Below are 56,688 nucleotides of genomic sequence, written 5' to 3' on the forward strand. Positions count from 1 at the left end.
CAGCCGCGACCGGGTGATTGTCAGCAAGTGGTACACCGACGCCAATAACCAACTGGATCGCATCGAAGCCGGCTCATCGGCACTGCTGAACAACCAGGTAGACAACCTGGTCTCGGCGATGGCGGCATTCGCTGTGCCCGCAGCGGGCACGAGCATCCCGCAGGAAGTGAAGGAGCAACTGGCACCGGTGTTGGCGGCGAGTTGGCAGTAAGCGTTGTCGTAGAACAATCCCGTGCCTGTGTATGAAATCACAGGCGCGGGATTCCTATCCCACCTCTTCAATCTCCATACGGACTCAAGCCTGGCTGGCTCCAGGCACTTCCCGTCGGGTCCGGGTGGATTCGCTATTCTGGCAACAGAAAGAAAGCGCAGGGTGAGTGTTTCCGTAATAGGGTTTGCGTTATCCGTATCCTTGCTTGAAGAGGTACGACCATGTCAGCGAACTTTGATCTGAACGTCCGCCCCGACTACGACCAGGTCCTGCAGGCTATCGCCGATTACGTCCTGACCTACCGGGTCGAGTCCGCCGAAGCCCTGGTGACCGCCCGCTATTGCCTGATGGACACCCTCGGCTGCGGCTTGCTGGCCCTGCGTTTCCCCGAATGCACCAAGCTTCTCGGGCCGATCGTCGAGGACACGATCGTTCCCTTCGGAGCCCGCGTGCCGGGCACCCGGTTCCGCCTCGATCCGGTGAAAGCCGCTTGGGACATCGGCTGTCTCGTGCGCTGGCTGGACTACAACGACACCTGGCTGGCGGCGGAGTGGGGGCACCCGTCCGACAATCTCGGCGGCATCCTCGCCGTGGCGGACCATCTCTCGCAGAAGCGCGTCGCGCAAGGCGACCCGCCACTGACCCTGCGCAGCGTACTGGATGCGATGGTCACGGCGCATGAAGTCCAGGGCGTGCTGGCGCTGGAAAACGCTTTCAATCGCGTCGGGCTGGACCATGTGATCCTGGTCAAAGTGGCGTCCACCGTCGTCTGTGCCCGGCTCATGGGCGCCAATCGCGAACAGATGCTCTCCGCGCTGTCCCATGCCTTCGTCGATGGTCAGGCGTTGCGCACCTACCGTCACGCACCGAATGCCGGCTCGCGGAAGTCTTGGGCGGCGGGGGATGCCACGAGCCGTGGCGTGCGCCTGGCCGACATCGCCCTGCGCGGCGAGATGGGTATTCCTGGTGCGCTCACCGCGCCGCAGTGGGGCTTCTACGATGTGTCGTTCAGCCACACCAACAAGGATCTGGCGACCAAGCCGGCGGAGCAGCGCCGGTTCAGTCTTCCGCGGGCATTCGGCAGCTATGTGATGGAGCACGTGCTGTTCAAGATCAGCTTTCCGGCCGAATTCCATGCGCAGACGGCCTGCGAAGCCGCGCGGGCGCTGTACCCTTCGGTGAAGGACCGCCTGCACGAGATCGACCGGATCGTCATCACCACCCACGAATCGGCGATCCGCATCATTTCCAAGGTGGGCCCACTGGCCAACGCCGCGGACCGTGACCACTGCCTGCAATACATGACCGCCGTGCCGCTGATCTTCGGCGATCTGGTGGCCGAGCATTACGAGGATGACTTCCACGCTGCCCATCCGATTATCGATGCACTGCGCGCCAAGATGGTGATCGTCGAGGATGAGCGCTACAGCCGGGAATACCTGGAAGCCGACAAGCGCTCCATCGCCAATGCCGTTCAGGTGTTCTTCACGGACGGCAGCGCCACCGAGAAGGTGGAAGTGGAATACCCCATCGGCCATCGCCGCCGCCGCGCCGAAGGCATTCCCCTGCTGGAAGAGAAATTCAAGGCCAATCTGGCCAGCCGTTTCCCCAGTCAGCGCTGCATGCAGATTTTCTCGCTTTGCCAGGATCAGGCGAAGTTGGAGAGCACGCCGGTGGATCGTTTCATGGCACTTTTCGTGATCTGACGCTCAGGGAGCCTCTACCACGGGCGGAGTGAGCGAGCGCAGGGCCTGCACGACCTGCTGCAGGCCGCGGTTCAGCGGCTTGTCCTGACGCATGACGATGGCCAGGGTACGCGACAGCCCCGGTTTCAGCGGCAGGACGCGCAACCCGCGACGGTGCCGCCGAGCCGCGACGGCCATGGCCGGCACGATGCCGAAGCCGAGGCCGGCGGCGACCATTTCCTTGATGGCTTCGATGCTGCCTAACTCCATTGTCGGCTTCGGGCGCAGCCCCGCCTGGAGAAACCAGTCATCGATCAGTTGGCGCGTGTTGGTATGGGCCTCGAAGACCACCATCGGCCGTTCGGCCAGCGCTGCGGGTGTCGGCGCTGCGGTAACGGAGCTGGTATCGGTCTCGGCGAAAATGGCGACGAATTCGTCCTCCAGTACCGGCGTGATCTGCAGGCTGCGCGAGGAAACCGGGAGCGTGACCAGGGCTAGGTCGAGCCGGTTGTCTTCCACGGCCTTGACGAACTGGGCCGTGTTGCCGGTGCTGACCTGTACCTCCAGCGCCGGAAATGCCCGGTGCAGTTCGCTCAGCAGCGGCGGCAGCAGATGGATGCAGGCAGTGGCGCCGGTGCCCATACCGACGCTCCCGCTGATTCCCTGATGGTGTCCGGCCATGGCATGCATGGCGTCTTCGACGGCCGCTTCGATGCGCCGGGCATGCTCGAGTAGTTCTGTTCCCGCCGGTGTCGGTGTGGCCCGCCGGGCCACGCGCTCGATCAGGCGCACGCCGAGGCGGCGTTCCAGTTGGCGAATCTGCAGGCTTACGGCGGGTTGGGTCAGCCCCAGGCGTTCCGCGGCCGCGGAGAAACTACCGCTATCGATGACCTCGGCAAAGCTGCGTAGATGATCCAGGTTGAGTGCCATGGCAAAGAATTTCTTATCCGAAACATAAGGCGTCAAAGCTTCATTAATACTAGCCGGCTCCGCATCATCGTCTCCATCGATGCATGGGCATGACGAGGTGGCTGTGAGCGAGTTGGAGCACGAAATATGGGTTCGGGATGCCCAGGAAGACGATATGGCTGCGGTGGCGGCCATCTATGCGGAGCAGGTGCTGCATGGCATCGCCACCTTTGAGTTGGCCCCGCCCGATGTCCCGGAGATGCAGAAGCGCCGGGAGGCGGTACTGGGCAGCGGGCTGCCTTATCTGGTTGCCGAATATCGGGGAGCGATCATCGGCTACTGCTACGCCACGCCATACCGACCGCGTCCCGCCTACCGCTACTGTGTCGAGGATTCGGTCTATGTGGCCGAGGGGCAGCAGGGGCGGGGTGTTGGCCGGCGCTTGCTGGCCGAGCTGATCGAGCGCTGTGAGGCCGCGGGCTTCCGGCAGATGGTGGCGATCGTCGGCAACAGCGCTAATGCGGGGTCACTCGGGCTGCATGAGCGCTTGGGCTTCCGTCTGGTCGGGATTCTCGAGTCGGTCGGTTTCAAGCATGGCCGCTGGGTGGATACGGTGCTGATGCAGCGCGCCCTCGGTGATGGCGCGCGGACGCTGCCAGGCGGTGGGACATGACGGCGAGCCCGCCATTGCTCGGTCGAGGAGCTATTGCCCGGCTCGGCCTCGCCCAGTTGATCGGCTGGGGCATCAGCTTTTATTTGCCCGGCGCCTTGGGCGAGGCCATCGTTTCTGCCCAGGGCTGGAGCCGCTCGCAGGTCTACGGCGGGCTTTCCGCCGCCTTGTGCTGCATGGCGTTGCTCTCGCCGCTGCTCTCGCCGCTGGCCGGCGAATGGATCGACCGATACGGTGGGCGCCGGGTCATGAGTGCAGGTGCCTGCTGCAACGCACTGGGTTGCCTAGTCATCGCTGGTAGCACCCATATTCCGGTGTACTACCTAGGCTGGCTGGTGCTTGGTGTCGGCATGCGGCTGATGCTCTACGACGCGTTGTCCACCAGCTTGGCGCAGGGCGCCAGGGGGCAGGTTCTAGAGGTCATGGCGCGGGTGACGCTCTGGGGAGGGCTGGCCTCGACAGTGTTCTGGCCGTTGGGACAGGGGCTTTTGCAGGTGCTCGGCTGGCGCGGTGCCTTGTGTGTCTACGCGCTGTTCGCCCTGGCGTGCCTGCCCTTGCTCCGCAGCGTGCCGGGTGAGGGCGTGCCTCCCTCCCAGCGTGGGTCAATCGAGGGTCCTGAGCCTCGGAACCCTGTCTGGTTGGTGAGCCTCTTGTTCACCTCGATAACGATGCTCACCAGCTTCCTCTCGGCCGGCCTGTCGGCCCATCTGCCCGGGTTGCTGGATGAGCTTGGCGGCGCCGCTGGATGGTCGGTCGGGGTGGCGGCGCTCTGGGGCTTCGGCCAGCTCTGCGCCCGTTTCGTCGACATGCTCTACGGAGCACGCCTGCCTATCCTCCTGCACAGTCTGCTGGCCGCCGCCTGCTTGCCCGTCAGCCTGGCGATCGGCTGGCTGGGCGGCGCGCAGGCCTGGCTTGCGGCACTCTTCGTGTTCGGCTACGGGGCGGCCAACGGCCTGGCCGCCATCGTCCGGGCGGGGCTGCCATTGGTGTTGTTCGGTGCGCAGGGTTATGGCGCGCGGGTCGGGCGCCTGTTGCTGCCGAGCTATGTTCTTTCGGCTATCGCACCGCTGGCCTGTGCCGAAGCGCGCGAGCGACTCGGTGCGCGCCCGACGCTGGGGATATCGGTCGGTATCGGCGTGGCGATCGTCGCGGCCGCCCTGATCCTGTTTCTTGTTGCCCGCTCTGGGGTGCGGCATAGCGCCGATCGCTCGCTCGAAACATGACCGGGTTCAATAAAAAAACCCGCACTAAGCGGGTTTTTCCTTGTCTCAACCGAAGCGGTTACTTGAGGCGTCGTTCGACACCCTTTTCCACGAGGATCTTGGCGGAGATTTCCTCCACCGAGAAGTGCGTGGAATTGATGTAGGCGATATTTTCGCGGCGGAACAGGTTCTCCACCTCGCGAACCTCGAATTCGCACTGGGCATAGCTGGCGTAGCGGCTGTTCGGCTTGCGTTCGTGGCGGATGGCGGCGAGCCGGTCGGGGTCGATGGTGAGGCCGAACAGCTTGTTCTTGTAAGCCTTGAGCGCCGTCGGCAGTTGCAGGCGCTCCATGTCCTCTTCGGTCAGCGGGTAGTTCGCGGCGCGGATGCCGTACTGCATGGCCATGTAGAGGCAGGTGGGTGTCTTGCCGCAGCGGGACACGCCGACGAGGATCAGGTCGGCCTTGTCGTAGTAGTGAGTGCGGGCGCCGTCGTCGTTGTCGAGGGCGAAGTTGACCGCCTCGATGCGCTCCATGTAGTTGGAGTTGTGGCCGATGGAGTGGGATTTACCCACGGAATACGAGGAATGCGAGGTGAGCTCGTGTTCCAGCGGTGCGAGAAAGGTGGAGAAGATGTCGATCATGAACCCATTGGATTCGGCCAGGGTGTCGCGGATTTCCTGGTTCACGATAGTGTCGAAGATGATCGGCCGGGCGCCGTCTTTCTCGGCAGCGCTATTGATTTGCTGTACGATGGCGCGCGCTTTTTCGACGCTGTCGACGTATGGGCGCGTCAACTTCGTGAAGTTGATCGTTTCGAATTGCGCCAACAGGCTCTGGCCCAGGGTTTCGGCAGTGATACCGGTCCCGTCGGAGATGAAGAAAGCGGTTCGTTTCATTTGCGCCGAAAGCCTTAAGGTAGGAACGATTCTTGGCTATCATAGGCCCGCTTTTTGCGAGGGGCTGTGCCGATCGGCATTGTTACCCATTCGCGGTGCGGGCCACAATCACGCGGAGCTTTTCCGCATGAGCTTTTCCAACACATAGTGGAGAGATCACCTTGGTTGAGTACGTAGTTTCCCTCGATAAGCTCGGCAATCACGACGTTGAGCGAGTAGGGGGCAAGAACGCCTCCCTGGGCGAGATGATCAGCAACCTCGCCGGTGCCGGTGTTTCCGTACCCGGTGGTTTCGCCACCACGGCCCAGGCCTTCCGGGACTTCCTGGAGCAGAGCGGTCTGAACGACCGCATCCATGCCGCCCTCGATGCGCTGGACGTGGATGACGTCAATGCCCTGGCCAAGACCGGTGCACAGATTCGCCAGTGGGTCATGGAAGCCGAGTTCCCGGCCCAGCTCGATGCCGATATCCGCAAGGCCTTCGCCGAACTGTCCGCCGGTAACGACAACCTGGCTGTCGCCGTTCGCTCTTCCGCCACCGCTGAAGACCTGCCGGACGCCTCCTTTGCCGGCCAGCAGGAAACCTTCCTGAACATCCGCGGCGTCGATAACGTCATCCGTGCCGCCAAGGAAGTCTTCGCCTCTCTCTTCAACGACCGCGCCATTGCCTATCGCGTTCACCAGGGTTTCGACCACAAGCTGGTCGCCCTGTCCGCCGGCGTGCAGCGCATGGTGCGTTCGGAAACCGGCACCGCCGGCGTGATGTTCACCCTCGACACCGAGTCCGGTTTCCGCGACGTGGTGTTCATCACCGGCGCCTACGGCCTCGGTGAGACCGTGGTACAAGGCGCGGTGAACCCCGATGAATTCTACGTGCACAAGCCGACCCTCCAGGCCGGCCGCCCGGCGATTCTGCGCCGCAACCTCGGCAGCAAGGCGATCAAGATGGTCTATGGCGAAGAAGCCAAGGCCGGCAAGTCGGTCAAGACCGTCGAAGTGGATCGCGCCGACCGTGCGCGTTTCTGCATCACCGACGAGGAAGTCACCGAGCTGGCCAAGCAGGCATTGATCATCGAGAAACACTATGGCCGCCCGATGGACATCGAGTGGGCCAAGGACGGCGACGACGGCAAGCTGTATGTCGTCCAGGCCCGCCCGGAAACCGTGAAGAGCCGTGCCAGCGCTACCGTCATGGAGCGCTATCTGTTGAAGGAAAAGGGCAAGGTCCTGGTGGAAGGCCGTGCGATCGGCCAGCGCATCGGCGCCGGCCCGGTGAAGGTGATCCACGACATCGCCGAGATGGACAAGGTCCAGCCGGGCGACGTACTGGTTTCCGACATGACCGACCCGGATTGGGAACCGATCATGAAGCGCGCCAGCGCCATCGTCACCAACCGTGGCGGGCGTACCTGCCACGCGGCGATCATCGCCCGCGAACTGGGCATCCCGGCTGTGGTCGGTTGCGGTAACGCCACCCAGGTGCTGCAGGATGGCCAGCGCGTCACCGTGTCCTGCGCGGAAGGCGATACCGGTTTCATCTTCGAAGGCCAGCTAGGCTTCGATATCCGCAAGAACTCCGTCGATGCCATGCCCGAACTGCCGTTCAAGATCATGATGAACGTCGGCAATCCGGACCGTGCGTTCGACTTCGCCCAACTGCCCAACGAGGGCGTGGGCCTGGCCCGCCTCGAGTTCATCATCAACCGCATGATCGGCGTGCACCCGAAGGCGCTGCTGAATTTTGCCAGCCTGCCGGCCGAGATCAAGGACAGCGTGGAAAAGCGCATCGCCGGTTACGACGATCCGGTGGGCTTCTACGTCGAGAAGCTGGTCGAAGGCATCAGCACCCTGGCCGCGGCGTTCTGGCCGAAGAAAGTCATCGTTCGCCTGTCCGACTTCAAGTCCAACGAATACGCCAACCTGATCGGCGGCAAGCTCTACGAGCCGGAAGAAGAGAACCCGATGCTCGGCTTCCGCGGCGCTTCCCGTTACATCAGCGAATCGTTCCGCGATTGCTTCGAGCTGGAATGCCGTGCGCTGAAGAAGGTGCGCAACGAGATGGGGCTGACCAACGTCGAAATCATGGTGCCCTTCGTGCGCACCCTCGGCGAGGCCAGCCAGGTGGTCGAGCTGCTGGCGAGCAACGGTCTCAAGCGTGGCGAGAATGGCCTGCGCGTCATCATGATGTGCGAGCTGCCGTCCAACGCGCTGCTGGCTGAAGAATTCCTCGAGTTCTTCGATGGATTCTCCATCGGCTCCAACGACCTGACCCAGTTGACCCTGGGCCTGGACCGTGACTCCGGCATCATTGCCCACCTGTTCGACGAGCGTAACCCGGCGGTGAAGAAGCTGCTGGCCAATGCCATCCAGGCGTGCAACAAGGCCGGTAAGTACATCGGCATCTGCGGCCAGGGCCCGTCGGACCATCCGGATCTGGCCAAGTGGCTGATGGAGCAGGGCATCGAGAGCGTGTCGCTGAACCCCGACTCGGTACTCGACACCTGGTTCTTCCTGGCCGAAGGCCAGGCTTGATCCCACGATAGCCACCATTGAAAAAGGGCGGGGATCGATCCCGCCCTTTTTTGTGCAAGAAGCAAAAGATGCAAAGCAGCAGTGATCTGTTTCCCGTCGCCTTGATGAGCGCCGAAATCCGTGGCGACCTCACCGAGGATGTCTACCTCCTGAAGCCCAACAACAGCCCCGATTCCAGTGTCGAGCTGGCGGTGACGCGCTTGGGCCTGAGCGGCCAGGAGACCCATCGCGGCGTTCCCGTGGTGCTGCTCCATGGCAGCTTCTCCAACCGGCGCTTCTGGTTTTCCCCCAAGGGGGTCGGGCTGGGGGCATATCTGGCGCGTGCCGGCTTCGATGTCTGGATTCCGGAAATGCGCGGGCACGGTCTGTCGCCGCGTAACCAGCGCTACCGGTACAATCGGGTCGCCGATTACGCACGCTACGACCTGCCGGCCATTGCTGCTTTCGTCCATGAGCAGACGGGGCAGGGCGCCCACTGGCTCGGTCATTCCCTGGGAGGCATTACGCTTGCCGCGACGCTTGGCGGTCACTACCTGGGCGACGACGAGGTTGTCTCGGTAGCCCTGTTCGGCAGCCAGATCAGCCGGATCTATTGGCCGCTCAAGGTGCCTCCCGTGGAATGGAGTGGCCGCCTCCTGCTCAAGCGCTTCCACCATCTCTCCGGTCGACGACTGAAGCGCGGGCCCGAAGACGAGCCGATCGGCCTGGCCCTGGAAAGCATGCGCTGGCATGGCCTGTTCGGGCGTTTCGGTGACAAGGAGCGCGATTGGTGGGCAGGCCTGGCGGAGGTGCAAATGCCAGTGTTGGCGGTATCCGCCGAGGGGGATATGCAGGACCCGGCCTGGGCCTGCCGCAAGCTGCTGGATCAGTTCGCCTCGTCGACCCGTGAGTTTCTCTGCCTGGGGCCGAAAGCCGGTTTCGCCGAGGCCTACGGACACGTGGAAATGTTGATCAGCCGCAACGCCCAGTGCGAGGTCTGGCCATTGGTCGAGCACTGGTTGCGCGAATTACGGTTGCCGGTCGGTGTGGCCAATGCCAGTCAACCGGCCCGGGCCTGACGAGCCCGAACCGCGCCGGACTCGTCAGGAACGTTTCAAGCGATGGATCGGGTGACACCGCCGTCCACGCGCAGCGACGCACCCGTGGTGGCCGAGGCTTGTTCCGAGGCCAGGTAGACCACCAGATTGGCCACTTCGTCGACGGTCGCCAGGCGTTTGATCAGCGAGGTGGGGCGGTGTTCGGCGATAAAGTTACGCTCCATCTCGTCCAGGGAAACGCGCTGTTCGGCAGCCATCTTGGCGAAGAACTCACCGACGCCTTCCGAGCGGGTCGGCCCCGGCAATACGGCGTTCACCGTCACGCCGGTGCCCGCCAGGGTTTCCGCCAGGCCGCGGGAAACCGCGAGTTGGGCGGTCTTGGTCACGCCGTAGTGGACCATTTCCGGCGGAATCTGCAGCCCCGATTCGCTGGACAGGAACAGTACCCGGCCCCAGCCCCGGTCACGCATGCCTTGCGCATAGTGACGCGACAGGCGAACGCCGCTCATCACGTTGATATCGAAGAAGCGCAACCAGTCAGCGTCCGGAATATCGAAGAAAGGCTTGGGCTCGAAGATGCCCAGGTTGTTGACCAGGATATCCGTTTCGGGAACTTGGGCAACGAAGGCCTCGATACCCTCTGCGCTGCCCAGGTCGGCGGCGACACCGCTGAGTCGGGCCTGCGGAATGGCCTCGCGCAGGCTGGCCAGGGCTTCGTCCACCCGGGCCTGGGTACGGCCATTGATGACGGCCTCCGCACCGGCGCGGGCCAGGCCCTTGGCGATTGCCAGGCCAATGCCGGCCGTCGATCCGCTGATCACGGCGCGTCTGTTGGAAAGATCGATGTTCATGAGAGGGCTCCTGTTCGGATGGAAACGTCGTGTCGATTGACTGCGCAGGATGTGCCGCGTTCGACGCATCCGGTTCAGGCCCATCTTGCAGTTTTCTGACGGCGGAATAACGCCCCAGGCCGGACAAGCTGTTTTTCCGGGAAATCAAGAATGCGCGGCCGCAGTGAGGCGGACTGGGCGTTCCTCTGCCCGAGGCTTGGGGCTAAGATGTGACGCCCTGAAACATTCCGGTCACGCGGTGCCACGGTGGTGCCCCGACCCAACTGACATCGGTGCACGGTCGTGATCGTGCCGATGCCGATCCCCTGATTTTTCCTCAACAGGAGCTTTGCCATGCACTACATCACTCCCGACCTGTGCGACGCCTACCCGGAGCTTGTCCAGGTGGTCGAGCCGATGTTCAGCAATTTCGGCGGTCGCGATTCCTTCGGTGGCGAAATCGTCACCATCAAGTGCTTCGAGGACAATTCCCTGGTCAAGGATCAGGTCGAGCTGGACGGCAAGGGTAAGGTGCTGGTCGTCGATGGCGGCGGTTCGCTGCGCCGTGCACTGCTCGGCGACATGCTGGCGGAAAAGGCGGCGCGCAACGGCTGGGAAGGCATCGTGGTCTATGGCTGCATCCGTGATGTCGATGTGATCGCCCAGACCGATCTCGGTGTACAGGCCCTGGCCAGCCACCCGATGAAAACCGACAAGCGTGGGATCGGCGACCTCAATGTGCCGGTGACCTTTGGCGGCGTGACATTCCGTCCGGGCGAATATGTGTATGCCGACAACAACGGCGTCATCGTGTCGCCGAAGGCATTGCAGATGCCCGAGTGATGGGGCCCGCTCTCGCGAAGAGGGCGGTCGATCTCCAGGCAGCCGGCCGCTCCGGCCGGCTGTCCAGCACAAGGAAGCCGCATGACTGACAACGATGCCGACGAGCGCGGCCTGGTCTTTGGTTTTGTATTGAACGGTCGTGGTGGCGGGCGACAGGTATCGCGCAACGAGCTGGCGATTCTCGATCTGGCTCCGGACGAGTCGCTTTGGCTGCATTGGGATCGCGGTCATCCGGAGGCTCAGGCATGGTTGCGCGAATCGGCTGCCCTGAATCCGTTCGACTGCGATCTGTTGCTGGCCGAAGCGACCCGGCCACGCATGCTTCCCTCTTCAGGAGATGGGCTCCTGCTGTTCTTGCGTGGGGTGAACCTGAACCCCGGTGCCGAGCCGGAGGATATGGTCTCGCTGCGCGTCTACAGCGACGCTCGGCGAGTCATCAGCCTGCGTTTGCGCCCGACCAAGGCTGTCAGCCAGGTACGCGAGGAGTTGGAGCGCGGGCAGGGGCCGAAGACTTCCTCCGAGATCGTCCTGAGCTTGGCAGACTACCTGACCGACAAGGTCGACGATCTGAGTGTGTTTCTGTCCGAACAACTCGACGAGCTGGAAGAGGCGGTGGAGCAAGATGAACGGGCCTTGCCGGATCGCTATCTATTGCAAACCCTGCGTCGTCGCGCGGCGGGACTGAAGCGCTATTTGGCGCCGCAGCGGGAAATCTTCGCGCAGATGGCGCGGTATAAGTTGAGCTGGTTTGTCGACGACGACACCGTGTACTGGAACGAGCTGCACAACAGCCTGACCCGCAACCTGGAAGAGCTGGAGATGATCCGCGAGCGAATCTCGTTGCTGGAGTCGCTGGAGCAGCGGCGCCTGAGCGAGCGCACCAATCGGATCATGTACATGCTTACCATCATCACCGGATTCTTCTTGCCGCTGAGCTTCTTCACCGGCCTGATGGGGATGAACGTCGGCGGTATGCCGGGTGCTGAAAACACTTTCGGATTCGTCTGGGCCTGCCTGTTCTCGGCTGCCATTGCGGTTAGTCAGTGGTTGGTATTTCGCTGGTTGCGCTGGCTCTGAGTCCGCGTCAGGTGGGGGCGAAGGTCAGGTAGAAGCGCCCGTGGGTGCTGTCCCGGACCTGGTGCAACAGCTCCAGGCCCTTGTTCAGGAAAGGAGCGGCGAGTTCTTCGGGACGAAACGCACGTTGGCGAAAGTGAACGGGCCCGTGTCGCTCGATATTGCCCGGCGCGATGAAGTCGAGGGTCACATCGAAAACGCCAGGTTGTCCTGGGTCTCTTTCCAGGCTGGCTCGTCGTAACCAGTCCCTGCCGTCGAGACGTAGCCAGCGATCTCCCTGGAAATAGTCCTTGAGAAAGATATTGTCGCAGTCATAGGCATCCAGCATCAGGCGCGCACGGGGATGCCGGCGCAAGGCGTCGGCGAGGCTTGTCGCTGCCGCCTCGATGTCGTGTTCGGTCAGCAGGTAGGCGGTGACGCAACCGGGTGCGACGATGCTGTCGAAGCACTGGCTGAAAGGTAGCCGGCGGATATCCGCTTCGACAGCCAAGCAGAGGTCCAGTCGATCGAGGCCGATTCGCAGCATGGTCGGGCTGAGGTCGGCAATCACCCATGCGGCGTGCGCGGCCGGCTTCGCCAGGCCGTAGTAGCTGCCCAGCCAAAGCACCTGCCGGGCCTCCGCCAGGGCTTCCTCCAGCGGCTGTGGGTCGATCCAGCGCTGGGAGAAGGCGTCGTAATACTCGGCCAGCAGGCGGTCAGCGCAGGATATTTCGATGGTGGCCTTCCTCGAGGATGCTTTTCAGCACGCTGGCGGCCTTGTGACGCAACTCCGGCAGGGCAGCCTGCGAATAGAAGGCGACATGGGGGGAAAGGATCACGTTGTCGGCTTCATCGAACAGAGCGGGAGTCGGTTGCCGTTCGTCCTCGTAGACATCCAGCGCCAATCCGCGCAGCCGACGGTGCGCCAAGGCCTGGAGCAAGGCGGAGCTGTCAATGATGGGGCCGCGCGCGGTGTTGATCAGGTACTTGCCCTCCAGCAACTGCAGCTCGCGATGGCTGATCAGGTGGTGCGTCCGTTCGGTCAGCGGCGCATGGATGCTGATCAGGTCTGAGGTTGCCAGCAGTTCTTGCAAGGACTCGCAACGGCGTACGCCGAGGGATTTCTCGGCGCCGCTGTCCCGTTCCGGGTCGTAGAAGGCGACATCGCAGCCGAACGCCTTGAAGCGGAGGGCTGCGGCCATGCCGATCCGGCCAAAACCGATCAGCCCAACGCGCAGCATGCTTAGTCGCGGCAGTTCGCCCACTTCACGCCAGTCCCAGCTGCCATTGCTGACCACGCGATGCCCTTGGCGCAAGTGGCGGAGCAGGCCAAGCGCCATGGCCAGGGTATGGTCGGCGACTTCTTCGGTGCCGTAATCCGGCACGTTGGCCACTGCGATACCGCGCCGGCGGGCGGCGGCGAGATCGATGTTGTCGTAGCCCACCGCCGCCCGGACGATGGCCCTGCAGTTGTCCAAGCGATCGATCAGCGCGGCATCGACGGGAACCAGGTGCCAACTGATCAAGCCGTCGCACTCTGCGATTTCGTCGGGCAGTTGGTCGGAGCCGGATACCTGGAACAACCGGACCGGCGTATCGCCGAAGCAGGCCTGTTCGATATCCGGTTGGCTGACGTAGCAGTTGCGGGTGGAGTCTATGATGCCGATTTTCATGATGTTATCCGATCATCCAGCGAATGGCGGCGCAGCCGAGCGTGCCGGCGGCTACGCCGAACAAGGTGTTCTTGGTGTACCAGACGACACCGACTGTCAGCAGGGCCGCGCCCCAGATGGACGCGTCCCCGTTCATCAGTTTGGGGCTGATGAGGGCGGCCAGGATCGCCGGGGGCAGGTTTTTCATGAAGCGCTCGGCGAAGCCGCCGACTTCGATGCGATCATTGGCCAGGGCGAGTCCGCCGATGCGCGTCAGATAAGTGGCCAAGGCCATGCCGAGAATGGCAGCGAGTTCCAGTGGACTCATCGTCCGGCCTCCACGACAGGTTGCCGAGCCGCCGGAAGAGCGGCGACCACGGCGCTGGCGACCACGGCGGCGATCACCACGCCGGCCGCTCCGAGGCCAGGAAGCTGCGAGATGAGGAACGACAGCAGTCCCGCCGTCAGCCAGGTGAGAAAGTCCAGCTGTCGCTGCCAGAGCAGGACCATCAGCGACAGGAACATGGCCACGAAGGTGAAGTCGAGGCCATAAATCCGCGGTTCGGGAATGTTCGATCCGACCTGTGTCCCGATGAAGGTGCCACCCACCCAACCCACATAGATCACCAGTCCGGCGGTGACGAAGTAGCGCAGCGACGGAGCGGCCTTGCGGAAGCGGTGCTCGGCCAGCGCCCAGGTTTCGTCGATCAGCAGCAGGGCGAAGGAGGCGGCCACGCGGCCTTTCGGGAGTTTCTGGAAGGAGCGTTGCAGGGAGGCGCTCATTAGCAGATGGCGCAGGTTGATCAACAAGGTGGTCAGGACGATGGACAGCCAGGGCAGATTGGGATGTCGCCATTGCTCCACTGCGACGAACTGCGAGGCGCCGGCGAATACAAGGGCGCTCATCAGTGTGGCGGCGAGAGGCGTGATTCCCGACTTACTGGCCAGCACACCGAACACCAGGCCGAAAAAGAAACCGCTCACCATGATGGGGGCGGCGTCGACGACCGCGTCCCGTAGGCGCAATTGCTCTTTCATGGCGATGTCTCCTGCAGGATGGACAGGAAGGGTTCGTCCAGCGCTGCGGCGCACAGGGTGATCCGCACCAGCCGCTCGAGAGCGGGATGGCGTGGCCGGTGGACCGAGATGCGCTGTTCCAGCAGGTATTCGACCAGGCTCTGGGCGAGCTGCGCGGAAGGCAGCAGGAGGCTGACGAAGTTGGTGCCCGAGGGCAGTACCCGGAAGCCCAGGTTAGACAGATGGGCCGTCAGCGCGTCCCGGATGAAACTGGCCTCGGTGAGGGTGGCAAGGGTTCGTGGGTCGTCCAAGGCCACTTGGGCGGCGTATTGTGCCAAGCCGCCGACGGCATAGTGGATACGAACTTTGTGCAGTTGTTCGAGGATATCCGGGGCGGCGAGAGCGTAGCCCACCCGGAGTCCGGCGAGGGCATAGGCTTTCGACAGCGAGCGGAGCCTCACGCAGCCCGGCAACGTGCCGCCGAAGGCCGGTTGCAGGGCTTCGCAGAAATCGATGTAGGCTTCGTCCAGCACCAGGGTGCAGGTCTCGGGCAGCCGGGCAACGAACTCGGCGATGTCGCCGATCCCCTGCCAGCTCCCGGTGGGGTTGTCCGGGTTGGCGATGTAGACGACTTTCGCTTCGGTACGCACAACGGCGTCCAGCAAGGCCTGGAGGTCAACCTGCAGGGCGTGTCCATCGTCATGGTAGGCGACTTCCTCGATGACGCAGCCCACGGCGCGGGCGAAATAACCGAAGCTCGGGTAGGTCCCGGCGCTGCAGACGACCTTGTCGCCGGGATCGCAGAAGGCTCGAAGGCAGAGGTAAATCAGTGCATCGGCACCGCCATCGACGAGGAGCGCGTCGAGATCGACGTGGTTCATTACAGCCAGCGTTTCGCGCAGAGCGTGGCATTCCGGATCGCCATAGAGACGTGCCAGTTCGCAGAATTGCATGCCGAAGCGATCCTGGAGTGCCTGCATCGGCGCATCCAGGCATTCGTTCGAGCCGAGGCGGGTGGCTATGGATATTCCCGTCCTGCGCTCCAGGGCGGGGATGCCGGGGAAGGGGTTCGGGTTGTCCTGTTCGATGAGGTGTGCGGCAAAACGGCTGCGCATGTAGGTTCCTTCTTACAACTCATTCCGGGAATACGCAGGCCTGGCCTTGCCAGTTGCGGAAATACAGGTACTCGCCGTCCGGGTGATGCTCCAGACGCGGGCGGTCTTTTAGCAGGTCGAGCGGCACGGTGTATTTGCCGGTCTTGTGCGGCAGCACGTATTCGGGCACGGCGATGTTGGACAAGCGGCGCTTCATCCGTCCGACAATGGCCAGGGCGTCGCTGATACTGGCTCGGAACGCCTGGCTGCCCGGCGAGAACGGCATGAAGTGGTACAGGTAGTGAGGCTGTATGCCGTGGCGGTAGAGCGTCAGGCAGAGCGTCGCCAGCGTCTCGTAGCGGTCGTTGATCCCACCCAGGAAAGGCATGTTGGCGAACAGGATCGGGCAAGCGGAGCGTAGCTTCCGTGCGGCGGCAAGGAAATCGGGCGTGATCTCGTTGGGGTGTCCTACATGCAGGCCGACGGCGGTGACCTGGTGCCGCGCGAGGATCTGCACCAGCTCGTCGGTGACTCGGTACGGGTTGAACGACAGGGCTCGGGTGTGCAGGCGGATGATCAGGTTCGAGCGGATGGTACGCAGATCGCTGAGGAAACCGTCGAGATGTTTGTCGCTGTGCATCAGCGGCTCGCCGCCGCTGAGGATGACTTCGTCCAGTTCCGGGTGCGAGCGGATGTAATCCAGCGTCGCGGACCACTCGTCCTTGCGTAGCGAGCTCTTCTGCGTCTGTTTCTCCAGCGTTCGCAGGGCTTCGTAGCAGAACTGGCAATAGGCGTGGCAGACGTTGGCCAGACGCAGGATGACGCGATTGTCGTACTTATGCTGGCAGATCGGTGTGACCATCTCGCCGGGCAGTTCCCAGTTTTCCGATTCACCGTCATAGGAAAGTGTCTGCGGACCTCGTTCTTCATCCCAGACGGGCACGACCTGGCGCCAGATGGGATCGTTAGTCTTCGGCAGGCCCTGCTCGTCCCGTTCGATCAGATGCATCGTGTAGGGTGTGATGGCCAGCTTGCGGTCGTTCAGGTTGCAGCGGATGCGCTCCAGCAGAGTTCCATCCTTCAGGCCGGGGAAATAGTCCAGCAGGTCGTCGATACTGGTGACCGCATTGCGCTGCTGCCATTTCCAGTCCGACCATCCCTCGTTGAGGCTGGGTATCAGCTTCGAGGTGTCGCTGACCAAGGTGCTGGGGTGTATCAGTTCCGGCAAAGCTTCGCTCACGGTTCTCTCCTTGCAGTGGGAGCGGCATTAGCGGGGGCAGCTTCTGCCGAAACGGAACGGCTGCGGAGAAACAGTGGACGTCCCATCTGCATAACTGTTAGAAAAAACACTCTAACAGTGCGGTATCGCAAAAGGGATGTTCATGGAGTTGCACCTCGATCGACAGGGAACGGTGCCCTTGACGGCTCAGATCGTGAGTCGGATAGAACAGCTCATCGATGCGGGAAGGCTGCGGCCAGGGCAGCGCCTGCCCTCCATACGCAAACTCGCGGCCCATCACGGCATCAGCTATCACACGGCGGTCACCGCCTACGAACAGCTGGTGGCCAGTGGCCGTATCAGTGCCCAACAGGGGCGTGGGTTCTTCATCGACAGCCATGCGCAGCCGCGTCAGCCGGGTATGTCGAGTGTCGCATCGGAGTCGGAGAGCGGTCCGCTGGGCAGCTTCTGGCGACTCTTTCATGGCTCGCCGGAATTGATGAAGCTCGGCTGCGGCTGGCTGCCACCGGCCTGGCGCGACACCCAGGTCCTGGCCCGGGTGATACGTCGTACGGCGAACTTCTCGAAAAGTGCCCTGGTGGAATACGGCGATCCGCTCGGTTATCTGCCGCTCCGCCAGCAACTGTGCCTGCACCTGCAACGGAAGCTGTCGCTGATTCTGGAGCCGCAGCAGGTGTTGACCACCTTGGGCGCGACCCATGCGCTGGACCTGCTGATCCGTTTGCTCGTCGCGCCCGGCGATCACGTATTGGTGGATGACCCTTGCAACAGCAATCTGGTGCAACTGTTGAAGTTGCGCGGTGCACAGGTCATCGGTATTCCCAGGCGGATAGACGGGCCGGACCTGGCCGTCTTCGCCGAGACCCTGGCGAAATTGCCGGTCAAGGCCTTCTTCATCAACTCGATGCTGCACAACCCGACCGGTTCTTCGATCAGTGCCAGCAATGCCTTCCAGTTGTTGCGGCTGGCCCATCTGCATGACCTGACCATTGTCGAGGACGATGTGTACGCCGACTTCGGCAATGGTCACTCCAACCGCCTGGCCATGCTGGATGGTCTGGATCGGGTGATCTATGTCGGCAGTTTTTCCAAGACACTGTCGGCTTCGCTGCGGGTCGGCTATGTGGCAGGGCCGGCTCGACTGATCGCCAGGCTGGCCGACCTGAAACTGCTGACCATGGTGGCGGTGCCGGGCTTCTGCGAACGCTTCGTCAGCATCATCCTGGGCGACGGCACCTATCAGCGGCATCTGGTTACCGTGCAGCACAAACTTCGCACCCACCAGGCGATGGCCCTGGAAGCCTTTCGGCAATGGGGCTGGGAGGCGTTCTGCGAGCCGCAGGGCGGCATGTTCGTCTGGGTACGCCATCCACAGGTGGCGAACCCCGAGGCGTTCGTTCAGGAAGGCGTGGAGAAGGGCATTGTCCTGGTGCCGGGATCGGCCTTCAGGGCGGATGGGCAACCGTCGCCCTGGTTCAGGATCAATGTCGCGCACTTCGATGCAACAGGTGCTTCCGTGCTGTTCAAGCGTTAATATCCGCGCTTTTTTTCGCGCTGCGCCGGGCGCTGGATGTGACCCGGGCGAAGATTCCCTCGTCTAGCCGACACATTCCGCGAGGTGCGTATGCACGATCCGTTTGAAGAATCCCTGCGTGATCTGCTCAAATCGTCGCCGTCCGCCCATGACGATGACGCCTGCCTGGATCGCGTACTCAAGACCGCCAACCGCCAGGTCGGCGTCGGCGATCTGTTCAGCCTGATGAGCCACTGCCTCGAGGCATTGATGATTGCTCTGAACAACGGTTCGGCACATGTCGCGCCGGTATCCCGCCACTCTTCCAAATGCTCCGCTGACAAGGCCGATTGAACATGGAACTCGATCTCTGGACCCAAAGCCTGGTGACTGCGATGACGGCACTCTGGACCAAGGTTGCCAACTTCATTCCCAACCTGTTCGTCGCGCTGATTCTGGTGCTACTGGGCTTCGTCGTGGCCAAGCTGCTGGATACGCTGCTGTCCAAGGTGCTGGCCAAGGTTGGCCTGGATCGGTTGATGGCCGGCACGGGGCTGACCAAGCTGCTTGGTCGGGCAGGCATCCAGGTGCCGGTTTCGACGCTGATCGGCAAGATCGTCTACTGGTTCGTCCTCCTGATCTTCCTGGTTTCCGCCGCTGAATCGTTGGGGCTGCAGCGGGTTTCCGCTACCCTCGATGTGTTTGCCCTGTACCTGCCGAAGGTCTTCGGGGCTGCCCTGGTGCTGCTCGCCGGGGTGTTGCTGGCGCAACTGGCCAACGGCCTGGTGCGCAGCGCCGCCGAAGGTGTGGGACTGGACTATGCCAACGGGCTGGGTCGTATTGCCCAGGGGCTGGTGATTATCATCAGCCTCTCCGTGGCGATCGGTCAGTTGGAGGTCAAGACCGACCTGCTCAACAACGTCATCGCCATCGTGCTGATTTCCATCGGCCTGGCCGTCGCGCTGGCGATGGGGTTAGGTAGCCGGGAAATTGCCGGGCAGATCATTGCCGGCATTTATGTGCGTGAACTCTATGAAGTCGGCCAACAGGTCAAGGTGGGCGAGCTGGAAGGGCAGATCGAAGAGATCGGCACTGTCAAGACCATCCTGCTGACGGATGAGGGCGAACTGGTTTCCGTGGCCAATCGCAGCCTCCTCGAGCAACGGGTAAGCAGCCGCTGACGCGCTATTCCTGCTAATGTATGCCGCCATCTGAGCCCGGGGGATCACCGGGCATGGCGGCTATTGACCTGACTTCGGCCCGACTCGTTTTGAACAAAACCCACTCGCTCTCCACGCGTTACGACCCCCGCGAGCTCACCGATGAAGAGCTGGTGCAGCGTGCGCACGTCGAGCTGTTCCACATTACCCGGGCTTATGAGGAGCTGATGCGTCGTTATCAGCGCACCTTGTTCAACGTATGTGCCCGTTATTTGGGGAACGAGCGCGACGCCGACGATGTCTGTCAGGAAGTGATGCTTAAAGTTCTTTATGGACTGAAGAACTTCGAAGGCAAGTCCAAGTTCAAGACGTGGCTATATAGCATCACTTATAACGAGTGCATCACACAGTACCGCAAAGAGCGGAGAAAACGCCGCTTGATGGATGCCTTGAGTCTCGATCCGCTGGAAGAGGCCTCCGATGAGAAGGCTCCGAAAGTAGAGGAGAGGGGCGGGCTGGATCGCTGGCTGGTGCATGTCAACCCGATCGATCGGGAAATTCTGGTGCTTCGTTTTGTTGCAGAACTCGAATTCCAGGAAATCGCTGACATCATGCATATGGGATTGAGCGCAACAAAAATGCGATACAAGCGAGCCTTGGATCGATTGCGCGAGAAATTTTCCGGGACAACCGAAACTTAGTTGGGATTTACCTCTCTTATGCTCGGGCGAGGTCTGGTAAAATCGCTGACCAAGTTGTCCCGATTGTTCGACAACTGAATTACCACCATGATGGGGATTTACGGATGAAACTGAAAAACACCTTAGGCGTTGTCATTGGCTCTCTGGTTGCCGCATCTTCGATGGGCGCGCTGGCCCAAGGCCAAGGCGCGGTCGAGGTGGAGGCTTTCGGCAAGCGCTATTTCACTGATAGCTCTCGCGATATCGAAAACGGCAATCTGTATGGCGGCTCCATCGGTTATTTCCTGACCGACGATGTCTCCCTGGCTCTGTCGTATGGCGAATACCACGACATGACCTCCAATGACTCCTTCCCGCCGGATGGCCACAAGGACATCAAGGGTAACCTGGCTTCTCTGGACGCCGTTTACCACTTCGGTCAGCCGGGCGTTGGCCTGCGTCCGTACGTGTCCGCTGGCTTCGCGCACCAGAATATCAGCAACATTCCGCCGCGCACCGGTCGTGACCACAGCACCTTCGCTAACGTTGGCACTGGCCTGAAGTACTACTTCACCGAGAACTTCTTCGCCAAGGCGAGCCTGGACGGTATGTACAACCTGGATGCCCAGGAAGCCGAGTGGATGGCTGGCGTAGGTGTCGGCATGAACTTCGGCGGCAGCTCCTCCAAGCCTGCAGCCGAGCCGGCTCCGGAGCCGGTGGCTGAAGTCTGCGCCGACAGCGACAACGACGGCGTTTGCGACAACGTCGACAAGTGCCCGGATACCCCGGCCAACGTCACCGTCGACGCCAATGGCTGCCCGGCCGTTGCCGAAGTGGTTCGCGTCGAGCTGGACGTGAAGTTCGACTTCGACAAGTCCGTGGTCAAGGAAGAAAGCTATGGTGACATCAAGAACCTGGCTGACTTCATGAAGCAGTACCCGCAGACCACCACTACCGTTGAAGGCCACACCGACTCCGTCGGCACCGACGCCTACAACCAGGGTCTGTCCGAGCGCCGTGCCAATGCCGTGCGTGACGTGCTGGTCAACCAGTACGGCGTGGAAGGCAGCCGCGTGAACGCTGTCGGCTACGGCGAGTCCCGCCCGGTTGCCGACAACGCTACCGATTCCGGCCGCGCCGTGAACCGTCGCGTGGAAGCGGAAGTGGAAGCCGAAGCCAAGTAATTCGGCTCGCGCTTCGGAAAAACCCGGCCCAGGCCGGGTTTTTCTTTGCCTGGAAAAACCGGACGGCGCTCCAAAGCCGTTCGTGTAGAGGCAAATTTATTCGCCCAATTCATTGCGCTGGGCGAATGAATTCTCCCCTCCAGGTAGAACAATAAAAAAGCCCGGCCATAGGCCGGGCAACGAACAGCTCCGCAGGAGCGAAGCGGTCAGGCACTCTGCACCAGGGGGAGCGCTTGCTTGGTCGCGGCGACTTCGCCGATGACCAGAATGGCCGGACTCTTCAATCGGAAGGCCACAGCGCTTTCCTGCATGTCTTCCAAGGTGCTGCGGCACTCGCGCTGCTGGGGCAGGGAGGCGTTTTCGATCATCGCAACGGGCATGCGGGCCGGCATACCGGCTTCGAGCAGGCATGCCCTGATCTCGTCGAGCTTGGCCACGCCCATGTAGATCACCAGGGTGGTGCCGCTCTGGGCCAAGGCTTTCCAGTTGAGGCTGCTGTTGTCCTGGGTGTGTGCGGTGACCAATGTCACGCCACGGCTGATGCCGCGCAGCGTCAAAGGGATACCGCAGGTGGTCGCGCCGGCCAGCCCGGCCGTGATTCCATTGACGACCTCGACCTGGATTCCCCGTTCGGCCAGCCACTCGGCTTCTTCGCCGCCACGACCGAAAATGCAGGGGTCACCGCCTTTCAGGCGAACCACGCACCTGCCCTGGCGGGCGTAGCGCAGCATCAGCCGATGAATGAAGGCTTGTGGGGTGGATCGGCAGCCGCCGCGCTTGCCGACTGGAATGATCCGGGCCTCCGGGCTGGAATATTCCAGTACCGCTGGATTGACCAGGTCGTCGATGAGCACCACATCGGCCTCGCCGAGGGCCCGCACCGCCTTGAGGGTCAGGAGTTCCGGGTCGCCAGGACCCGCGCCGACCAGCCAGACTTTACCGCTCATCTTTACCTCCTCTGTGCCGGACGATGTTGCTGCCGGCGTGCATTGGCGAATGGATTCGCCTTAGAGCCTGTTTACGATCTGCTGCGCGTCGGCCCTGCTGCGTTAAAAACCGACTCGGACTGCTCATTTACAAGCTCGTAAACTCCGCGTCCTCGCCGGTTTTTGCCTTGCATGGCTCTAGCTCGCAAGATCGTAAACAGGCTCTTACGGTCATGCACTTGCCAACTGCGGCTGTTGGGCCAGCAATCGCTTGATTTCCGGGACGCAGGAGCCGCACTGGGTTCCGCAACCCAGCTCCTGTTTCAGCCCGCCGAGGTCCAGGCCACGGCTGATGCCGGTACAAACCGAGTCTTCGCTGACGTTCATGCAGTTGCACAAGACTTTGCCGGCTTTTTTCGCGGCGGCTGTGCCGGGCGGCGTGCTGATCGGAGCCAGCAGCCAGCGGCGCAAGTCGGCATCGGCCTGGCCATCCAGCCAGAGGCTCTTGAGCCAGTCGCGGGCGGCGGTTTCGCCGGCGAGCCGCAGCGAGACTATTCGGCCATCCTCGATGCGTACGCGCTTGCCGACTGCGCGACGCGGGTCGTCATAGGCCAGTACAGGACCCTGATCGAGGCCGAGCAGATGGTCGATTCGGGCGAGCAGCTCGCCGGAGGGGGCTTCGCGGCAGGCAGCCCGGATCAACAGGGCAGGGCGTTCGCGTCCGGCAAGGCCGAGGCTGGCATAGGCGAAGCCCTCGAAGAGCGGGCGCAGCGCCTGGAAACGCACTTGTACATCGCCTTCCACCAGGGCGAACAACTGCCAGGGAAGCTCGACCTTTTCCACTTCGATGCCGGCATGCTTGAGCTCCGGCTGCTTGGACAGCGGGTCGAACGTCGGCAGGGTCAGCACGTTGCTGCCCAGCCCTTTGAGGAATCGGTCACCCCAGTGCATGGGCATGAAGGCCTGGCCCGGACGCACGTTCTCGTCCTTCTGGACCGGCAGTACCAGACTGCCGCGGCGGCTGCGGACGCGAACCAGTTGCCCGTCGCGCAGGTGCCGCCGGCGCAGTTCCTCGGGATGCAGGTTGAGCACCGCTTCCTCGACATGGCCGAACAGCCGGGCGGCCGTGCCGGTACGGCTCATGCCGTGCCATTGGTCACGCAGGCGGCCGGTGTTGAGGGTCAACGGGAAGCGAGCCTCGCGCGTTTCCTTCGGCGGTCGGTAGGCGTCGGCGACGAAACGGGCGCGGCCGTTCTCGGTCGGGAACACGCCGTTACCGTAGAGGCGCGGCGTACCGCTGTGAGCGCCGGCCGGAAACGGCCATTGCTGGGGACCTTGGTCGTCCAGGATCGCGTAGCTGATACCGGAAAGGTCCAGGTCGCGCTGGGCGGTGAGCTGTTTATATTCCTCGAACAGCGCTTGCGGGCTATCGAAGGCAAAGAGGCTGGGCAGGCCGGGGCGGACATACTGTTCCAGGCGGCGGGCGAAGTCACAGGTGATCGCCCAGTCCGGCCGCGCCTCTGCGGGCGCTGGCACGGCACGGCGCACATGGGAAATGCGCCGTTCGGAGTTGGTGACCGAGCCTTCCTTCTCGCCCCAACTGGCAGCGGGCAGCAGCAGGTCGGCGTAGCGGCAGGTTTCGGTGGTGAAGAAGGCTTCCTGCACCACGACGAAGGGGCAGGTCGCCAGGGCTTCGTGAATCTTCTGCTGATCCGGCAGCGATTGCGCCGGGTTGGTGCAGGCGATCCACAGGGCTTTGATCTTGCCGGCCCGAACCGCTTCGAAGAGTTCGATGGCGGTCAGCCCCGGCGCGTCGGGCAGCGCATCGACGCCCCAGTAATCCGCCACTTCGGCGCGATGTTGGGGGTTGGCGGCGTCGCGATGTCCGGGTAGCAGGTTGGACAGGCTGCCGGTTTCGCGACCGCCCATGGCGTTCGGCTGGCCGGTGAGGGAGAACGGGCCGGCGCCGGGGCGGCCGATCTGGCCGGTGGCCAGGTGCAGGTTGATCAGGGCGCTGTTCTTCGCACTGCCGGCACTGGATTGGTTGAGCCCCATGCACCAGAGCGAGAGGAAACTCGGCGCGCTGCCGATCATCCGGGCGCAGGCTTGCAGATCGTCCAGGGAAATACCACAGAGTTCGGCAACCATCGCCGGGCTGTAATCGCGTACCAGGCTTTTCAGTTCGTCGAAGCCCTGGGTGTGGGCGTCGATGAAGCGACGGTCGATCCAGCCTTCCCACATCAGGATGTGCAGAATGCCGTGGAACAGGGCGACATCGGTTCCCGGCTGGATCGCTAGGTGCAAGTCGGCCAGATCGCAGGTGTCGGTGCGACGGGGGTCGACCACGATGATCTTCATGTCCGGCCGCCTGGCCTTGGCTTCTTCGAGGCGGCGGAACAGCACCGGGTGAGCGTAGGCCATGTTGCTGCCGGCGATCAGCATGCAGTCGCTTTGCTCGATGTCCTCGTAGCTGCAGGGCGGGGCGTCGGCACCCAGGCTGCGTTTGTAGCCGACCACGGCGGAAGACATGCACAGGCGCGAATTGCTGTCGATGTTGTTGGTCCCGACCAGGGCCCGGGCCAGTTTGTTGAAGGCGTAGTAATCCTCGGTCAGCAATTGCCCGGAGATGTAGAACGCAACACTGTCCGGGCCGTGTTCGCGGATAGTTTCGGCAAACGCGTGGGCGGCATGGCCCAGGGCACTGTCCCAGTCGGTGCGTGAGCGGGCCAGGCCTTTGCCTAGGCGCAGCTCAGGGTAAAGCCCGCGTGCCGCCAGATCACCGGTGAGGTGCAGGGTGGAGCCTTTGCTGCACAGTTTGCCGAAGTTGGCAGGGTGGGCCGGGTCTCCAGCCACGCCCAGCACACGGGTATCGTCATGTTCGATCAGTACGCCGCAGCCGACCCCGCAATAACAGCAGGTGGAGGCGGTCACTTGGGTTTCGGCATTCAGAGGCATGGCAAGGCTCCCGCAATACGACGCTGAACGCGGCGTGGCCCAGGGTGGGCGGCTGCCGCTACGACATTCAGGCACACAGGGAGGCTTCCTCGAGTGCGAGCAGGACGCGGCCGTTTTCCACTTTCACCGAGTACTTGTGGGTGCATCCGACGTCCGGCGCCAGGGCCTCGCCGGATTCCAGATCGATCTGCCAGTTGTGCAGCGGGCAGGCAACACGCTTGCCGTAAATCAGTCCCTGGGACAGCGGCCCCCCCTTGTGGGGGCAACGGTCGTCGAGGGCGAAGACTTCGTCGTTGGAGGTGCGGAAGATGGCGATGTCGCCTTTCGGGCCCACGACGATGCGCGAGCCGAGTACGTTGATCTCGTCCAGGGCGCAGATGTCCAGCCAGTTCATGCTTCCACCTCCAGTTCGCGCACGGCGATGCGGTCGAATTCTTTCTTCAATTGCGGCTTGGAGACCTGCTCTTTCCACGGGTCCTGCTCGAAGCTCAGGGAGAACAGCAAGCGCTGGTGCAGCGCCTTGCGACGTTCCTCGTCGTCCAGCACGGCTTTCTTGATGTGTTCCAGGCCGACACGCTGCATGTAGTGCACGGTGCGCTCCAGGTAGAACGCTTCTTCGCGGTAGAGCTGGAGGAAGGCCAGGCTGTATTCCATGACTTCCTCGGCGCTCTTCACCTTGACAAAGAACTCGCCGGCCTCGGTCTTGATGCCGCCATTGCCGCCGATGTAGATCTCCCAGCCGGAGTCCACGCCGATGATGCCGACGTCCTTGATGCCGGATTCGGCGCAGTTGCGCGGGCAGCCGGAGACCGCCAGCTTGACCTTGTGCGGCGACCACATGCCGAACAGGGCGTGCTCCAGATCGATACCCATCTGTGTGGAGTTCTGGGTGCCGAAGCGGCAGAACTCGCTACCGACGCAGGTCTTCACGGTGCGGATGGACTTGCCGTACGCGTGGCCGGAGGGCATGTCGAGGTCCTTCCAGACATTCGGCAGGTCTTCCTTCTTCACGCCCAGCAGATCGATGCGCTGGCCACCGGTCACCTTGACCATGGGAATCTCGTACTTGTCGGCCACATCGGCGATGCGGCGCAGTTCGGACGGGCTGGTCACACCGCCCCACATCCGCGGAACCACCGAGTAGGTGCCGTCCTTCTGGATGTTGGCGTGGGCGCGCTCGTTGATCAGACGCGATTGCGGATCGTCCTTGGCCTCGCCCGGCCAGGTCGAGATCAGGTAGTAGTTCAGTGCCGGACGGCAAGTGGCGCAGCCGTTCGGCGTGTTCCAGTCCATGAAGGCCATGGCGTCCGGGATGCTGGTGAGGTGATGCTCGCGGATCGCCTTGCGCACCTGGCCGTGGTTGAGGTCGGTACAGCCGCACACGGCTTTCTCGCTCTTCGGCTTCACATCCGCCGCACCGCCGACGGTGTTGATCAGGATCTGTTCGACCAGGCCGGCGCAGGAGCCGCAGGAACTGGCGGCCTTGGTGTGTTTCTTCACTTCGTCGACGGAGAACAGGCCGTGTTCCTGAATCGCCTTGACGATGGTGCCCTTGCATACGCCGTTGCAACCGCAGACTTCCATGTCGTCGGGCATCGACATGGCTTTGTTCTGGCCTTGGTGGCCGGTGTCGCCGAGGGCGTTCTCGCCGAACATCAGGTGGTCGCGGATCTCGCTGACATTGTGGTCTTCACGAATCTGGCGGAAGTACCAGCCACCGTCGGCGGTATCGCCATAGAGGCAGGCGCCGACCAAGATGTCGTTCTTGATCACCAGCTTCTTGTAGACCCCACCGATGGGGTCGGAGAGGGTGATGGTCTCGGTGCCTTCGCCACCCATGAAATCGCCGGCGGAGAACAGGTCGATGCCGGTGACCTTGAGCTTGGTGGAGGTTACCGAGCCCTGGTAACGGGCAAAGCCGAGCATGGCCAGGTGGTTGGCGCAGACCTTGGCCTGCTCGAACAGCGGGGCGACCAGGCCGTAGGCGATGCCTCGGTGGTTGGCGCATTCGCCGACGGCATAGACGCGCGGGTCGTAGGTCTGCAGGGTGTCGTTGACCAGGATGCCGCGGTTGCAGGGAATGCCGGCCTTTTCCGCCAGTTCGCTGTTCGGGCGGATACCGGCGGCCATTACCACCAGATCGGCCGGGATCACCTCGCCGTCGGCGAAGCGCACGGCCTTGACCCGGCCTTCGTCGTTGCCGATCAGTTCGGCGGTCTGCTTCGGCAGCAGGAATTTCAGGCCGCGGTTTTCCAGGGCCGTCTGCAACAGCTTGCCGGCGGTGGGGTCGAGCTGGCGCTCCATCAGCCAGTCGCCGATGTGCACGACGGTCACGTCCATGCCCCGCAGCTTGAGGCCATTGGCCGCTTCCAGGCCGAGCAGACCGCCGCCGATGACCACCGCATGCCGATGGGTCTCGGCGGTAGCCATCATCATCTGGGTGTCGGCGATGTCGCGATAGCCGATCACGCCCTGCAGCGTGTTACCCGGGATCGGCAGGATGAACGGATTGGAGCCGGTGGCGATGAGCAGGCGGTCGTACTCGGCCTCTGTGCCGTCTTCGGCGATGACCCGGCGCTTGACCCGGTCAATCTTCACGACCTTGCGGTTGAGCATCAGGCGGATGTTGTTCTCCGCATACCAGTTGAGATCATTGAGCACGATCTCTTCGAAGGCCTGTTCGCCCGCCAGGACTGGGGAAAGCAGGATGCGGTTGTAGTTCGGATGGGGCTCGGCACCGAATACGGTGATGTCGTACAGATCGGGGGTGAGTTTGAGCAACTCCTCCAGCGTGCGCACGCCGGCCATACCATTGCCGATCATCACGAGTTTGAGTTTTTCCATCGGGTGTCTCCGTGAACCGAGCCTGCGCGCAGGGTGTTCATGAAATTTCGAGGCAACAAAAAAGGCGTCCCGCTAGTACTAGCGAGGACGCCTTTGTCCGTTCCCGTCATAAGCCTTGGGCTGCCGGGGGAGCGCCGCCGTTCACCATTGAAGGCCGTGCTCGATGTACCTGTCTCTAAGCAGGGGGCGTGCCAGATTGGCGAAAGCCCCGGTTAATGGGGGAATGCGGCCTGCCGACAGGCGTGTGCGATGCGTCGAGTGCACCATGCTGTAGCGCGGTGCACGCTTGCTGTGCGTATCCGGGGCGCCAACAGCGTGCTCAAGGTCTGCTGCGTGTTGTAATCAGCTAAGTGGCCGATCTGTTCTTGGGGGCTGACGTCTTGCAGGGCTCTGGCCCGCTAGACTTCGAGCAGGCCCTGACATTTTTGCGAGGCTTTTTTCACACAATATTGACGACGGCTTGCAGAGACTTGCGCCACCTTTTCCGATGGCTGTCCTGTCATGCTGAATATTCGTCCCGTTCGCCCCGAGTGGCTCACCCTGATTGTCAGCGGCGTGTTTCTGCTGTTCTACAACGTGCCGCTCTGGCGGCACCTGTATCAGGTGGTCGCACCCCATGGCGTGGTTAGCGGTTTGTTCACGCTGCTGGTAATCGGCATCCTGTTCATGGCCGCTTTCAATCTGGTACTCACAGCGCTGGCGTTCCGCTGGACGTTCAAACCTCTGCTGACAGTGCTGCTGCTGTGTGCCGCTGGCGTTGCGTATTTCATGAACCAGTACGGTGTGATGATCGACACCGAGATGTTACGCAACGCGATGGAAACCAATGCTTCCGAAGTGGGCGATCTGCTCACCTTGAAGCTGGGTGTCTATCTTGTCGTGCTGGGCGTACTACCGGTCTGGTTGTTGTGGCGCATCCCGGTTCGCTATCGATCATGGCCGCGTGAACTGTTGAGCAAACTGGCCAGCGGCGGTGCAACGGCGGCGGTGATGGTGGCAATCGCCATGCTCGACTACCAGACCCTGTCGTCGCTGTTCCGCAACCATCACGAGATTCACCTGCAGCTCACCCCGAGCAACGCGGTCGGCGCACTGATCAGCTATGTACATGGGGTCACTACCTCGGCCAAGGGGCCGCTGCGGCCAATCGGCACGGATGCGGTCCGAGTGGTCCGGGCTGATGCCGACGGGCGCAAGACACTCATGGTGCTGGTGGTGGGGGAAAGCGCCCGCGCGGAGAACTTCGGCCTCAACGGGTACGAGCGCGACACCACGCCAGAGCTGCGACGGGAGGAGGGTGTGGTGAGCTTCACCGATATGCATTCCTGCGGGACCGAAACGGCGGTATCGGTGCCTTGCATGTTTTCCAACCTGACCCGTGCGCATTACAGCGATAGCGTGGCCAAGAGCCAGGAAAACCTGCTCGATGTGCTCAAACGGGCCGGCTACGACGTCGTGTGGCGGGATAATCAGGCCGGCTGCAAGGAAACCTGCAACCGGGTCGTCTTCCAGAGCATGACCAAGCTGAAGGACCCCGCGCTCTGTGGCGATGGCGAATGCCATGACGAGATACTCCTGCAGGATTTGCAGGGCTTCATCGACCACTTGGAACGCGACACCGTGCTGGTGCTGCATCAGATGGGTAGCCATGGGCCGGCCTACTACAAGCGCTACCCGGCGGCCTACGAGCATTTCACGCCGGTATGCGTCAGCAACGAGCTGAGCGATTGCTCCCGGGAAAACATCATCAACGGATACGACAACACGATCCGCTATACCGACCACGTCCTGGCCAGCCTGATCGATACCTTGCGCGCCAACCAGGGCAAGGTCGACACCGCCATGTGGTACCTGTCCGATCACGGCGAATCCCTGGGCGAATACAATGTGTACCTGCATGGCATGCCCTACGGCTTCGCGCCTGTCGAACAGAAGCATATCGCTAGTGTTGCCTGGTTCTCGCCGGGTTTTCAGCGCACCGCCGGCGTCGACACGCAGTGCGTGGCGGAGCAGCGCGATGCGACGCTGAGCCAGGACTACCTCTTCCATACCATGCTGGGCCTGTTGGGGGTGCAGACCCAGGCCTATAGCACCGATCTCGATATGTTCGCGGGCTGCCGCAACCAGCCCGGTTCGTCGATAGCCAGGCTGGCCGCCGACAGATCAGTGGCGGTACAGCCAGATCACGAGCATCAGCAGGTGCAATAGCAGCGAAGCGCAAGCCAGGCCGCGCCAGAACTTCAGCGGCTCGCGCTCCAGCAAGGGGCGTGGGCGCTGGCTCAGCGCCTGGCGTTCGGCCTGTTCCAGATTGAGCAGCCATTCTTCGGCGGTCTCGAAACGCTGTGCCGGGTCGGTGGCCAGGGCACGGTTCAGACTCTCGTCGAGCCACGCGGGAAGGTCGGGCCGATAGCGGCTGGCCGGCACCGGAGCGCCGAAGCGTGGGTGCTGGAACGGCTCGATCTCGCCGTAGGGATAGTGGCCGGTGAGCAGGTGGTAAAGCGTCACGCCGGCAGCGTAGAGATCTTGCTGTGCGTGTGGCGCGGCGCCGGTGAAGGCCTCAGGGGCGATATAGCTGGGAGTCCCTGGAAGCGCATGAGCTTCGTCGCTGGAAAGCCCGGGACAGAAGGCCAGTCCGAAGTCCAGTACGCGCAGTTCGCCGTCGTCGCCCCACAGCAGGTTTTCCGGCTTGATATCGCGATGCAGGATGTTGCGTCGATGCAGCATGCCGATGGCGCGGAGCAGGCGGGGCGCCACATCCAGCCACTCCGGCAGGGCCAGCGGGCCGGACAGGCGCAGGTGTTCGGCCAGGGTCTGCCCGGCGTACTCACGCTGCACGTAATAAAGATGCTGGCGCTGCGGTAGCGGGTGGACCTCCGGGAAATAGCGTCCGGCGACGCGCCGCAGGAACCACTCCTCGAGCAGCAGGGACTGCCCGGCCTTGGGTTCGTCCTGGCGGCTTGGCGGCAGCGTTTTCAGCAGCCAGCGGCGATCCTGGCTATCGCGGACGCGATAGATCATGGATTGGCGGGATTCGCCAAGCAGCCGTTCGACCTGCCAGCCCTCGAATGTCTGGCCTTCGCGCAGTTTCGGTGGCAGCGGCCAATGGGCCAATTGGGCGAGGGTGTCGGCCAGGGCGCCTTCGGGCAGCTCTTCGACCTTCAGCAGCAGGGCGCTGGCATTATCGCGGCTGCCCGCCAAGTGGGCGGCGTTGACCAAGGCCTGGGCGGCGGCCGTGGGGTCGCTTTCGTCCTTCAGAATGTTGCGGATGGCCGGGTCGCCGAGCACCGACCAGACGCCGTCGCTGACGATCAGGAAGCTTTCGTCCTCGTGCAGCTCGCCGTCCAGGTAGTCCACCACCAAGTGCTGATCCAGGCCAAGCGCACGTTTGAGCACGTGCTGCATGCCCGGCTGTTCCCACACGTGGTCCTCGGTCAATCGTTCGAGATGGCCCGCATGGAAGCGGTAGGCCCGGCAATCGCCGACATGGGCAAGAGTGAAGCGCCGGCCACGCAGCACCAGGGCGGTGAGTGTGGTCAGCAGCGGTTGGCCGCCGCCGTTGGCCTGGAGCCAGCGATTGTGGGCTACCAGCAGGCGATCCAGGGATTGCGCCACTGCCCAGGTTTCCGGCGTGGAGTAGTAGTCCAGTGCCAGCGCCTGCAACGTGGCGCGTGCTGCCAGCCCGCCGTCGGCGCACTGGCTGACGCCGTCGGCGAGGGCAAACAGGTAGCCTTTGCTGGCGGCCAGCGCCGGGGCGGGCGTCACCACCCGGATGGCGTCCTGGTTTTCCTCGCGCGGCCCGGTGGCGCTGGCTTCGCCGAAGGTCAGTTGCAGGGCGGCGGACGGGCCGCGTGGTGCGATTTCCCGCTGAATGGCGTTCATCGGCAGGTCGGCCGTAGTCATACTCGGGCGGCGGTCATGGCGGCCGATCCCCAGGTGGTTCTCCAGCGCTGCTTGACGCCATGCAGGCCGATCCAGGCCATGACGCCGAGGCTGGCGAACAGCCACAACCCAAGCTGATAATCACCGGTGGATTGCTTGATGGCGCCCAGGCCGGCGGTCAGGCAGAAGCCGCCGATGCCGCCAGCCATGCCGATCAGGCCGGTCATTACACCAATCTCGCGACGGAAGCGTTGAGGGACCAGTTGAAAGACCGCGCCGTTACCGGCACCCAGGCTGAGCATGGCGATGACGAACAGGCCCAGCGCCGCCGTGGAACTGGGCAGATTGAAGCCGACCATGAAGATGCACAGCGACGCCAGGGTGTACATCATCAGCAGGGTGCGGATGCCTCCGATGCGGTCGGCCAGCGCGCCGCCCAGCGGTCGCAGCAGGCTACCGGCGAATACGCAGGCGGCGGTGTAGTAGCCGGCCTTGACCGGGTCGAACGCGTACTGGTCGTGGAAGTAGCCGGGTAAGGTACTGGCCAGGCCGAGGAAACCGCCGAAGGTCACGCTGTAGAAGAACATGAACCACCAGCTGTCGCGGTCGCCCAAGGCCTTCAGGTAATCGCCCAGGGCTTTCGGCTTCGGCCGTTCCGGTGCGTTCTTCGCCACGCTGGCGAAAATGATCAAAGTCAGTACCAGCGGAATCAGCGCCAGGCCGAACACGTTGCTCCAGCCGAATGCGGCAGCCAGGCCGGGAGCGAACAGCGCGGCCAGTACGGTACCGGAGTTGCCGGCGCCGGCGATGCCCATCGCCTTGCCCTGATGTTGCGGCGGGTACCACTGCGACGCCAGAGGCAGCGCGACGGCGAAAGAGGCGCCGGCGAAGCCGAGGAACAGGCCGAGCAGCAAGGCTTGTTCGTAGCTGTGGACACCGAGCTGCCAGGCGGCGGCCAGCGCCGTGATGACGACTACCTGGCCGACGAGACCAGCGGTCTTCGGTGACGTGCGGTCGGCCAGCAGACCCATCAGGAACCGCAGGACGGCACCCGCCAGGATCGGCGTGGCCACCATCATGGCGCGCTGCTGGGTGGTCAGGCCGAGGTCGGCGGCGATCTGCACACCCAGCGGGCCGAGCACGTACCAAACCATGAAACTCAGGTCGAAATAGAGGAAGGCGGCGAACAGGGTGGGTGCGTGGCCGGCTTTCCAGAAACTCGTATTCATCGAACACCTCATCAGCAGGAAGAATCCCGGCCGGATGCGGCAGCGTGATCGTGGGCACGCTGCCGGACCCGCCGGGGAGGCGCTGCGCTTATGGCGCAACGCCCTGCGGCCGTAGCCACAGCTGGGTTGAGAGAGTTGCCAATGGAGCGGCCGGATCGCGGTCCGTCCCCAGATAAACCCCGGACGCTGGGGCGAAACGCAAAAGGCGCCGCATCACCGGATCGCAGGAGCGAAAGGTGAAGCGACGCCTTTGTCGTTCAGTGAGCAACCACCGTTGGCTGCCATTGCCTGATCGATAGCAAGAGCTGAGCCAATTGATTAAATGGTTGATTAATAAGGGGCTGTTCGTGAGATTGAGGATGCTGGTGGGCTAAAAGAGGGCGGCTGACACTTCGTGGTGCGCTGTCATGGGGCGTTCTTTGTCGGGGCGGCGTTGAACCGATTGAGGCGTGTGCGAGCCATCCCTTGGCCCGCAGGCGTGCGTCAGTGCTGGATCAGATCCAGATCGTAGAAAGTGACCTTGCCGCCTTCGTCCGAGGGGCCATAGTTGTCCTGGATGTAGGCACCCGCCTTGAAATACAGGCTCTGCACCGACCAGCGCGCGCTGACCTGACGGGTAATCAGGCCGTAGTCGCCATCGTCGCTATGGATTTTTATGCTGAGCATGCCGTCCGGGGACAGGTTGACGGTGTATTTGAAGCGCTCCTTGAGCCGCACGTTCGTGGCGATCGGGATGTTCTGCACCTCCCGGTCGCCCGGATACTTGCGGAGCAGGGCTTCCACCCGGCCGATGCCGTCCTTGTAGTGGTATTGCAGCTTGAGCAGCGGGTCGTTCTGGCTACCCGAGACGTCTTCACTGTGAATCTGCCCGATGACGATCTTGCCTTTGCTGGGCACCTTGTTGACGGCCAGGATAGCGCGAAGGTAGTTATCGGCGCCCTGATAGCCCCAGAAGCTCAGGGTGCCATCCGATTGGGTCTGGCGTAGTTCGGTCCTGGGGTAGCGGGCATCCTCCGTATGGGAACCGTCGACGGGAACCCAAAAGACGATGCCGCCATCGTCGCTGGGATAGAAGTAACGGCTGCGATAGCCGTTGTTCAGTTGTGCGGTAGAAATGATAGTGGGTTCGTCGGGGGTTGGGACGGCCAGGTTCCAAGGCGTGAGATCGATCACTGGGTACTCCTGCGCAGGTCAAGGGGGAGGAAAAAAGCCCCCGTTCGGTTGGCGAATACGTGGGAAGTTCCCTTGGGGCGACAAGCGGGACGGTGGCAGATTGCCTTTCCATTCAAGGATTTAAGTGATGTATTTGATAAAAGTGTGTGGATTGTGAGCGAAGTGGGTTGTATTCGGCCCTTCACGGCGGAGTAGCGCGCCAGCGGCGCCGGCGCGCGGTAATGGTCAGGCGGCGGGCCGCTGCTGACGCTGATAAAGGAATTCCAGCACGGCCGCCCGGTACTCGTGATAGCGCGCGTCATGCGCCAAGGCCATGCGATCGCGCGGGCGGGGCAGGTCGACAGGCAGGATTTCACCGACGGTCGCGGCGGGGCCGTTGCTCATCATCACGATGCGGTCTGACAGCAGCACGGCTTCGTCCACGTCATGGGTGATCATGATTACCGTGTTGCCCAGGTCGGCATGGATTTCCATCAGGGAATCCTGCAGGTGTGCCCGTGTCAGCGCGTCCAGTGCGCCGAAAGGTTCGTCCATCAGCAGGACCTTCGGCTGCATGGCCAAGGCACGGGCGATGCCGATGCGCTGTTTCATGCCTCCCGAGATTTCGCTGGGGTGTTTGTCCCGGGCATGGGTCATATGCACCAGGGCCAGGTTGTGTTCGATCCAGTCGCGCATCTCGCGGCGGCTTTTCTGCCCCTTGAAGACCTGGCGGACGGCCAGTTCGACGTTTTCATAACAGCTCAGCCAGGGCAGCAGGCTGTGATTCTGGAACACCACGGCGCGATCGGGGCCGGGCTGGTCGACTTCGCGGCCATCGAGGATCACGCCGCCGGTGGTGGCCCGGTGGAGGCCCGCCACGATATTCAGCACGGTGGACTTGCCGCAGCCGGAATGGCCGATCAGCGAGACGAACTCTCCCCTGGCGATACGCAAATCGACGTGCTGCAAAGCGCAGAAGAGGCCTTTGTCGGTGGGAAAGCTGATGCCGACACCGGTTAGTTCGAGATAGTTGGAATGGCTCATGGAAATTCTCCGGAAACGAATGGGCTCTAGCGCAGGTCGGCGTTTTTGTCCCAACTGGCGTGGCGCTGCAGGAGCAGCATCAGGCGGTCCAGGGCGAAACCGATCAGGCCGATGACGATCACCGCGACCATGATCCGGCCCAGCGAGTTGGAGCTGCCGTTCTGGAACTCGTCCCAGATGAATTTGCCGAGGCCTGGATTCTGCGCGAGCATTTCGGCGGCGATCAGCACCATCCAGCCGGTGGCCAGCGACAGGCGCAGGCCGGTGAAGATCATCGGCACCGCCGCCGGCAGTACGATGCGCCGCACATGGCTGAGCGGCGAGAGGTTGAGCACCCGACTGACGTTCTGCAGGTCCTTGTCCAGATTGGCTACGCCGACGGTGGTGTTGATCACCGTCGGCCACAGGCAGCAGAGGGCAACGGTCAGCGCCGAGGTGAGGAAGGATTTGGCGAGCATGGGGTCTTCGCTGACATAAAGGGCGCTGACCAGCATGGTCACCAGGGGCAGCCAGGCCAGCGGCGAGACCGGCTTGAAGATCTGGATCAGTGGATTGATCGCGCTGTAGAGCGGTTTGCTCAGGCCGCAGACGATACCAAGCGGCACCGCGATCAGGGAGGCGATGGCAAAACCGGTCATCACCGTGTAGAGGCTGGTGAGGATCTGCTGGAAGAAGGTCGGCTTGCCTGTGTAGGGGCGAATCTTCACTTCAGCCGATGGGTCGCGGGCCAGGCGTTCCGCATTGCGCTTTTCCTGGCGCTCGTAGAAGGCGTTGGCTTTTTCCCGCTCGGCCAGGTGGCTGCCCACCAGGGCGTTGAACTGGGTATAGACCTGTACCGGCCCGGGGAACTGGCCGAGGCTGGTCTGGATGTTGTTGGCCACCAGTTGCCACAACACCAAGAAGGCGAAGATGCCGGCGAGTGGCAGGATTGCGGCCGGAGCCCAGCGCTTCAGCAGGGCCTGGGTCCGGGCGGCTTTGACGGTGTTGGAAATCGGCGTGGCGATGCTCGGGTTGCTCATCGTCCTGTCCTCTGAAGTTGAGGGGCTGCCAGCCCTGGAGCCGGCACCGTGCGGGCGGTGCCGGGCCTTGGTCATTGGGTGTCTTTCAAGCCGATCTTGAACGACGCCAGGTAGGCGTTGGGTTTGCGCCCGTCATAAGTGACGCCGTCGATGAAATCGCTGCTGGGCGCGCGGAAGCCTTCCTCATCGGCAGCGGGGAAGTCGTCGGCCTTGGCCTTGCCCTCGGCGATCAACTCGGCGGCGGCAGTCTTGTAGATGTCCGGGCGATAGACCTGCTTGGCCACGTCGAGGTACCAGGCGTCCGGCTTGGCTTCTCCGATCTGACCCCAGCGGCGCATCTGGGTCAGGTACCAGATGGCATCCGAGTAATAGGGATAGGTGGCGTGGTAGCGGAAGAACACGTTGAAGTCCGGTACTTCGCGCTTGTCGCCTTTCTCGTATTCGAAGGTGCCGGTCATGGAGTTCGCGATGACCTTGGCGTCAGCGCCGACGTATTCCGGGCGGGAGAGGATTTCCACGGCCTCGGGGCGGTTAGCGTTGCCGTTTTCATCCAGCCACATGGCAGCGCGGATCAGCGCCTTGACCAGGCGCTTGTGGGTCTCCGGGTATTTCTCCGCCCAAGTCTTGGAGACGCCGAAGACTTTCTCGGGATTGTTCTTCCATATTTCGTAGTCGGTGATCACTGGGACGCCGATGCCCTTGACCACGGCTTGCTGGTTCCAGGGCTCGCCCACGCAGTAGCCGGAGATGGTGCCGGCCTCGAGCGTTGCTGGCATCTGCGGCGGCGGGGTCACGGAAAGCAGGGCGTCGGCACCGATCTGCCCGCTGATGTCGCCCTTGTCCGGAGCATAAAGGCCGGGATTGATGCCGCCAGCCGCGAGCCAGTAGCGCAGTTCGTAGTTGTGCGTGGAAACGGGAAATACCATGCCGAGGTTGAACGGCTTGCCCGCGGCCTTGTACTTGTCGATCACCGGCTTCAGGGCGTCGGCCTTGATCGGATGCACGGGTTTGCCGTTCTCCATCGGCAGGTGCTTCTTCATTTCCTCCCAGACTTCGTTGGAAACGGTGATGCCGTTGCCGTTGAGGTCCATGGAGAAGGCGGTGATCACCTCGGCCTTGGTGCCGAAGCCGATGGTGGCGCCCAGCGGCTGGCCGGCGAGCATGTGGGCGCCGTCCAGTTCGCCGTCGATCACCCGGTCGAGCAGGACCTTCCAATTGGCCTGGGCCTCCAGCGTGACGAACAGGCCTTCGTCCTCGAAGAAGCCTTTTTCATAGGCGATTGCCAGGGGGGCCATATCGGTCAGCTTGATGAAGCCGAGTTTGAGTTCTTCCTTTTCCGGCTCTGCGGCAAAGGTGGCGCTCAACGGTGCAACCAGCAGGGCGGTAATACAGCCGAGTCCGGTCATGGCTCGGTGCAGGAAATAACGGCGGTGGAAAGACATGGTGGTCCCTCTCTATTCGAAAACGAAAAGAAAAAAGGCGTCGCGGGCGAGCGACTCCCAGAGAGCCGTTCACCGTTGACGCCTTTGTCATTCGTCTCGATCACCGCCGTTGGCGATCCGAAGACGGGTGTGAGCAGGGACTTGCAAGGGCCTTGCCAGCTAGCTTGGCTGCGCATAAAGCTTTTTTGAATCAATGGCTTGGGAAACTCCATGAGGAACATAGAGCACACCGCGGCAGGGGCATCTCGGAGAAGGCGTTGTGCCATGGTCGAGCATGGAGCGGGTTTCTGTGCCGTTTTGGTTCGCGAGTATCAACGCACCGCCGAGCGGATTTGCGCTTCTTCCACATATTCCTTCAGCCAATGGAGCACCTTGACCGCTTCCCAGCGGGTCGGGTCGAACAGGGCGTAGGCCCGTCCCTCGTAGCCGACTACTTCCAGTTGACGGTGATAGCCGGCGCGCCGCAGCAGGTCCTCGATTTCGGCGAAGCAGGTATTGAAGTGCACCCGGGAGAAGGGCGTGCGCCCCTCGGTGACGATACCTTCCAGATGCAGTTCCTCGACCGTGGCCCGGACTTTGTCCAACGGCATCCGCCTCACATTGTCCTTGCGTTGCAGTACGTCCTTCATCGTCTCGTTCCCCTTTGGTGCATTGACTTGGCGCCGACGCCGGAAGGTCGGCGTTCGACAAAATCAGGTTAACTCGAAATACTGTACAAATAAACAGTATCCGGGCATATTGGTTTCTCGCACACGGGCGAACCCCTAATGAGCGTCCAGGCAATGGCGTCGCCCGGCCGTACGACAGAGGAGCAAAAGCAATGCACCAGAAATTCATGACGATCGTGTTGTTGGTCCTGCTGGCAGGCTGCGTACAGCCCCGGATAGACCAGCCGAAAGCCAATGGCGCCTATCTGGTGATCGATGGCGAGCGGGCTTGGGCGGTGCTGGTATCCGACGGGAAGCGCAGCGAGGAAAGCGGTCGTGTGCTGGAGGCGATCCGTCTGCCGGGGCGGCACTCGCTGGTAGCCGCCAGCTATGTGATCGAGACGGCGAACTGCGGCACCCTGCAATGGGTGACTGAACGGCAGGACAACGATGACGGAAGTACCCGTCTGATGTCGCTCTATTCCGGACAGCAATTGGAAGCGCCCGGATGTGTACTGGCGCAGGGCTTGGGGCGGACCTGGGCGGCGCTGGATTATTCGATCTGAAGGACCGCTCCGGGCGGAGCGGTCATATGCCTGTCGGCGAGATGAGATTGCGTGGCGCGGCCAATCAACCCGGCCGCAACCCTATCAGCGGGCTTCCGTCTTGCGCGGTTTGGCCGGCGACGGGGGGAGCAATCCATCGGCGCGGAACATGCTCTTGATGCCACGGAGCGCCTGGCGGATGCGGTCCTGATTCTCGATCAGGGCGAAGCGCACATGATCGTCGCCGTAGTCGCCGAATCCCAGGCCCGGGGAAACACAGACCTTCGCTTCGGCCAGCAGTTTCTTGGCGAACTCCAGGGAGCCGAGGTGGGTATAGGGTTCGGGAATCTTGGCCCAGACGTACATAGAGGCCTTGGGCTTTTCCACCATCCAGCCGATTTCGTGCAGCCCCTTGACCAGTAGGTTGCGCCGCTGGCGGTACTGCTCGGCAATGTCCCGCACGCATTGCTGGTCCCCTTCCAGCGCGGCAATCGCTGCTACCTGGAGCGGGGTGAAGGTGCCGTAGTCGTGGTAGCTCTTGATCCGTGCCAATGCACCGACGAGCTCCCGGTTGCCGACCATGAACCCAATACGCCAGCCGGCCATGTTGTAGCTCTTCGACAGGGTGAAGAACTCCACGGCGATATCCTTGGCTCCCGGTACCTGCATGATGGAAGGGGCTTTCCAGCCGTCGTAGACGATGTCGGCATAGGCCAGGTCATGCACGACCAGGACGTCGTATTGCTTGGCCAGCGCCACCACCCGCTCGAAGAAGTCCAGCTCGACGCATTGAGCGGTGGGGTTGGAAGGGAAGCCGAGAATCATCATCTTCGGCTTGGGAATGCTTTCGCGAATGGCGCGTTCCAGCTCGGCGAAAAAATCCACGTCGGGCACCAGGGGCACGGAGCGGACTTGCGCGCCGGCGATCACCGCGCCGTAGATGTGGATTGGATAGCTGGGGTTGGGTACCAGCACCGTGTCACCGTGATCGAGGGTGGCCAGCATCAGGTGCGCCAGGCCTTCCTTGGAGCCGATGGTGACGATGGCTTCGCTTTCCGGATCGATGTCCACCGCGTAGCGGTCCCGGTACCAGTGCGAAATGGCGCGCCGCAGGCGGGGAATGCCGCGCGAGGTGGAGTAACCGTGGGTGTCTTCGCGCTGGGCGACGGTGCAGAGTTTCTCGACGATATGTGGCGGGGTGGCGCCGTCCGGGTTGCCCATGCTGAGGTCGATGATGTCTTCGCCACGGCGGCGGGCGGCCATCTTCAGCTCGGCGGTGATGTTGAAAACGTAAGGGGGGAGTCGATCGATGCGCGCGAAGCGGCGCGCTGAACGTTGTTCAGCCATGCTGTCCTCTGATACGTAAGCGCCCGGAACCGTCCGAGCGACGTCGGCCGCGTGTGCGGCCTGGCAGGAAGATAAGCGCAGCGGCGGAATCTGTCGAGAGGCGGATCGAGTCATCGATGGTGACTCGAACCGCGCCTATGGAGCGGTGTCAGGAGCCAACGACGATGGAGAACTTCTTCGAATAAGTGGAGCCGTTGGCGTCGGTGACCCTGACCATGAAGTCATTCGGTTGCGACGAGACGGCACTGGCAGCCGGTGTGCCGGTGATGCTGCCGTCGCGGTTCAGCGTCAGCCCTGCCGGCGGGTGCCCGCTGACCAAGGACCAGGTTCCGCCACCCATGCCGCCGCGGAAGGAAAGCTGAGTGCTGTAGAGCACATTGGCCTTGGCGTTCGGTAGGGCGGCATTGGTGGTGATGTACAGGCCATCGGCCGGATGGCTGGTCGCCAGGCGATAGAACTTCACCAGCGCACCGTCGGTGCTGCTGTCGCCGTACGTATGCAGGTACGAGCCCGCCTTGAAATAGAACGTCTCGTTATCCCACGACGGGTCCATGACCAGGGTGGCCGGGGTGCCGTTGTTGGCCGAAACCGCGGCTACCGCAGGGTCGCTTCCGTTGCGCGAGACCTTGATCTGATAGGTGAAGGTCTGGCCGAGCTTGACGTCCGAGAGAATGGTGTAGTGCCAGTAGGGCGGACCTTGGACCGGTGTCCCTTGCAGCTTGGTAATGACTTTCCCGGTCTGGGTGGCGAAGTCGTACTTGTAGTAGACCAGTACCAAGGGAGCGGAACCGTATCCATGGACCTGGCCGACGATGACGGTGCCATCCTTTTGGGGAACCTGCATGATCTTAAGCTGGGCATCCAGGATGGCGGTGCCGAAGCTGTCCCAGTTCACTGCGTTGCTGCTCGGGTCGATCATCTCGCGCAGTTCCGAGCGAGGGTGCGCGGAGCCACCGGTGGTGGCGCCGTTCAATGGCGCCCACATGGTCATCGCGCCGTCGGCTTCCGTGTAGAAGTAGGGGCGATTGCTGTAGCCGTTGGGGCCGCTCAGTTTGGCGGGGTAGATGGTCAGGGGTTTTCCGGTGACCCCACCGGTCGAATCGACGGGAACGGTGATGCTCCAGTTTTCCAGGGCGAAGTTACCGCCAGGCGGGGTATTGGGACGAAGCTCGGCGTAAGCGTCCGTGCATAGCAGACTGCCCAGTAACGCCGACTTGGCAATCAAGCCGATCCGCATGGGGCGCTGTGTGGGGATGATTTCGAGAGTATGCGACATTGCGTTTAATCCTTGATCCCGGGTTGAGGCAGAGTTGGGTATGGAGCGGCAAGGTCGGTCCTTGCGCCATCGAAGCCCAGCAATGCAATCCAGTTAACGCTTTGAGGGCAGTCTTGCGGCATCGACGATCCTGACGATGCGAGGGGTGCATACTTCACTGCCAAGACAGGGACCGCCGGAAACGGGTTTGGTTCGTACCGTTCGGCCACCTTCAGGCGATATCGATGGAGCGAATCATGTCGTTGTGATGGCGATCACGAAGGGCTGCCACTACCGGCTCAACCGGCAGGCAGTGGCGAGTGGCGCTCATTGGCCGAGCATGTCGTTCATGGCGATGATTTGTTCGGCGACCTGGATCAGCTTCTGCTGGCGACTCATGGCCTGACGCCGCATCAGTGTGTAGGCCTCTTCTTCGCTGCAGCTCTTCATGCGCATGAGCATGCCCTTGGCCAGCTCGATGCGCTTGCGTTCGGCCAGTTGTTGATCCCGGGCCTGCAACTGGGCGCGCAGGGCCTGGTCGCTTTCGAAGCGGACCATGGCCACGTCGAGGATGGGCTTCAGGCGCTGCGCCTGGATGCCTTCGACGATGTAGGCGCTGACCCCGGACTGGATGGCCTGGCGCATGACGTCCGGATCGTCGTTGTCGGTGAACATGACGATCGGTCTCGGCTGGTCGCGGGAGACCAGGCAGACCTGTTCCATGACATCCCTTCCCGGGGATTCGGTGTCGATCAGAATCACGTCCGGGCGGATGGCCTCGACGCGTTCGGGCAGGTCGATGGTCAGCCCGGACTCGTTGATGACATCGAAACCGGCCTCGATCAGCGCGGCCTTCAGGCGTCCGACCTTCTTGGGTGTGTCGTTGATCAGGAGGATTCGCAACATGGCAGCGGCCGTCCCCAATCAGAGTGCGAGTGGTCGAGTGGTTTCAGCCAGTGCGTGCAGTTCAAAGCTGCGCGCATAGCCGGCCGGGTCAGTACCGTCCCAGACCTTGCCGTCGAGCAGCGTGGCGCTGCGCATGGGCGAAGGGGGAACTTCCATACCAAGAATATCGGCCGCTTCGCGGTAAAGATCGAGTCGTTGAACCTGATGGGCGATGGCCAGGTAGTCGGGGTCATCCCGGAGCAGGCCCCAGCGGCGGAATTGCGTCATGAACCAGAGGCCATCCGATAGATAAGGCATGTTGACCGTACCGTCGCCGAAGAAGCGAAGGGCGTGCCGGTCCAGCCAGGCGTGGCCGACACCATCCTCGTACTGGCCGAGGAAGCGCGGCTGGATGGCCTGCAGGGGCGCGTCGACATAATCGCTGCCACTGAGCAACTGGGCGGTACTGCGCTTGTTCTCTTCGCTCGAATCGATGAATCGGCTGGCTTCCAGGATGGCGAGAATCAGTGCCCGCGCGGTGTTCGGGTAGGTTTCGACAAAGGCACGGGTGCAGCCGAGCACCTTTTCCGGGTGATCCGGCCAGATCGATTGGCTGGTGGCCAGGGTGAAGCCCATGCCTTCGGCGATCGCCTGGGCGCCCCAAGGCTCTCCGGCGCAGAAGCCGTCGATACGCCCGGCCTTTAGGTGGGCAACCATTTGCGAAGGCGGAACCACGACGGTGTTTACGTCGTTCAGTGGATGGATGCCCTGGCTGGCCAGCCAGTAGTAGAGCCAGAGGGCATGGGTGCCGGTGGGAAAGGTCTGAGCCAGGGTGAGCTTTGCACCGTCTTGGTGCGCATGTTTGACGAGCGCTTCGGGAGTGGTCACGCCGGCAGCCTGCAGGCGATGGGACAGGCTGATGCTTTGCCCGTTCTGGGCCAGCCCCATGAGCACCGCCATGTCGACCGGTGGAGTGCCACCAATGCCGAGATGGACGGCGTAGATCAGCCCGTAGAGGCCTTGGGCGGCATCCAGTTCACCGCTGATCAGTTTGTCACGCAGGGTGGCCCAGGAGGCTTGGCGTTTCAGGTTGAGCGTCAGGCCATAGGGCTGGGCGAAGCCTTGGGTGGCCGCGACGATCAACGAGGCCGAATCGGTGAGGGCCATGAAGCCCAGATTGATCGCGCTTTTTTCCGGGGCATCGCTGCCGCCGACCCAGGCCAGGCTGTCGCTACGGGGTGCTGCTTGGTCATCCATCATTGTTTTGTTCCGTCAGTGAACAAAAAGACGCCGTTCCGGCTGCAGCCTGAAAGTCGCAGCCGAAAACGACGCCATTGTCTATGGACGCTTTCCGCCGTTGGAAAGCGCTCTGTTGAGACGGAACAAGCAAGCCATATGCCAGTGCCCTGCGATGAGACGCTCTGGCATGGTGTTTCGAAGCGGGTTATTGGCGCGCTCAGCGTTCGATGATCTGCTTCACCTGGGACTGCGGGATCTGCTGTTTGCGTCCTTCGCTGTCTTCGAATTCCAGCATGCCCGTATCCTCATCCAGTTCCGGCTTGCCATCGCTGGTAAGCATCTGGCCATCGACGGTGGCGATGATGTAATCGTTGGCACAGCCGGCGAGGCCGAACACGCAGAGGAGGGCGATGATCCAGTGCTTCATGGGAAGGGGCTCCTGCCGTCGATACGGCCACGACATGCAGCCGTCTTTCTGGAACATAGCCGCTTCCGCTGCACCCGCAAGGACAGGAAAAGAAAAAGCCCCGCACAGGGCGGGGCTCCTTCTTGCCAGCGGAAAAATCAGGCCTGGACGACCGGAATCTTCGCGTTGGCGGCTGCTTCCTTGTACTCGGCGATCTGGTCGAAGCTCAGATAGCGGTAGACGTCGGCAGCCATGCTGTCGATGTCCTTGGCGTACTGCATGTACTCTTCGACGGTCGGCAGTTTGCCGAGGATCGAGGCAACTGCCGCCAGTTCGGCAGAGGCCAGGTACACGTTGGTCGCATCGCCCAGACGGTTCGGGAAGTTACGGGTGGAGGTGGAGACCACGGTGGAACCGGTCTGCACGCGCGCCTGGTTACCCATGCACAGCGAACAACCCGGCATTTCCATGCGCGCGCCAGCCTTGCCGTAGATGCCGTAGTAGCCTTCTTCGGTCAGCTGGTGAGCGTCCATCTTGGTCGGCGGAGCCAGCCACAGGCGGGTCGGGATGCCACCCTTGACCTTGTCCAGCAGCTTGCCGGCAGCGCGGAAGTGGCCGATGTTGGTCATGCAGGAACCGATGAACACCTCGTCGATCTTGTCGCCGGCCACGGTGGACAGCAGGCGGGCGTCGTCCGGATCGTTCGGGGCGCAGAGTACTGGCTCCTTCACATCGGCCAGGTCGATTTCGATGACGGCGGCGTATTCGGCGTCCTTGTCGGCTTCCAGCAGTTGCGGGTTGGCCAGCCAGGCTTCCATCGCCTGGGCACGACGCTCCAGGGTGCGGGCATCGCCATAGCCTTCGCCGATCATCCAGCGCAGCAGGGTGATGTTGGAGTTCAGGTACTCGGCGATGGACTCTTCCGGCAGCTTGATGGTGCAACCGGCGGCCGAACGCTCGGCGGAGGCGTCGGACAGTTCGAACGCCTGCTCGACGGTCAGGTCGTTGAGGCCTTCGATCTCGAGGATGCGGCCGGAGAAGATGTTCTTCTTGCCTTTCTTCTCGACGGTCAGCAGGCCCTGCTGGATCGCGTAGTAAGGGATGGCATGCACTAGGTCACGCAGGGTGATGCCGGGCTGCATCTTGCCCTTGAAGCGCACCAGCACGGATTCCGGCATGTCCAGCGGCATCACGCCGGTGGCAGCGGCGAAGGCTACCAGGCCGGAACCGGCCGGGAAGGAAATACCGATCGGGAAGCGGGTGTGCGAGTCGCCGCCGGTGCCCACGGTGTCCGGCAGCAGCATGCGGTTCAGCCAGCTGTGGATGATGCCGTCGCCCGGACGCAGGGACACGCCGCCACGGGTACGGATGAAATCCGGCAGGGTGTGGTGGGTGGTGACGTCGATGGGCTTCGGGTAGGCCGCGGTGTGACAGAAGGACTGCATCACCAGGTCGGCGGAGAAGCCCAGGCAGGCCAGGTCTTTCAGCTCGTCGCGGGTCATCGGGCCAGTGGTGTCCTGGGAACCGACGGTGGTCATCTTCGGCTCGCAGTAAGTGCCCGGGCGCACGCCCTGGCCTTCCGGCAGACCGCAAGCGCGGCCGACCATCTTCTGCGCGAGGGTGAAGCCCTTGCCGCTGTCGGCCGGCGCTTCCGGCTTCTTGAACAGGGTGGAGGGAGCAAGACCCAGTTCGGCGCGGGCTTTCTCGGTCAGGCCGCGGCCGATGATCAGCGGAATACGGCCGCCGGCGCGGACTTCGTCGAGCAGCACGTCGGTTTTCAGCTGGAAGGTGGTGACCAGCTCGTCGCTACCATGACGGCGGACTTCGCCTTTCATCGGGTAGACGTCGATCACGTCGCCCATGGCCAGGTTGGTGCAGTCGAACTCGATCGGCAGGGCGCCGGCATCTTCCATGGTGTTGTAGAAGATCGGGGCGATCTTGGTGCCGAAGCAGAAACCACCGGCGCGCTTGTTCGGCACGTAGGGGATGTCGTCACCGAAGAACCACAGCACCGAGTTGGTGGCGGATTTGCGGGAGGAACCGGTGCCGACCACGTCGCCGACGTAGGCGACCGGGTAACCCTTGGCCTTGACCGCTTCGATCTGCTTCAGCGGACCGACGGAGCCCTGCTGGACTGGCTCGATGCCGTCGCGGGCCATTTTCAGCATGGCCAGGGCGTGCAGGGGGATGTCCGGGCGGGACCAGGCGTCCGGAGCCGGGGACAGGTCGTCGGTGTTGGTTTCACCCGGCACCTTGAACACGGTCAGGGTGATCTTTTCCGGAACGGCGGGACGGTTGACGAACCACTCGCCATCGGCCCAGGACTGCATCACGGCCTTGGCGGCGGCGTTGCCTTTCTTGGCGCGCTCGGCGACGTCGTGGAAGGCATCGAACATCAGCAGGGTGTGCTTGAGCTGCTCGGCGGCGGCAGTGGCCAGCTCGGTGTCGTCCAGCAGTTCTACCAGGGTGGAGATGTTGTAGCCGCCCTGCATGGTGCCCAGCAGTTCGACAGCGCGTTGCTTGCTGATCAGCGGGGAGGTGGCTTCGCCCTTGGCGACGGCGGACAGGAAGCCGGCCTTGACGTAGGCGGCTTCGTCGACTCCCGGCGGGACGCGGTTGGTGATCAGATCGACCAGGAAGGCTTCTTCGCCGGCCGGCGGGTTCTTCAGCAACTCGACCAGGCCTGCGGTTTGTTCGGCGTTCAGCGGCTGGGGCACGACGCCCTGGGCGGCACGCTCTTCTACGTGTTTGCGATAGGCTTCAAGCACAGTATTACCCTCATCAGTGGTCCCAAAGGGTTGTCCGGGACGCTCATCCTGGAAACCGCCGAACGCACGCGCTTTCCCGCTTCATGGGCGGATTGGCCGAGGTTTCGGTAGTTTCCATCCAGAAGCTGTTTTCAAAGTTTTACGCCGGCTGGGACGGAAAGATGAGGGCTGGCGCAGGTATCGAGAGGGGTCGACGGAACCCTGCGCCAATGCTTTCCTGCCGGATAGAACTGTGCTCGTGACGCTTTGAAAACAGCTTCAAACGGACATTGGCGCCGTAAACGGCGGGCCGATTCTACTGGAATGTGCTGGCAAAGTTAAGCCACGAGCGGGGTGTCCGACGGGGTGACCCGTCTTAGACAAAGGGCTAAGATGCCGGCCTGTTTCACCCAAGCCATTCTTTTCCCATGTCCCAGCAACGCATCAAGACGCCTTGCGTCGGCCTGTGCTCCACCGTTTACGGCGACTTGGTGTGCCGTGGGTGCAAGCGCTTTCACCATGAGGTGGTGCACTGGAACCTCTACAACGACGAAGAGAAGCGGGCGGTCTGGCTGCGGCTGGAAAGCCTGCTGGTCCAAGTGATGCAGGCCAAGCTGGAAGTCTTCGATGGCCTGCGGTTGCGCCAGCAGCTGGAGCAGCGTCAGGTACGCTTCGTGCCCGAGCAGTCGCCGTATTGCTGGGCCTATCAGTTGATCGCCCGTGGCGCTCGGATGATCAGCCAATTGGAGGCATACGGGGTCGCGCTGTTGCCGGAGTTCCGTGACTGGCCGCTGCCGGACCTGCGCGATGCCATCGATCGTGAATTCTTCATCCTTTCCGAAGCCCATTACGAGCGCTATATCGCTCCCAAGTTTCTGCGTGACGGCATGGAGATTCGTGTCTAGAAAAACCACCGGGGCGCCTTGGCGCCCCGGTAATACGACCCTTGGCGATCACGCGTGCTGTTGCGCGACCAGCTCCTCCAAGTGGGCGATGATCTCGTCCGGCTTCAGCACCAGGACATCGCTTTCCAGCGTATCCAGTACCACTTCGGCGGTGTTGCCGATCAGTGCCCCGGACAGCCCGGTCCGTGCCACGGTGCCGATGACCGTCACCGCCGCTTGCAACTGATGGGCGATCTGCGGGATCAGCACGTCGGCAGGGCCTTCGACGATATGCAGGCGCGAGTCGGAAATATCGTATTCGGCCTGGAATGCCCGGCATTGCTCGCGATAGCGCGCCTCGATGGTTTCCTTGAGCTGGAAGGTCGGGTCTGCCGCCGACAGCATCGGCGCGGGATGAGCGCTGATGACATGCAGTTCGCCTTCGGCCAGGCCGGCGATGTCATAACCGTGGCTGATGATGCTGGCATGCAGGGTCCGGTGTTCGCCGTCGCTGTTGCCGACATCCACCGCCGCCAGAATGGTACCTCCGCGCCAGGGTTTCTCGGTCTTCACCATCAGTACCGGACCGGGGCAGTAGCGCAGCAGTTTCCAGTCGTCGGGGGTGAGGAGGGCCTTTTTCAACGGGTTGTCGGGGAAGTGTTGCTTGACCACCAGACCACAGCCTTCGGCCTGCTGTACGGCGATGATCGTCTGATGCAGGTTCTCGTGCCAGGCCTGCTGGCTGGAAACGGTGAAGCCTTCCTGTTGCAGGCTGGTCGCGACATCGTTGAGGAAGGCCGAGTGATCGTGCTTCTTGTCGCAAACCAGGAGATGCAGCTGCGACTGGGTCACTCCAGCGATCAGTTTGGCGCGTTTGAGCGCGAGTCCTTCGGTCTGCCCAGGCTCCATTACCACCAGAATGCTGCGTATCGCTTGCATGATCGAATCTCCCTGCGAGTGCTGGTTATGCCTAGCACAACTATAGTTTCGGCCTGCGATAGGACTTTGATATATATCAAGCGCACGGCTGGCCGTACCCGCCGTCATTCGTATAATGGCCCGCCCATGCCCTGCCTGCCAGCGTTGACCCCATGCAATTGTTGCCCGAAATAGAATCTTTCCTGCTGTGTCCAACGCCTGACGCCTGGATCGCCCAGGCCTTGCAGAATCAGGACATCCTGCTGATCGACCACGCGAACTGCGAGAAAAAGGCCGCGTCGACGGCGCTCAACCTGCTGTTTCGCTACGTGGAAAAGGCCGATCTGCAATACAAGTTGTCACGATTGGCCCGTGAAGAGCTTCGGCATTTCGAACAGGTCGCGGCGCTGATGACGAAGCGGGGGATCGCTTATCGGCCGGTCAGCGCGGCGCTATACGCGCAGCGCCTGCGTGGTCATGTGCGCTCCAGCGAGCCGGGAAAGCTGGTGGATACTCTGATCGTCGGCGCGTTCATCGAGGCGCGTTCGTGCGAGCGCTTCTTCCGCCTGGCGCCTCATCTGGATGAAGAGCTGGCGCAGTTCTACCGCTCGCTGCTCAAGTCCGAGGCGCGGCATTACCAGGATTATCTGAAGATGGCGCAGGTTTATGCGGACGGTCCGATCGAGGATCGTGTGGCGTTCTTTGCCGAGGTGGAGCGTGACGCCATTCTGATGCCGGATACCGAGTTCCGCTTCCATAGCGGCGCGGCGGCATGAGGAAAGGCGGGCCGGATGATCGGCCCGCCGGATGACGGCTTATTCCTTGACCTTCAGATCCAGCGCCAGGTCCCGCGCCGCCTTGGTGGCCAGCACGCTCATCAACTGACCGATCTCGTCCTGGCGGCTGCTGGCACCGTTCTGCCCGCCGCCACCCAGCATCACGCTGGGGACCGGTGCCTGTGCGGCGGCCTCGGCCCAGACTTTGTTGATGGCGATCAGTGCATCCAGTTTGGTCTGCAGCGCGCCGTCCGCCTTGATAACGGCCTCGCGGGCATGGGCCTCGGCGTCGGCGGTGATCTTGGTCGCTTCGGCGGTGATTGCGGCTTTGTCGCGTAGCAGTTCGGCGGTCTGCTTTTCAATCTGGGCGCGTTGTTTTTCACGCTCGGCGTTGATCACGGCGAGCTGCTTCTCGGTTTCCGCCTGGGTGGTGCGTTCGATCTGGTCGCGCAGGGTTTCCTGGCGGCGTGCCTCGACTTCTTTTTCGCCGCGGGCAGTCACCAGCAGTTTTTCTTCCTCTTCTTTCAGGCGGTTCTGGCGAGCGACGGCGAGCTCGGCGAGGGCCTGCTGCACCTTGACCATCCGCTGCTTGTACTGCGGGTTGGGGTCGACGTTGGTGATTCGGGCTTCCACCACTTCCACGCCGTACTTGCGGAACTGCTGTTGTTTGCGTACCGGGATGCCTTTGCTGTCGACCACCTTTTCGGTGATGAACTGGCTGGCGCTGTTATCGCCAAATGCGCCCTGTTCGGTGCCAGCCTGGAGGATGGCGGTCTGCTGCGGGACATGTCCGCGAGGGCCGCGCACTTCCTTGCGCTTGATCAGATAAAGGCCATCGTTCAGTTGGTTTTCGAATTCTGCGGCGAATTCACTGCGTGCGCCGGCGTAGAAGTCATCCGCACTCATCAGCGAGGCGGTGGCTTGCAGGGTTTCCTTGATCGCCGGGACCAGGGCGGTCTTGATGAAGTTTTCCGGGTTGCGGTACTCCTGCGCGATCTTCAGGAACTGATCGCCGCCGGGCAGGCGGAAGCGGGCCGACGACTCGACTTTGGCGTCGACGTTGCCGAGGAAGACGATGGGGAAGGCTTCGATGGTAGCGCCGAGGGAATCGTTGTCGCTGTTATCGTCGATTTCCAGGGCTTCGGTGAGCACCGATTGCACGCTGAGGGCTTTTTTCCAGGGCGTAGCGCGACCGAACCACTTGGTGGCGTAACCCACGTCGTCGATCACTTTTTCCTCGCCGAAGATCGTCCGCACATGGGTGGAAAAGCCGGCTTCGTTATAGAAGAAAATGCCATTGAAGGCAGTGAAGCCGAACGCGGCGATGACGACGGGAACGCCAAGATACTTGGCTACTTGCAGCTTGCTGAAAGGCATGGTCGCTCCTTGACGGAATGGAAGGAGCGGCGATGCTGAGAACCGCATCGCTTTTCGTCAAGTGGCAGATCGCCAGCTTGAGAGGGCGGTCACTGGAATTCAGGAAAGAGGGAAGGGGGCCAATCGGTAGCCTTGTTCGTCCACCTGCAAGGCCCAGCCCTGGCGATCCCAGTCCCCCAGCACGATGCGTCGGGCGGCCTGCCCGTCGATGTGTAACTCGTGGATGGCCGGGCGGTGGGTATGACCGTGGATCAAGGTGCGGACCTTATGTTCAGCCATGAGGCGAGGCACTTCTTCCGGGGTGACGTCGATGATCTCGGCGGCTTTCTGGCGAGTCTGCATATGGCTTTCCTTGCGCAATTTGCGCGCCAGTTTGTGGCGAGTCGCCAGGGGGAGGTGGTGGAGAATCCACAGCGAAACCGGGTTGCGCAGCCAGCGCCGTAGGTGCATGTAGGCGGCGTCGCGGGTGCAAAGCGCGTCGCCATGGCTCAGCAGTACGGACTCGCCGCTCAGATCGATCAGGCAAGGGTCGGGCAGGAGAGTGCAGCCCGCCTCCTGGCAGAAGTCCGCGCCGATCATGAAGTCACGGTTGCCATGCATCAGATGGATACGGGTGCCTGAGTCGCTCAGTTTCCGCAGGGCCTGCGCAATGGAGCGCTGGAACGGGGTCATGGCGTCGTCGCCGATCCAAGCCTCGAAGAAGTCGCCGAGGATATACAGCGCTTCGGCCTTGCGCGCACGCTCCTTCAGGAAAAGCAGAAACGCCCGGGTAATGTCCGGGCGCTCCTCTTCGAGATGAAGGTCAGAAATAAGCAGGACGCTCACTCGACGATCTCGGCCTTCTCGATGATCACGTCGTCGACCGGCACATCCTGATGGCCGGAGCGCATGGTGGTGGCGACACCCTTGATGGCATTGACCACGTCCATGCCTTCGGTCACCTGGCCGAACACGGCATAACCCCAGCCCTGGACGGTCGGTGCGCTGTGGTCGAGGAAGGTGTTGTCGGCGACGTTGATGAAGAATTGTGCAGAGGCCGAATGCGGCTCCATGGTGCGCGCCATGGCGATGGTGCCGACTTTGTTGGAGAGGCCGTTGTTGGCTTCGTTCTTGATCGGCGCGCGGGTCGACTTCTGCTTCATGCCCGGTTCGAAACCACCGCCCTGGATCATGAAGTTGCCGATCACGCGGTGGAAAATGGTGTTGTCGTAGTGTCCGGACTTCACGTATTCCTTGAAGTTGGCCACGGTTTCGGGGGCCTTGTCTTCGAAGAGTTCCAGGGTGATGACGCCGTGGTTGGTGTGCAGCTTGATCATGGGGAATTCGCTCTGTCGGAAAAAACGAAGGCTGTCAGGGGGTTGACAGCTTCGGCTATGATAAGCGCTTTGATTTGGCCGGCCTACCCTGCGCCGCGCACCCACAGTGATCAAGGTCCCCATGAGCAGCAAGCCAGAGACTCCCGCCGCTTCGAATTTCCTTCGCCAGATCGTCCAGGCCGACTTGGAATCCGGCAAGCACCAGAAGATCGTCACCCGTTTCCCGCCGGAGCCGAACGGCTACCTGCACATCGGCCATGCCAAGTCGATCTGTCTGAATTTCGGTCTGGCCCAGGAGTTCGGTGGCGAATGCAACCTGCGTTTCGACGACACCAACCCAGCCAAGGAAGACCAGGAATACATCGATGCCATCAAGGCCGACGTGGAATGGCTGGGCTTCAAGTGGGCTGGTGAGGAGCGCTATGCGTCGGATTACTTCGACCAACTGCACGAGTGGGCCATCCACCTGATCAAGGCCGGCAAGGCCTTCGTTTGCGACCTGAATGCCGAGCAGATGCGCGAATACCGAGGCAGCCTGCACGAGCCGGGCAAGAACAGCCCGTTCCGTGACCGCAGCGTGGAGGAGAACCTCGACCTGTTCGCCCGCATGAAGGCCGGCGAGTTCCCGGACGGTGCCCGTTCGCTGCGCGCGAAGATCGACATGGCGTCGCCGAACATCAATTTGCGCGACCCGATCCTCTACCGTATTCGCCACGCCCACCATCACCAGACCGGCGACAAGTGGTGCATCTATCCCAGCTATGACTTCACCCATGGCCAGTCGGACGCGATCGAAGGCATTACCCACTCGATCTGCACCTTGGAATTCGAGGACCATCGTCCGCTCTACGAATGGTTCCTGGAAAACCTGCCGGTACCGGCGCAGCCGCGCCAGTACGAGTTCGCCCGCCTCAACCTGAACTACACCATCACCAGTAAGCGCAAGCTCAAGCAACTGGTGGACGAGGGGCATGTGAGCGGCTGGGACGACCCGCGCATGTCGACGCTGTCCGGCTATCGCCGCCGTGGCTATACCCCGGCCTCGATCCGCAACTTCTGCGAGATGATTGGCGTCAATCGTGCCGGTGGTGTGGTGGATATCGGCATGCTGGAGTTCGCCATCCGGGAAGACCTGGACGCCAACGCCGCACGTGCCATGTGTGTGCTCAAGCCACTGAAGGTGGTGATCACCAATTACCCGGAAGGCAAGGTGGAGCAGCTCGAGCTGCCGCGCCATCCGAAGCAGGATATGGGCGTGCGGGTACTGCCGTTCGCCCGTGAGATCTACATCGATGCCAGCGATTTCGAGGAAGTCCCGCCAGCCGGCTACAAGCGGCTGATCCCGGGGGGGGAAGTGCGCCTGCGTGGCAGCTATGTGATCCGCGCCGATGAGGCGATCAAGGATGCCGACGGCAATATCGTGGAACTTCGTTGCTCCTATGACCCGGATACCCTGGGCAAGAACCCGGAGGGCCGCAAGGTCAAGGGTGTGATCCACTGGGTGCCGGCGGAAGGCAGCGTCGAGTGCGAAGTACGTCTGTACGATCGCCTGTTCCGCTCGGCGAACCCGGAAAAGGCCGAGGAGGGCGGCAGTTTCCTCGACAACATCAATCCGGAATCCCTGGTCGTGCTGAAAGGCTGCCGTGCCGAGCCGTCACTGGCCAATGCCGCACCGGAAGAGCGCTTCCAGTTCGAGCGTGAGGGCTACTTTGTCGCCGATCTGAAAGACAGTAAGCCGGGCGCACCAGTGTTCAACCGCACCGTGACCCTTCGCGACTCCTGGGGGCAATGATGGCGCTGAGCATCTACAACACCCTCAGCAAGACCAAGGATGCCTTCAAGCCGCTGGTGGACAACCAGGTGCGCATGTATGTCTGTGGCATGACCGTCTATGACTTCTGCCATATCGGCCATGCGCGGGTCATGGTGGCCTTCGACGTGGTCGCCCGCTGGCTGCGCCATCGTGGTTTTGACCTGACCTACGTGCGTAACATCACCGATATCGACGACAAGATCATCAAGCGTGCCAACGAGAACGGCGAGCCGTTCGAAGCGCTGGTGGAGCGGATGATCGCTGCCATGCACGAAGACGAGGCCCGTCTGAACGTGCTGCGACCGGACATCGAGCCACGTGCCACGGCCCATATCGTCGGCATGCACGAGATGATTCAGACCCTGATCGACAAGGGCTACGCCTACGCGCCCGGCAACGGCGACGTGTACTACCGGGTCGGCAAGTTCGTCGGTTACGGCAAGCTGTCGCGTAAGAAGATCGAAGACCTGAAGATCGGCGCCCGCATCGAGGTGGACGAGATCAAGGAAGACCCGCTGGACTTCGTGCTCTGGAAGGGCGCCAAACCGGGCGAGCCGAGCTGGGATTCGCCCTGGGGCAAGGGGCGTCCGGGCTGGCATATCGAGTGCTCGGTAATGTCCACCTGCTGCCTCGGCGAGACTTTCGACATCCATGGCGGCGGGCCGGACCTGGTATTCCCGCATCATGAGAACGAGATCGCCCAGAGCGAGGCGGCCACCGGCAAGTTGTACGCCAACGCTTGGATGCATGCCGGCGCGGTGCGTGTGGACGGCGAGAAGATGTCCAAATCGCTGGGCAACTTCTTCACGATCCGCGAGGTGCTGGAGAAGTACCATCCCGAGGTGGTGCGTTACCTGCTGGTTTCCAGCCACTACCGCAGCCCGATTAACTATTCCGAAGACAGCCTCAAGGAAGCCAAGGGGGCTCTGGAGCGTTTCTACCATGCGCTCAAGGGGCTGCCCCAGACCGAGCCGGTGGGTGGCGATGCGTTCGTCGAGCGCTTTGCCGCGGCGATGGACGATGACTTCAATACGCCGGAAGCCTGCGCCGTGTTGTTCGAAATGGTCCGCGAGGTGAACCGGCTGCGTGAGGCCGATCCTCAGGCCGCCGCCGCTTTGGCCGCGCGGCTGAAGGCGTTGGCCGGTTTGCTCGGCGTCCTGCAATTGGAACCCGATGCGTTCCTGCGGGCCGGCGCAGAAGGCAAGGTCGATGCGGCGGAAGTCGAGCGCCTCATCCAGGCCCGTCTCGATGCCCGTACCGCCAAGAACTGGGCCGAGTCCGACCGTATCCGCGATCAGCTCACCGCCATGGGCGTGGTGCTGGAGGACGGAAAGGGCGGCACTACCTGGCGGCTGGCTGAATAAGCCGTCCCGCATGAAAAGACAGGCCGCTTACAGCGGCCTTTCTTTTTGGGGCTGCCGAGAAATCAAACGAATCGCTGATCGGCGAAACCGCGCGGCAAGCGCTGTGGACCGGGCAGGGCAGCGAGCCGGTTTGCCCAGGCAGTGCGCCAGTCGTTGGCGACGTGTTCCTTGCTGGCCTTACGGGCGGCCCGCCGTGCGGCGTTGCGCTCTGCCCGGCGGGCCTCCTTGAATGCCTCGGTGTTACGGCAATTGCGGCATTTCACTTTGGCCAACTGCGATGTGGATGGCAGGTTATTGCCGTGTCGGCCGCAGGCCAAGTGTCCGGCGACCTTGTAATGAGTAACCATCGGTCGGTCTCCTGAAGGCGGGATACGGCGCCCAGAGCAGCGCTAGCAGTTGACGCCCTGGATGCTCCCTTCAAGAGATTGGACTTCGCTGGTTGGGCTGCGGTTCGTTGCACACCCTCGCCTCAACTCATCGGCGGTGCCGGCCGCTGATTCGCGCCAGCGCCTTGGGCGCGCGCCGAGTCTTCCTTTGCGGCGGTACATTGTTGGTGAGAGGAGAGCCAGGGGCATGAGCGGCTCGTTTCCATAAGCCATGTTCAATGCCGCGTTCAGCTCATCGTCGGTGGGTTGCAACACGGTGACTTGAATCCCCACCGGGAACAGGAAGGCGCCAACCACCGAATTATTGCTCTCATCGACGCCCGTCTCCCATGACGATGGCGAAGGCGTAGAGCGGGTTGCCGTCGTCGTCCTGTTGGCTGAGGGCCCAGCGGAGAACGCCGTTGGCCCAATAGCGATAGTCGATGAAGGTGTCGGTTTGCGGTACGTCGATACCTTCGAGCATCTGCAGGACTTCGCTTTGAAGAACGTTTGTCCAAGCGATCGCAATGTTGGCGTTCTGGATGGTGCCGATAGCGGGCGGCGGCGAGGCAGGGTTGGTGGCGAGGGGGGATTCGTCCAGGTTTCTGGCATGAGCAAGGTTGTGCACGATAGATCTCCGTATCTTCATTGGGTGGCTGGGCGCAATGCTTTGCAGGCGCAAAGCCATCGCGCATGGAGTCTAGTCATGCGGGATTCCATCGCCATTATCCGAGCCCTCCGTGCGACGCTCGGCGGGTCTCTGCCGCTCATAGCCATTCATGTCAGCGCAGGCGACGCCCTTTTGCTCATTTCATCGGTGGCAACCGCCGCGCTACCGAGGTCTTCTTGACGATGGCGGTGTTGGTCTCGGCGTAGCCGTTGATGCGGTCGAGCAGTTCGTCCAG

51 protein-coding genes and 1 pseudogene (1 of these 52 only partly in view) are annotated in these 56,688 nt (G+C 62.4%); 19 read left to right on the forward strand and 33 right to left on the reverse strand.

What is annotated here, in order from left to right:
- A pseudogene (locus tag BZL41_RS28620) lies at window positions 1-211 on the forward strand (Ig family protein); the annotation flags it as partial.
- A 221-nt stretch (window positions 212-432) separates the two neighbouring features.
- Window positions 433-1,917 (forward strand): 2-methylcitrate dehydratase, encoded by a 1,485-nt coding sequence (gene prpD, locus BZL41_RS18220; protein WP_095600618.1) that lies wholly within the window; start codon window positions 433-435, stop codon window positions 1,915-1,917.
- 3 nt (window positions 1,918-1,920) lie between these two features.
- Here the strand turns inward: prpD and BZL41_RS18225 are convergent, their stop codons facing one another.
- The gene (locus BZL41_RS18225) at window positions 1,921-2,826 is read right to left on the reverse strand and encodes a LysR family transcriptional regulator (protein WP_095600619.1); all 906 of its coding nucleotides are present in this window, start codon (window positions 2,824-2,826) and stop codon (window positions 1,921-1,923) included.
- A 154-nt stretch (window positions 2,827-2,980) separates the two neighbouring features.
- On the opposite strand from BZL41_RS18225, the gene BZL41_RS18230 reads away from it, so the two are divergent.
- Window positions 2,981-3,478 (forward strand): N-acetyltransferase family protein, encoded by a 498-nt coding sequence (locus BZL41_RS18230; protein WP_371916551.1) that lies wholly within the window; start codon window positions 2,981-2,983, stop codon window positions 3,476-3,478.
- Window positions 3,475-4,698: an MFS transporter gene (locus BZL41_RS18235; RefSeq protein ID WP_095600621.1), complete on the forward strand. Its 1,224-nt coding sequence runs from the start codon at window positions 3,475-3,477 to the stop codon at window positions 4,696-4,698. The genes BZL41_RS18230 and BZL41_RS18235 overlap by 4 nt, the downstream gene beginning before the upstream one ends.
- 58 nt (window positions 4,699-4,756) lie before the next feature.
- Here BZL41_RS18235 and BZL41_RS18240 read toward each other — a convergent pair whose 3' ends face one another.
- Window positions 4,757-5,575: a pyruvate, water dikinase regulatory protein gene (locus BZL41_RS18240; protein WP_095600622.1), complete on the reverse strand. Its 819-nt coding sequence runs from the start codon at window positions 5,573-5,575 to the stop codon at window positions 4,757-4,759.
- A gap of 161 nt (window positions 5,576-5,736) precedes the next feature.
- On the opposite strand from BZL41_RS18240, the gene ppsA reads away from it, so the two are divergent.
- Together ppsA and BZL41_RS18250 are read left to right on the forward strand one after the other, a co-directional pair.
- The gene (gene ppsA, locus BZL41_RS18245; protein WP_095600623.1) at window positions 5,737-8,106 is read left to right on the forward strand and encodes a phosphoenolpyruvate synthase; all 2,370 of its coding nucleotides are present in this window, start codon (window positions 5,737-5,739) and stop codon (window positions 8,104-8,106) included.
- 68 nt (window positions 8,107-8,174) lie between these two features.
- Window positions 8,175-9,164 carry an alpha/beta fold hydrolase gene (locus BZL41_RS18250; protein WP_095600624.1) on the forward strand — a complete coding sequence of 330 codons (990 nt, stop codon included), beginning with the start codon at window positions 8,175-8,177 and terminating at the stop codon, window positions 9,162-9,164.
- 35 nt (window positions 9,165-9,199) lie between these two features.
- Here BZL41_RS18250 and BZL41_RS18255 read toward each other — a convergent pair whose 3' ends face one another.
- Entirely contained in the window at window positions 9,200-9,994 is a 795-nt protein-coding gene (locus BZL41_RS18255) for an SDR family NAD(P)-dependent oxidoreductase (RefSeq protein WP_095600625.1), read from the reverse strand.
- A gap of 333 nt (window positions 9,995-10,327) precedes the next feature.
- Here BZL41_RS18255 and rraA point away from each other — a divergent pair, with 333 nt between their 5' ends.
- Window positions 10,328-10,816 carry a ribonuclease E activity regulator RraA gene (rraA, locus tag BZL41_RS18260; protein WP_084333718.1) on the forward strand — a complete coding sequence of 163 codons (489 nt, stop codon included), beginning with the start codon at window positions 10,328-10,330 and terminating at the stop codon, window positions 10,814-10,816.
- 81 nt (window positions 10,817-10,897) lie between these two features.
- Window positions 10,898-11,893: a zinc transporter ZntB gene (locus BZL41_RS18265; protein ID WP_095600626.1), complete on the forward strand. Its 996-nt coding sequence runs from the start codon at window positions 10,898-10,900 to the stop codon at window positions 11,891-11,893.
- 7 nt (window positions 11,894-11,900) lie between these two features.
- Here the strand turns inward: BZL41_RS18265 and BZL41_RS18270 are convergent, their stop codons facing one another.
- From BZL41_RS18270 to BZL41_RS18295, 6 genes are all read right to left on the reverse strand, one after another.
- Window positions 11,901-12,497 (reverse strand): class I SAM-dependent methyltransferase, encoded by a 597-nt coding sequence (locus BZL41_RS18270; RefSeq protein WP_095600627.1) that lies wholly within the window; start codon window positions 12,495-12,497, stop codon window positions 11,901-11,903.
- Between the two features lie 88 nt (window positions 12,498-12,585).
- Window positions 12,586-13,542 (reverse strand): C-terminal binding protein, encoded by a 957-nt coding sequence (locus BZL41_RS18275; RefSeq protein WP_095600628.1) that lies wholly within the window; start codon window positions 13,540-13,542, stop codon window positions 12,586-12,588.
- Window positions 13,543-13,546: 4 nt separating this feature from the next.
- Window positions 13,547-13,849 carry an AzlD family protein gene (locus BZL41_RS18280; protein ID WP_095600629.1) on the reverse strand — a complete coding sequence of 101 codons (303 nt, stop codon included), beginning with the start codon at window positions 13,847-13,849 and terminating at the stop codon, window positions 13,547-13,549.
- Window positions 13,846-14,559 (reverse strand): AzlC family ABC transporter permease, encoded by a 714-nt coding sequence (locus tag BZL41_RS18285; protein ID WP_095600630.1) that lies wholly within the window; start codon window positions 14,557-14,559, stop codon window positions 13,846-13,848. Before BZL41_RS18285 ends, BZL41_RS18280 begins: the two co-directional genes overlap by 4 nt.
- Window positions 14,556-15,653, reverse strand: a complete 1,098-nt coding sequence (locus tag BZL41_RS18290) for a histidinol-phosphate transaminase (protein WP_095600631.1) — start codon at window positions 15,651-15,653, stop codon at window positions 14,556-14,558. Before BZL41_RS18290 ends, BZL41_RS18285 begins: the two co-directional genes overlap by 4 nt.
- A 19-nt stretch (window positions 15,654-15,672) precedes the next feature.
- The gene (locus tag BZL41_RS18295) at window positions 15,673-16,872 is read right to left on the reverse strand and encodes a KamA family radical SAM protein (RefSeq protein ID WP_095600632.1); all 1,200 of its coding nucleotides are present in this window, start codon (window positions 16,870-16,872) and stop codon (window positions 15,673-15,675) included.
- Window positions 16,873-17,014: 142 nt separating this feature from the next.
- Here BZL41_RS18295 and BZL41_RS18300 point away from each other — a divergent pair, with 142 nt between their 5' ends.
- From BZL41_RS18300 to BZL41_RS18320, 5 genes are all read left to right on the forward strand, one after another.
- Entirely contained in the window at window positions 17,015-18,406 is a 1,392-nt protein-coding gene (locus tag BZL41_RS18300; RefSeq protein WP_371916549.1) for a PLP-dependent aminotransferase family protein, read from the forward strand.
- 84 nt (window positions 18,407-18,490) lie between these two features.
- The gene (locus BZL41_RS18305; protein ID WP_174706185.1) at window positions 18,491-18,739 is read left to right on the forward strand and encodes a CrfX protein; all 249 of its coding nucleotides are present in this window, start codon (window positions 18,491-18,493) and stop codon (window positions 18,737-18,739) included.
- A gap of 2 nt (window positions 18,740-18,741) precedes the next feature.
- Window positions 18,742-19,566 carry a mechanosensitive ion channel domain-containing protein gene (locus tag BZL41_RS18310; protein WP_084333710.1) on the forward strand — a complete coding sequence of 275 codons (825 nt, stop codon included), beginning with the start codon at window positions 18,742-18,744 and terminating at the stop codon, window positions 19,564-19,566.
- An 89-nt stretch (window positions 19,567-19,655) separates the two neighbouring features.
- On the forward strand, window positions 19,656-20,246 hold the full coding sequence (gene sigX / locus BZL41_RS18315; protein WP_095600690.1) for an RNA polymerase sigma factor SigX: 591 nt from the start codon (window positions 19,656-19,658) through the stop codon (window positions 20,244-20,246).
- A 104-nt stretch (window positions 20,247-20,350) separates the two neighbouring features.
- A complete protein-coding gene (locus BZL41_RS18320; protein WP_084333709.1) occupies window positions 20,351-21,409 on the forward strand; it encodes an OmpA family protein in 1,059 nt (352 codons plus the stop codon).
- 206 nt (window positions 21,410-21,615) lie between these two features.
- Here the strand turns inward: BZL41_RS18320 and cobA are convergent, their stop codons facing one another.
- From cobA to nirB, 4 genes are all read right to left on the reverse strand, one after another.
- Entirely contained in the window at window positions 21,616-22,356 is a 741-nt protein-coding gene (gene cobA / locus BZL41_RS18325; RefSeq protein ID WP_095600635.1) for a uroporphyrinogen-III C-methyltransferase, read from the reverse strand.
- Window positions 22,357-22,566: 210 nt separating this feature from the next.
- Window positions 22,567-25,290, reverse strand: a complete 2,724-nt coding sequence (locus BZL41_RS18330; RefSeq protein WP_095600636.1) for a nitrate reductase — start codon at window positions 25,288-25,290, stop codon at window positions 22,567-22,569.
- Between the two features lie 67 nt (window positions 25,291-25,357).
- Window positions 25,358-25,684: a nitrite reductase small subunit NirD gene (gene nirD, locus BZL41_RS18335; RefSeq protein ID WP_095600637.1), complete on the reverse strand. Its 327-nt coding sequence runs from the start codon at window positions 25,682-25,684 to the stop codon at window positions 25,358-25,360.
- Window positions 25,681-28,134: a nitrite reductase large subunit NirB gene (nirB, locus tag BZL41_RS18340; RefSeq protein ID WP_095600638.1), complete on the reverse strand. Its 2,454-nt coding sequence runs from the start codon at window positions 28,132-28,134 to the stop codon at window positions 25,681-25,683. Before nirB ends, nirD begins: the two co-directional genes overlap by 4 nt.
- A 501-nt stretch (window positions 28,135-28,635) precedes the next feature.
- On the opposite strand from nirB, the gene BZL41_RS18345 reads away from it, so the two are divergent.
- On the forward strand, window positions 28,636-30,342 hold the full coding sequence (locus BZL41_RS18345) for a phosphoethanolamine transferase (protein ID WP_095600639.1): 1,707 nt from the start codon (window positions 28,636-28,638) through the stop codon (window positions 30,340-30,342).
- Here the strand turns inward: BZL41_RS18345 and BZL41_RS18350 are convergent.
- The 7 genes from BZL41_RS18350 to BZL41_RS18380 all read right to left on the reverse strand — a co-directional run bounded on the left by BZL41_RS18350 (window position 30,298) and on the right by BZL41_RS18380 (window position 38,528).
- A complete protein-coding gene (locus BZL41_RS18350; protein ID WP_095600691.1) occupies window positions 30,298-32,013 on the reverse strand; it encodes a bifunctional protein-serine/threonine kinase/phosphatase in 1,716 nt (571 codons plus the stop codon). The two genes, BZL41_RS18345 and BZL41_RS18350, sit on opposite strands and share 45 nt — an antisense overlap.
- A 17-nt stretch (window positions 32,014-32,030) precedes the next feature.
- Window positions 32,031-33,242: an MFS transporter gene (locus BZL41_RS18355; RefSeq protein ID WP_095600640.1), complete on the reverse strand. Its 1,212-nt coding sequence runs from the start codon at window positions 33,240-33,242 to the stop codon at window positions 32,031-32,033.
- 483 nt (window positions 33,243-33,725) lie between these two features.
- On the reverse strand, window positions 33,726-34,415 hold the full coding sequence (locus BZL41_RS18360) for a polysaccharide lyase family 7 protein (protein ID WP_095600641.1): 690 nt from the start codon (window positions 34,413-34,415) through the stop codon (window positions 33,726-33,728).
- 225 nt (window positions 34,416-34,640) lie between these two features.
- Complete coding sequence (locus BZL41_RS18365; RefSeq protein ID WP_095600642.1) at window positions 34,641-35,438, reverse strand: ABC transporter ATP-binding protein; 798 nt, start codon at window positions 35,436-35,438, stop codon at window positions 34,641-34,643.
- A gap of 26 nt (window positions 35,439-35,464) precedes the next feature.
- Window positions 35,465-36,457, reverse strand: a complete 993-nt coding sequence (locus BZL41_RS18370) for an ABC transporter permease (protein ID WP_095600643.1) — start codon at window positions 36,455-36,457, stop codon at window positions 35,465-35,467.
- Window positions 36,458-36,528: 71 nt separating this feature from the next.
- Complete coding sequence (locus tag BZL41_RS18375) at window positions 36,529-37,899, reverse strand: CmpA/NrtA family ABC transporter substrate-binding protein (protein WP_095600644.1); 1,371 nt, start codon at window positions 37,897-37,899, stop codon at window positions 36,529-36,531.
- Between the two features lie 311 nt (window positions 37,900-38,210).
- The gene (locus tag BZL41_RS18380; protein WP_084333698.1) at window positions 38,211-38,528 is read right to left on the reverse strand and encodes a transcriptional regulator; all 318 of its coding nucleotides are present in this window, start codon (window positions 38,526-38,528) and stop codon (window positions 38,211-38,213) included.
- Between the two features lie 191 nt (window positions 38,529-38,719).
- Here BZL41_RS18380 and BZL41_RS18385 point away from each other — a divergent pair, with 191 nt between their 5' ends.
- Window positions 38,720-39,112, forward strand: coding sequence for a hypothetical protein (locus tag BZL41_RS18385; RefSeq protein WP_095600645.1), 393 nt, complete (start codon window positions 38,720-38,722; stop codon window positions 39,110-39,112).
- 84 nt (window positions 39,113-39,196) lie between these two features.
- Here the strand turns inward: BZL41_RS18385 and alaC are convergent, their stop codons facing one another.
- The 6 genes from alaC to acnB all read right to left on the reverse strand — a co-directional run bounded on the left by alaC (window position 39,197) and on the right by acnB (window position 46,991).
- A complete protein-coding gene (gene alaC, locus BZL41_RS18390) occupies window positions 39,197-40,438 on the reverse strand; it encodes an alanine transaminase (protein WP_095600646.1) in 1,242 nt (413 codons plus the stop codon).
- Between the two features lie 148 nt (window positions 40,439-40,586).
- A complete protein-coding gene (locus BZL41_RS18395) occupies window positions 40,587-41,714 on the reverse strand; it encodes a polysaccharide lyase family 7 protein (RefSeq protein ID WP_256578198.1) in 1,128 nt (375 codons plus the stop codon).
- Window positions 41,715-42,020: 306 nt separating this feature from the next.
- Window positions 42,021-42,599, reverse strand: coding sequence for an ANTAR domain-containing response regulator (locus BZL41_RS18400; RefSeq protein WP_095600647.1), 579 nt, complete (start codon window positions 42,597-42,599; stop codon window positions 42,021-42,023).
- 18 nt (window positions 42,600-42,617) lie between these two features.
- Complete coding sequence (locus BZL41_RS18405) at window positions 42,618-43,838, reverse strand: CmpA/NrtA family ABC transporter substrate-binding protein (RefSeq protein ID WP_371916550.1); 1,221 nt, start codon at window positions 43,836-43,838, stop codon at window positions 42,618-42,620.
- A 196-nt stretch (window positions 43,839-44,034) separates the two neighbouring features.
- Window positions 44,035-44,244, reverse strand: coding sequence for a YgdI/YgdR family lipoprotein (locus BZL41_RS18410; protein ID WP_084333693.1), 210 nt, complete (start codon window positions 44,242-44,244; stop codon window positions 44,035-44,037).
- 137 nt (window positions 44,245-44,381) lie between these two features.
- Window positions 44,382-46,991, reverse strand: coding sequence for a bifunctional aconitate hydratase 2/2-methylisocitrate dehydratase (gene acnB / locus BZL41_RS18415; protein ID WP_095600648.1), 2,610 nt, complete (start codon window positions 46,989-46,991; stop codon window positions 44,382-44,384).
- A gap of 407 nt (window positions 46,992-47,398) precedes the next feature.
- On the opposite strand from acnB, the gene BZL41_RS18420 reads away from it, so the two are divergent.
- Window positions 47,399-47,875: a DUF1289 domain-containing protein gene (locus BZL41_RS18420; protein WP_095600649.1), complete on the forward strand. Its 477-nt coding sequence runs from the start codon at window positions 47,399-47,401 to the stop codon at window positions 47,873-47,875.
- Window positions 47,876-47,923: 48 nt separating this feature from the next.
- Here BZL41_RS18420 and BZL41_RS18425 read toward each other — a convergent pair whose 3' ends face one another.
- Window positions 47,924-48,793 (reverse strand): universal stress protein, encoded by an 870-nt coding sequence (locus BZL41_RS18425; protein ID WP_084333690.1) that lies wholly within the window; start codon window positions 48,791-48,793, stop codon window positions 47,924-47,926.
- Window positions 48,794-48,945: 152 nt separating this feature from the next.
- On the opposite strand from BZL41_RS18425, the gene BZL41_RS18430 reads away from it, so the two are divergent.
- Window positions 48,946-49,548: a tRNA-(ms[2]io[6]A)-hydroxylase gene (locus tag BZL41_RS18430; protein WP_095600650.1), complete on the forward strand. Its 603-nt coding sequence runs from the start codon at window positions 48,946-48,948 to the stop codon at window positions 49,546-49,548.
- Window positions 49,549-49,587: 39 nt separating this feature from the next.
- Here the strand turns inward: BZL41_RS18430 and BZL41_RS18435 are convergent, their stop codons facing one another.
- From BZL41_RS18435 to BZL41_RS18445, 3 genes are all read right to left on the reverse strand, one after another.
- Window positions 49,588-50,925: an SPFH domain-containing protein gene (locus BZL41_RS18435; protein WP_095600651.1), complete on the reverse strand. Its 1,338-nt coding sequence runs from the start codon at window positions 50,923-50,925 to the stop codon at window positions 49,588-49,590.
- Window positions 50,926-51,024: 99 nt separating this feature from the next.
- Entirely contained in the window at window positions 51,025-51,750 is a 726-nt protein-coding gene (gene lpxH / locus BZL41_RS18440; protein WP_095600652.1) for a UDP-2,3-diacylglucosamine diphosphatase, read from the reverse strand.
- Window positions 51,747-52,241, reverse strand: a complete 495-nt coding sequence (locus BZL41_RS18445) for a peptidylprolyl isomerase (RefSeq protein ID WP_084333686.1) — start codon at window positions 52,239-52,241, stop codon at window positions 51,747-51,749. Before BZL41_RS18445 ends, lpxH begins: the two co-directional genes overlap by 4 nt.
- A 121-nt stretch (window positions 52,242-52,362) precedes the next feature.
- Here BZL41_RS18445 and BZL41_RS18450 point away from each other — a divergent pair, with 121 nt between their 5' ends.
- Complete coding sequence (locus tag BZL41_RS18450; RefSeq protein ID WP_095600653.1) at window positions 52,363-54,033, forward strand: glutamine--tRNA ligase/YqeY domain fusion protein; 1,671 nt, start codon at window positions 52,363-52,365, stop codon at window positions 54,031-54,033.
- On the forward strand, window positions 54,033-55,418 hold the full coding sequence (cysS, locus tag BZL41_RS18455; protein ID WP_095600654.1) for a cysteine--tRNA ligase: 1,386 nt from the start codon (window positions 54,033-54,035) through the stop codon (window positions 55,416-55,418). Before BZL41_RS18450 ends, cysS begins: the two co-directional genes overlap by 1 nt.
- 62 nt (window positions 55,419-55,480) lie before the next feature.
- On the opposite strand, the gene BZL41_RS18460 is transcribed toward cysS, so the two are convergent.
- From BZL41_RS18460 to BZL41_RS18470, 3 genes are all read right to left on the reverse strand, one after another.
- Complete coding sequence (locus tag BZL41_RS18460) at window positions 55,481-55,765, reverse strand: hypothetical protein (RefSeq protein WP_095600655.1); 285 nt, start codon at window positions 55,763-55,765, stop codon at window positions 55,481-55,483.
- Between the two features lie 349 nt (window positions 55,766-56,114).
- Window positions 56,115-56,411: a hypothetical protein gene (locus BZL41_RS18465; protein ID WP_095600656.1), complete on the reverse strand. Its 297-nt coding sequence runs from the start codon at window positions 56,409-56,411 to the stop codon at window positions 56,115-56,117.
- Window positions 56,412-56,589: 178 nt separating this feature from the next.
- On the reverse strand, window positions 56,590-56,688 hold the 3' end of the coding sequence (locus BZL41_RS18470; protein WP_095600657.1) for an Lrp/AsnC family transcriptional regulator. The gene runs 339 nt beyond the window's last position; 99 of the gene's 438 nt are visible here — the last part of the coding sequence; the start codon falls outside the window, past its right edge — the gene reads right to left on this strand; it ends in the stop codon at window positions 56,590-56,592.

The organism is Pseudomonas sp. PIC25, from assembly GCF_002286785.1.
Taxonomy (GTDB): Bacteria; Pseudomonadota; Gammaproteobacteria; order Pseudomonadales; family Pseudomonadaceae; genus Pseudomonas_M.

What these genes read in the sequence shown, in the direction of transcription:
- prpD (WP_095600618.1), top strand. Translation starts at nt 433, where the DNA reads ATGTCAGCGAACTTTGATCTGAACGTCCGCCCCGACTACGACCAGGTC.
- BZL41_RS18225 (WP_095600619.1), bottom strand. Translation starts at nt 2,826, where the DNA reads ATGGCACTCAACCTGGATCATCTACGCAGCTTTGCCGAGGTCATCGAT.
- BZL41_RS18230 (WP_371916551.1), top strand. Translation starts at nt 2,981, where the DNA reads ATGGCTGCGGTGGCGGCCATCTATGCGGAGCAGGTGCTGCATGGCATC.
- BZL41_RS18235 (WP_095600621.1), top strand. Translation starts at nt 3,475, where the DNA reads ATGACGGCGAGCCCGCCATTGCTCGGTCGAGGAGCTATTGCCCGGCTC.
- BZL41_RS18240 (WP_095600622.1), bottom strand. Translation starts at nt 5,575, where the DNA reads ATGAAACGAACCGCTTTCTTCATCTCCGACGGGACCGGTATCACTGCC.
- BZL41_RS18250 (WP_095600624.1), top strand. Translation starts at nt 8,175, where the DNA reads ATGCAAAGCAGCAGTGATCTGTTTCCCGTCGCCTTGATGAGCGCCGAA.
- BZL41_RS18255 (WP_095600625.1), bottom strand. Translation starts at nt 9,994, where the DNA reads ATGAACATCGATCTTTCCAACAGACGCGCCGTGATCAGCGGATCGACG.
- rraA (WP_084333718.1), top strand. Translation starts at nt 10,328, where the DNA reads ATGCACTACATCACTCCCGACCTGTGCGACGCCTACCCGGAGCTTGTC.
- BZL41_RS18265 (WP_095600626.1), top strand. Translation starts at nt 10,898, where the DNA reads ATGACTGACAACGATGCCGACGAGCGCGGCCTGGTCTTTGGTTTTGTA.
- BZL41_RS18275 (WP_095600628.1), bottom strand. Translation starts at nt 13,542, where the DNA reads ATGAAAATCGGCATCATAGACTCCACCCGCAACTGCTACGTCAGCCAA.
- BZL41_RS18280 (WP_095600629.1), bottom strand. Translation starts at nt 13,849, where the DNA reads ATGAGTCCACTGGAACTCGCTGCCATTCTCGGCATGGCCTTGGCCACT.
- BZL41_RS18285 (WP_095600630.1), bottom strand. Translation starts at nt 14,559, where the DNA reads ATGAAAGAGCAATTGCGCCTACGGGACGCGGTCGTCGACGCCGCCCCC.
- BZL41_RS18290 (WP_095600631.1), bottom strand. Translation starts at nt 15,653, where the DNA reads ATGCGCAGCCGTTTTGCCGCACACCTCATCGAACAGGACAACCCGAAC.
- BZL41_RS18300 (WP_371916549.1), top strand. Translation starts at nt 17,015, where the DNA reads ATGGAGTTGCACCTCGATCGACAGGGAACGGTGCCCTTGACGGCTCAG.
- BZL41_RS18310 (WP_084333710.1), top strand. Translation starts at nt 18,742, where the DNA reads ATGGAACTCGATCTCTGGACCCAAAGCCTGGTGACTGCGATGACGGCA.
- BZL41_RS18320 (WP_084333709.1), top strand. Translation starts at nt 20,351, where the DNA reads ATGAAACTGAAAAACACCTTAGGCGTTGTCATTGGCTCTCTGGTTGCC.
- cobA (WP_095600635.1), bottom strand. Translation starts at nt 22,356, where the DNA reads ATGAGCGGTAAAGTCTGGCTGGTCGGCGCGGGTCCTGGCGACCCGGAA.
- BZL41_RS18330 (WP_095600636.1), bottom strand. Translation starts at nt 25,290, where the DNA reads ATGCCTCTGAATGCCGAAACCCAAGTGACCGCCTCCACCTGCTGTTAT.
- nirD (WP_095600637.1), bottom strand. Translation starts at nt 25,684, where the DNA reads ATGAACTGGCTGGACATCTGCGCCCTGGACGAGATCAACGTACTCGGC.
- nirB (WP_095600638.1), bottom strand. Translation starts at nt 28,134, where the DNA reads ATGGAAAAACTCAAACTCGTGATGATCGGCAATGGTATGGCCGGCGTG.
- BZL41_RS18345 (WP_095600639.1), top strand. Translation starts at nt 28,636, where the DNA reads ATGCTGAATATTCGTCCCGTTCGCCCCGAGTGGCTCACCCTGATTGTC.
- BZL41_RS18350 (WP_095600691.1), bottom strand. Translation starts at nt 32,013, where the DNA reads ATGAACGCCATTCAGCGGGAAATCGCACCACGCGGCCCGTCCGCCGCC.
- BZL41_RS18355 (WP_095600640.1), bottom strand. Translation starts at nt 33,242, where the DNA reads ATGAATACGAGTTTCTGGAAAGCCGGCCACGCACCCACCCTGTTCGCC.
- BZL41_RS18365 (WP_095600642.1), bottom strand. Translation starts at nt 35,438, where the DNA reads ATGAGCCATTCCAACTATCTCGAACTAACCGGTGTCGGCATCAGCTTT.
- BZL41_RS18370 (WP_095600643.1), bottom strand. Translation starts at nt 36,457, where the DNA reads ATGAGCAACCCGAGCATCGCCACGCCGATTTCCAACACCGTCAAAGCC.
- BZL41_RS18375 (WP_095600644.1), bottom strand. Translation starts at nt 37,899, where the DNA reads ATGTCTTTCCACCGCCGTTATTTCCTGCACCGAGCCATGACCGGACTC.
- BZL41_RS18380 (WP_084333698.1), bottom strand. Translation starts at nt 38,528, where the DNA reads ATGAAGGACGTACTGCAACGCAAGGACAATGTGAGGCGGATGCCGTTG.
- BZL41_RS18385 (WP_095600645.1), top strand. Translation starts at nt 38,720, where the DNA reads ATGCACCAGAAATTCATGACGATCGTGTTGTTGGTCCTGCTGGCAGGC.
- alaC (WP_095600646.1), bottom strand. Translation starts at nt 40,438, where the DNA reads ATGGCTGAACAACGTTCAGCGCGCCGCTTCGCGCGCATCGATCGACTC.
- BZL41_RS18395 (WP_256578198.1), bottom strand. Translation starts at nt 41,714, where the DNA reads ATGTCGCATACTCTCGAAATCATCCCCACACAGCGCCCCATGCGGATC.
- BZL41_RS18400 (WP_095600647.1), bottom strand. Translation starts at nt 42,599, where the DNA reads ATGTTGCGAATCCTCCTGATCAACGACACACCCAAGAAGGTCGGACGC.
- BZL41_RS18405 (WP_371916550.1), bottom strand. Translation starts at nt 43,838, where the DNA reads ATGATGGATGACCAAGCAGCACCCCGTAGCGACAGCCTGGCCTGGGTC.
- BZL41_RS18410 (WP_084333693.1), bottom strand. Translation starts at nt 44,244, where the DNA reads ATGAAGCACTGGATCATCGCCCTCCTCTGCGTGTTCGGCCTCGCCGGC.
- BZL41_RS18420 (WP_095600649.1), top strand. Translation starts at nt 47,399, where the DNA reads ATGTCCCAGCAACGCATCAAGACGCCTTGCGTCGGCCTGTGCTCCACC.
- BZL41_RS18425 (WP_084333690.1), bottom strand. Translation starts at nt 48,793, where the DNA reads ATGCAAGCGATACGCAGCATTCTGGTGGTAATGGAGCCTGGGCAGACC.
- BZL41_RS18430 (WP_095600650.1), top strand. Translation starts at nt 48,946, where the DNA reads ATGCAATTGTTGCCCGAAATAGAATCTTTCCTGCTGTGTCCAACGCCT.
- BZL41_RS18435 (WP_095600651.1), bottom strand. Translation starts at nt 50,925, where the DNA reads ATGCCTTTCAGCAAGCTGCAAGTAGCCAAGTATCTTGGCGTTCCCGTC.
- BZL41_RS18445 (WP_084333686.1), bottom strand. Translation starts at nt 52,241, where the DNA reads ATGATCAAGCTGCACACCAACCACGGCGTCATCACCCTGGAACTCTTC.
- BZL41_RS18450 (WP_095600653.1), top strand. Translation starts at nt 52,363, where the DNA reads ATGAGCAGCAAGCCAGAGACTCCCGCCGCTTCGAATTTCCTTCGCCAG.
- cysS (WP_095600654.1), top strand. Translation starts at nt 54,033, where the DNA reads ATGGCGCTGAGCATCTACAACACCCTCAGCAAGACCAAGGATGCCTTC.
- BZL41_RS18460 (WP_095600655.1), bottom strand. Translation starts at nt 55,765, where the DNA reads ATGGTTACTCATTACAAGGTCGCCGGACACTTGGCCTGCGGCCGACAC.